At 45.8% G+C, this 57,671-nt stretch carries 50 protein-coding genes and 1 pseudogene (2 of these 51 running past the window's edge); 40 read left to right on the top strand and 11 right to left on the bottom strand.

What is annotated here, in order from left to right; translation table 11 throughout:
- The 3 genes from EOPP23_RS13430 to EOPP23_RS13420 form a co-directional block, all read left to right on the top strand.
- Window positions 1–1,052: the 3' portion of an acetyl-CoA C-acetyltransferase gene (locus EOPP23_RS13430; RefSeq protein ID WP_153766502.1), read on the top strand. Its footprint begins 103 nt before the window's first position; the window shows 1,052 of its 1,155 coding nt (coding positions 104–1,155); its start codon lies off the left edge, out of view; its stop codon occupies window positions 1,050–1,052.
- Window positions 1,053–1,147: 95 nt separating this feature from the next.
- The gene (locus EOPP23_RS13425; RefSeq protein WP_153766501.1) at window positions 1,148–2,023 is read left to right on the top strand and encodes an SDR family oxidoreductase; all 876 of its coding nucleotides are present in this window, start codon (window positions 1,148–1,150) and stop codon (window positions 2,021–2,023) included.
- Between the two features lie 137 nt (window positions 2,024–2,160).
- Window positions 2,161–3,252 carry a nucleoside hydrolase gene (locus tag EOPP23_RS13420; RefSeq protein ID WP_153766500.1) on the top strand — a complete coding sequence of 364 codons (1,092 nt, stop codon included), beginning with the start codon at window positions 2,161–2,163 and terminating at the stop codon, window positions 3,250–3,252.
- A gap of 75 nt (window positions 3,253–3,327) precedes the next feature.
- On the opposite strand, the gene EOPP23_RS13415 is transcribed toward EOPP23_RS13420, so the two are convergent.
- Window positions 3,328–3,891 (bottom strand): GNAT family N-acetyltransferase, encoded by a 564-nt coding sequence (locus EOPP23_RS13415; protein ID WP_153766499.1) that lies wholly within the window; start codon window positions 3,889–3,891, stop codon window positions 3,328–3,330.
- Window positions 3,892–4,279: 388 nt separating this feature from the next.
- On the opposite strand from EOPP23_RS13415, the gene EOPP23_RS13410 reads away from it, so the two are divergent.
- On the top strand, window positions 4,280–5,329 hold the full coding sequence (locus tag EOPP23_RS13410) for a hypothetical protein (RefSeq protein WP_153766498.1): 1,050 nt from the start codon (window positions 4,280–4,282) through the stop codon (window positions 5,327–5,329).
- A gap of 90 nt (window positions 5,330–5,419) precedes the next feature.
- Window positions 5,420–6,289, top strand: a complete 870-nt coding sequence (yghU, locus tag EOPP23_RS13405) for a glutathione-dependent disulfide-bond oxidoreductase (protein ID WP_370514766.1) — start codon at window positions 5,420–5,422, stop codon at window positions 6,287–6,289.
- On the opposite strand, the gene EOPP23_RS13400 is transcribed toward yghU, so the two are convergent.
- Window positions 6,286–8,706: a hypothetical protein gene (locus EOPP23_RS13400; RefSeq protein WP_153766497.1), complete on the bottom strand. Its 2,421-nt coding sequence runs from the start codon at window positions 8,704–8,706 to the stop codon at window positions 6,286–6,288. The two genes, yghU and EOPP23_RS13400, sit on opposite strands and share 4 nt — an antisense overlap.
- Window positions 8,707–9,097: 391 nt before the next feature.
- Between EOPP23_RS13400 and EOPP23_RS13395 the strand changes: the two genes are divergently transcribed.
- Complete coding sequence (locus EOPP23_RS13395) at window positions 9,098–9,355, top strand: hypothetical protein (RefSeq protein ID WP_153766496.1); 258 nt, start codon at window positions 9,098–9,100, stop codon at window positions 9,353–9,355.
- Between the two features lie 45 nt (window positions 9,356–9,400).
- Here the strand turns inward: EOPP23_RS13395 and EOPP23_RS13390 are convergent, their stop codons facing one another.
- The gene (locus EOPP23_RS13390) at window positions 9,401–10,945 is read right to left on the bottom strand and encodes an aldehyde dehydrogenase family protein (protein WP_153766495.1); all 1,545 of its coding nucleotides are present in this window, start codon (window positions 10,943–10,945) and stop codon (window positions 9,401–9,403) included.
- Window positions 10,946–11,217: 272 nt separating this feature from the next.
- Between EOPP23_RS13390 and EOPP23_RS13385 the strand changes: the two genes are divergently transcribed.
- Window positions 11,218–11,967, top strand: coding sequence for a glutathione S-transferase family protein (locus EOPP23_RS13385; protein WP_153766494.1), 750 nt, complete (start codon window positions 11,218–11,220; stop codon window positions 11,965–11,967).
- A gap of 57 nt (window positions 11,968–12,024) precedes the next feature.
- Here the strand turns inward: EOPP23_RS13385 and EOPP23_RS13380 are convergent, their stop codons facing one another.
- Window positions 12,025–13,404: a cytochrome P450 gene (locus EOPP23_RS13380; protein WP_194842600.1), complete on the bottom strand. Its 1,380-nt coding sequence runs from the start codon at window positions 13,402–13,404 to the stop codon at window positions 12,025–12,027.
- Between the two features lie 445 nt (window positions 13,405–13,849).
- On the opposite strand from EOPP23_RS13380, the gene EOPP23_RS13375 reads away from it, so the two are divergent.
- The 4 genes from EOPP23_RS13375 to EOPP23_RS13360 are packed head-to-tail and all read left to right on the top strand — an operon-like array spanning window position 13,850 to window position 18,585.
- Window positions 13,850–15,253 (top strand): COG3014 family protein, encoded by a 1,404-nt coding sequence (locus EOPP23_RS13375; protein WP_153766492.1) that lies wholly within the window; start codon window positions 13,850–13,852, stop codon window positions 15,251–15,253.
- A gap of 29 nt (window positions 15,254–15,282) precedes the next feature.
- Entirely contained in the window at window positions 15,283–15,900 is a 618-nt protein-coding gene (gene lpoB, locus EOPP23_RS13370; RefSeq protein WP_153766491.1) for a penicillin-binding protein activator LpoB, read from the top strand.
- Window positions 15,901–15,954: 54 nt separating this feature from the next.
- Window positions 15,955–17,400 carry a DUF6844 domain-containing protein gene (locus tag EOPP23_RS13365; protein WP_153766490.1) on the top strand — a complete coding sequence of 482 codons (1,446 nt, stop codon included), beginning with the start codon at window positions 15,955–15,957 and terminating at the stop codon, window positions 17,398–17,400.
- Between the two features lie 9 nt (window positions 17,401–17,409).
- Complete coding sequence (locus EOPP23_RS13360; protein ID WP_153766489.1) at window positions 17,410–18,585, top strand: CsgG/HfaB family protein; 1,176 nt, start codon at window positions 17,410–17,412, stop codon at window positions 18,583–18,585.
- A gap of 75 nt (window positions 18,586–18,660) precedes the next feature.
- On the opposite strand, the gene EOPP23_RS13355 is transcribed toward EOPP23_RS13360, so the two are convergent.
- On the bottom strand, window positions 18,661–18,936 hold the full coding sequence (locus EOPP23_RS13355) for a hypothetical protein (protein WP_153766488.1): 276 nt from the start codon (window positions 18,934–18,936) through the stop codon (window positions 18,661–18,663).
- 530 nt (window positions 18,937–19,466) lie between these two features.
- Between EOPP23_RS13355 and EOPP23_RS13350 the strand changes: the two genes are divergently transcribed.
- From EOPP23_RS13350 to EOPP23_RS13320, 7 genes are all read left to right on the top strand, one after another.
- On the top strand, window positions 19,467–20,144 hold the full coding sequence (locus EOPP23_RS13350) for a nitroreductase (protein WP_153766487.1): 678 nt from the start codon (window positions 19,467–19,469) through the stop codon (window positions 20,142–20,144).
- A gap of 133 nt (window positions 20,145–20,277) precedes the next feature.
- Entirely contained in the window at window positions 20,278–21,405 is a 1,128-nt protein-coding gene (locus EOPP23_RS13345; protein WP_153766486.1) for a nitronate monooxygenase, read from the top strand.
- 81 nt (window positions 21,406–21,486) lie between these two features.
- Complete coding sequence (locus tag EOPP23_RS13340) at window positions 21,487–22,674, top strand: acyl-CoA dehydrogenase family protein (RefSeq protein WP_370514765.1); 1,188 nt, start codon at window positions 21,487–21,489, stop codon at window positions 22,672–22,674.
- Between the two features lie 13 nt (window positions 22,675–22,687).
- On the top strand, window positions 22,688–23,803 hold the full coding sequence (locus EOPP23_RS13335; protein ID WP_153766484.1) for an acyl-CoA dehydrogenase family protein: 1,116 nt from the start codon (window positions 22,688–22,690) through the stop codon (window positions 23,801–23,803).
- Between the two features lie 461 nt (window positions 23,804–24,264).
- Window positions 24,265–25,167: a hypothetical protein gene (locus EOPP23_RS13330; RefSeq protein ID WP_153766483.1), complete on the top strand. Its 903-nt coding sequence runs from the start codon at window positions 24,265–24,267 to the stop codon at window positions 25,165–25,167.
- A gap of 269 nt (window positions 25,168–25,436) precedes the next feature.
- On the top strand, window positions 25,437–25,595 hold the full coding sequence (locus EOPP23_RS21810; RefSeq protein ID WP_153766482.1) for a hypothetical protein: 159 nt from the start codon (window positions 25,437–25,439) through the stop codon (window positions 25,593–25,595).
- A 66-nt stretch (window positions 25,596–25,661) separates the two neighbouring features.
- Complete coding sequence (locus EOPP23_RS13320; RefSeq protein WP_153766481.1) at window positions 25,662–26,033, top strand: thiol-disulfide oxidoreductase DCC family protein; 372 nt, start codon at window positions 25,662–25,664, stop codon at window positions 26,031–26,033.
- Window positions 26,034–26,038: 5 nt separating this feature from the next.
- Here the strand turns inward: EOPP23_RS13320 and EOPP23_RS13315 are convergent, their stop codons facing one another.
- The gene (locus EOPP23_RS13315; protein WP_153766480.1) at window positions 26,039–27,121 is read right to left on the bottom strand and encodes a hypothetical protein; all 1,083 of its coding nucleotides are present in this window, start codon (window positions 27,119–27,121) and stop codon (window positions 26,039–26,041) included.
- A gap of 548 nt (window positions 27,122–27,669) precedes the next feature.
- On the opposite strand from EOPP23_RS13315, the gene EOPP23_RS13310 reads away from it, so the two are divergent.
- Window positions 27,670–28,698 (top strand): hypothetical protein, encoded by a 1,029-nt coding sequence (locus EOPP23_RS13310; protein WP_153766479.1) that lies wholly within the window; start codon window positions 27,670–27,672, stop codon window positions 28,696–28,698.
- Between the two features lie 76 nt (window positions 28,699–28,774).
- Here EOPP23_RS13310 and EOPP23_RS13305 read toward each other — a convergent pair whose 3' ends face one another.
- Complete coding sequence (locus EOPP23_RS13305; RefSeq protein WP_153766478.1) at window positions 28,775–29,377, bottom strand: TetR/AcrR family transcriptional regulator; 603 nt, start codon at window positions 29,375–29,377, stop codon at window positions 28,775–28,777.
- A gap of 337 nt (window positions 29,378–29,714) precedes the next feature.
- Here EOPP23_RS13305 and cysD point away from each other — a divergent pair, with 337 nt between their 5' ends.
- From cysD to EOPP23_RS13270, 7 genes and pseudogenes are all read left to right on the top strand, one after another.
- A complete protein-coding gene (cysD, locus tag EOPP23_RS13300; protein ID WP_153766477.1) occupies window positions 29,715–30,626 on the top strand; it encodes a sulfate adenylyltransferase subunit CysD in 912 nt (303 codons plus the stop codon).
- Window positions 30,626–32,530: a sulfate adenylyltransferase subunit CysN gene (cysN, locus tag EOPP23_RS13295; RefSeq protein ID WP_153766476.1), complete on the top strand. Its 1,905-nt coding sequence runs from the start codon at window positions 30,626–30,628 to the stop codon at window positions 32,528–32,530. The genes cysD and cysN overlap by 1 nt, the downstream gene beginning before the upstream one ends.
- Window positions 32,531–32,715: 185 nt before the next feature.
- Window positions 32,716–33,675, top strand: coding sequence for a DHH family phosphoesterase (locus EOPP23_RS13290; protein WP_153766475.1), 960 nt, complete (start codon window positions 32,716–32,718; stop codon window positions 33,673–33,675).
- Between the two features lie 197 nt (window positions 33,676–33,872).
- Window positions 33,873–34,925 (top strand): hypothetical protein, encoded by a 1,053-nt coding sequence (locus tag EOPP23_RS13285; RefSeq protein ID WP_153766474.1) that lies wholly within the window; start codon window positions 33,873–33,875, stop codon window positions 34,923–34,925.
- A 256-nt stretch (window positions 34,926–35,181) separates the two neighbouring features.
- Window positions 35,182–35,556 carry a hypothetical protein gene (locus EOPP23_RS21805; protein ID WP_370514764.1) on the top strand — a complete coding sequence of 125 codons (375 nt, stop codon included), beginning with the start codon at window positions 35,182–35,184 and terminating at the stop codon, window positions 35,554–35,556.
- Window positions 35,557–35,577: 21 nt separating this feature from the next.
- A pseudogene (locus EOPP23_RS21800) lies at window positions 35,578–35,829 on the top strand (hypothetical protein); the annotation flags it as partial.
- 50 nt (window positions 35,830–35,879) lie between these two features.
- Window positions 35,880–36,554, top strand: coding sequence for a hypothetical protein (locus EOPP23_RS13270; RefSeq protein WP_153766471.1), 675 nt, complete (start codon window positions 35,880–35,882; stop codon window positions 36,552–36,554).
- Window positions 36,555–36,646: 92 nt separating this feature from the next.
- Here EOPP23_RS13270 and EOPP23_RS13265 read toward each other — a convergent pair whose 3' ends face one another.
- The 3 genes from EOPP23_RS13265 to EOPP23_RS13255 form a co-directional block, all read right to left on the bottom strand.
- On the bottom strand, window positions 36,647–37,087 hold the full coding sequence (locus tag EOPP23_RS13265) for an SRPBCC domain-containing protein (protein ID WP_153766470.1): 441 nt from the start codon (window positions 37,085–37,087) through the stop codon (window positions 36,647–36,649).
- A gap of 187 nt (window positions 37,088–37,274) precedes the next feature.
- Complete coding sequence (locus EOPP23_RS13260; protein ID WP_153766469.1) at window positions 37,275–38,459, bottom strand: sulfotransferase; 1,185 nt, start codon at window positions 38,457–38,459, stop codon at window positions 37,275–37,277.
- 106 nt (window positions 38,460–38,565) lie between these two features.
- Entirely contained in the window at window positions 38,566–39,681 is a 1,116-nt protein-coding gene (locus tag EOPP23_RS13255) for a DUF1214 domain-containing protein (protein ID WP_153766468.1), read from the bottom strand.
- Between the two features lie 199 nt (window positions 39,682–39,880).
- Between EOPP23_RS13255 and EOPP23_RS13250 the strand changes: the two genes are divergently transcribed.
- The 10 genes from EOPP23_RS13250 to EOPP23_RS13205 all read left to right on the top strand — a co-directional run bounded on the left by EOPP23_RS13250 (window position 39,881) and on the right by EOPP23_RS13205 (window position 53,636).
- Entirely contained in the window at window positions 39,881–41,026 is a 1,146-nt protein-coding gene (locus tag EOPP23_RS13250; RefSeq protein WP_153766467.1) for a hypothetical protein, read from the top strand.
- Window positions 41,027–41,178: 152 nt separating this feature from the next.
- Window positions 41,179–42,345 (top strand): acyl-CoA dehydrogenase family protein, encoded by a 1,167-nt coding sequence (locus tag EOPP23_RS13245; protein WP_153766466.1) that lies wholly within the window; start codon window positions 41,179–41,181, stop codon window positions 42,343–42,345.
- A 30-nt stretch (window positions 42,346–42,375) separates the two neighbouring features.
- Window positions 42,376–43,566 (top strand): acyl-CoA dehydrogenase family protein, encoded by a 1,191-nt coding sequence (locus EOPP23_RS13240; protein ID WP_153766465.1) that lies wholly within the window; start codon window positions 42,376–42,378, stop codon window positions 43,564–43,566.
- A gap of 110 nt (window positions 43,567–43,676) precedes the next feature.
- Complete coding sequence (locus tag EOPP23_RS13235; RefSeq protein ID WP_153766464.1) at window positions 43,677–44,459, top strand: SDR family oxidoreductase; 783 nt, start codon at window positions 43,677–43,679, stop codon at window positions 44,457–44,459.
- Window positions 44,460–44,461: 2 nt separating this feature from the next.
- Window positions 44,462–44,956 (top strand): MaoC family dehydratase, encoded by a 495-nt coding sequence (locus tag EOPP23_RS13230; protein WP_153766463.1) that lies wholly within the window; start codon window positions 44,462–44,464, stop codon window positions 44,954–44,956.
- A gap of 21 nt (window positions 44,957–44,977) precedes the next feature.
- Complete coding sequence (locus EOPP23_RS13225) at window positions 44,978–46,180, top strand: acetyl-CoA C-acyltransferase (RefSeq protein ID WP_153766462.1); 1,203 nt, start codon at window positions 44,978–44,980, stop codon at window positions 46,178–46,180.
- A gap of 188 nt (window positions 46,181–46,368) precedes the next feature.
- Window positions 46,369–46,755 carry a nuclear transport factor 2 family protein gene (locus tag EOPP23_RS13220; protein WP_153766461.1) on the top strand — a complete coding sequence of 129 codons (387 nt, stop codon included), beginning with the start codon at window positions 46,369–46,371 and terminating at the stop codon, window positions 46,753–46,755.
- Window positions 46,756–46,910: 155 nt separating this feature from the next.
- Window positions 46,911–47,342 carry a nuclear transport factor 2 family protein gene (locus EOPP23_RS13215; protein WP_153766460.1) on the top strand — a complete coding sequence of 144 codons (432 nt, stop codon included), beginning with the start codon at window positions 46,911–46,913 and terminating at the stop codon, window positions 47,340–47,342.
- A gap of 173 nt (window positions 47,343–47,515) precedes the next feature.
- Complete coding sequence (locus EOPP23_RS13210; protein ID WP_153766459.1) at window positions 47,516–49,963, top strand: hypothetical protein; 2,448 nt, start codon at window positions 47,516–47,518, stop codon at window positions 49,961–49,963.
- A gap of 217 nt (window positions 49,964–50,180) precedes the next feature.
- A complete protein-coding gene (locus EOPP23_RS13205; RefSeq protein WP_153766458.1) occupies window positions 50,181–53,636 on the top strand; it encodes a hypothetical protein in 3,456 nt (1,151 codons plus the stop codon).
- A 67-nt stretch (window positions 53,637–53,703) separates the two neighbouring features.
- Here EOPP23_RS13205 and EOPP23_RS13200 read toward each other — a convergent pair whose 3' ends face one another.
- Window positions 53,704–54,474, bottom strand: a complete 771-nt coding sequence (locus tag EOPP23_RS13200) for an SDR family oxidoreductase (RefSeq protein ID WP_153766457.1) — start codon at window positions 54,472–54,474, stop codon at window positions 53,704–53,706.
- Between the two features lie 156 nt (window positions 54,475–54,630).
- Here EOPP23_RS13200 and EOPP23_RS13195 point away from each other — a divergent pair, with 156 nt between their 5' ends.
- The 4 genes from EOPP23_RS13195 to dmpG form a co-directional block, all read left to right on the top strand.
- Window positions 54,631–55,449 (top strand): alpha/beta fold hydrolase, encoded by an 819-nt coding sequence (locus EOPP23_RS13195; protein ID WP_153766456.1) that lies wholly within the window; start codon window positions 54,631–54,633, stop codon window positions 55,447–55,449.
- Window positions 55,450–55,463: 14 nt separating this feature from the next.
- Window positions 55,464–56,255, top strand: a complete 792-nt coding sequence (locus EOPP23_RS13190; RefSeq protein WP_153766455.1) for a fumarylacetoacetate hydrolase family protein — start codon at window positions 55,464–55,466, stop codon at window positions 56,253–56,255.
- Window positions 56,256–56,453: 198 nt separating this feature from the next.
- Window positions 56,454–57,368 carry an acetaldehyde dehydrogenase (acetylating) gene (locus tag EOPP23_RS13185; protein WP_153766454.1) on the top strand — a complete coding sequence of 305 codons (915 nt, stop codon included), beginning with the start codon at window positions 56,454–56,456 and terminating at the stop codon, window positions 57,366–57,368.
- Between the two features lie 15 nt (window positions 57,369–57,383).
- Window positions 57,384–57,671: the 5' portion of a 4-hydroxy-2-oxovalerate aldolase gene (gene dmpG, locus EOPP23_RS13180; protein WP_153766453.1), read on the top strand. Its footprint extends 741 nt past the window's final position; the window shows 288 of its 1,029 coding nt (coding positions 1–288); it begins with the start codon at window positions 57,384–57,386; its stop codon lies beyond the right edge, outside the window.

Raw genomic sequence — 57,671 nt, 5'->3', positions numbered from 1 at the left:
AAGCTATTGTTGAACGTAACGGTATTCCGGATAACGAATACGACGACGTCATTTTTGGTTGTGTCGATACCATTGGTCCACTGGCCGGTGATATTGCCCGTACTGCCTGGCTGGCAGCGGGTCTGTCTCAGGAAGTGCCGGGAACCACCATAGATCGTCAGTGTGGTTCATCCCAACAGGCAGTTCACTTCGCGGCTCAGGCTGTGATGAGCGGCACTCAGGACGTAGTGATTGCGGGTGGTGTTCAGACCATGACCCAAATTCCTATCTCTTCAGCGATGACCTCTGCCGAACCAATGGGCTTTAAAGACCCGTTCTCCGGTTCCAAGGGCTGGGTTGAGCGTTATGGCGAGCAGCCACCTACGCAGTTTAATTCTGCCCAGATGATTGCAGACAAATGGGAACTGTCCCGTAAAGAGCTGGAAGAATTTTCACTGGAATCCCATCGTCGTGCGATTCAGGCCATTAAAGAAGGCCGTTTCAATCGTGAAATCGTACCGATGGAAGGTGTCGATACGGATGAGACGCCAAGGCAGTCGACTTTGGAAAAAATGGCTGAACTGGACTACCTGTTCGGTTGTGAAAAGGTAACTGCAGCGGTTTCCAGTCAGACCTGTGATGCAGCCTCTGCGGTATTGGTTGTTTCAGAAACAGCTCTGAAGAAATACAACCTGACGCCAAGAGCCCGTATTCATCATATGAGTGTTCGCGCTGAAGATCCGGTATGGATGCTGACTGCGCCAATTTCTGCCACGGAATATGCGCTGAAAAAAGCCGGTATGACACTGGATCAGATTGATCTGGTGGAAATCAACGAAGCCTTTGCCTCAGTGGTCATGGCCTGGTTGAAAGAGACTGGCTATCCACACGAGAAAACTAACGTTAACGGTGGCGCTATTGCTCTTGGTCATCCGCTGGGTGCTACCGGTACCAAGCTGATGACAACCCTGTTGCATGAGCTGGAAAGAACCGGTGGACGTTTTGGTTTGCAGACCATGTGTGAAGGTGGTGGTCAGGCCAATGTAACCATTATCGAACGTTTGGGCGAATAAGAATAAGTTTCAGACATACGGTTTAGAGGCACATTCCCGCCACTGGCGGGAATGTGCTGATAGAGAACCTATGTCTGCACACTAAGGAGAAGAACATGGCAGTTTGTCAGGATCGTGTTGTTATTGTCACCGGTGCTGGTGGTGGTCTGGGTAAAGCCTATGCTGAGCTGTTTGCTGCAGAAGGCGCAAAGGTTGTTGTTAACGACATCAACGAAAAGGCGGCGAATGTCGTTGTCAGTGTAATTAAAGAAGCTGGCGGTGAAGCGGTTGCCAACACCAATGATATTACTGATTACGAAGAAGCGGCGCTGATTGTTAAACAGGCGATTGACAGTTTTGGTGATCTCCACGTTGTTGTTAACAATGCCGGTGTCTGCCGTGACCGTATGTTTGCCAGTCTGTCCGAGTCAGACTGGGACATGGTCATGAACGTGCACCTGAAAGGTCACTTCTGTATTTCCAGTCATGCCGTTAAGTACTGGCGTGAACAGTCCAAGGGCGGCAAAGACGTCAATGCCCGTATTATCAATACCAGTTCTGGTGCGGGTCTTCAAGGTTCCATAGGCCAGTCCAACTACGCTGCAGCTAAAGGCGGTATTGCTTCCCTGACATTGGTTCAGGCGGCTGAACTGGCGCGTTATGGTATTACTTCCAACGGTCTGGCGCCTGCGGCTCGTACCGGCATGACCGAAGATGTGTTTGCTGACATGATGAAGAAGCCGGAAGATGGTTTCGATTACTATGCCGCTGAGAACGTAGCACCACTGGTTGTGTGGTTGGGTTCAGAAGCCGCTTCTGGTGTGACCGGTAAGTTGTTCGAGATTGAAGGTGGCAAGCTGTCTGTGGCTGATGGCTGGCGTCAGGGGCCTCAGAAAGACAAAGGCGCTCGCTGGGACGTTGCTGAAATCGGTGATGCGATTGGCAGCCTGATTGATGAATCTGTACCTGCTCAGAAGGTTTACGGTACCTGATTTCTTGCTGCGAGCTTTCGGATCTGAAAGCTCGCGTATTTGATTTTTATCCTGGGCTCGTTTCTTTAAATTATGAGAGGTTAATCATATAGGCATGAGCTACTTTTTATCTCTTTGAAATCAGAGTGATAGAAAGTATGAAAAAGCTGGCACTGATTATTTTGTCTGTTTATTTATTCCTGACTTCACTGCAATCACTATCTGCCCCATTAGGCGCTTCAACCGCTATTACTCAACTTCCTGTGATCGTCGACCTTGATGCTGACTTCGAAGATGTTACTGCGCTTGCCTATCTGGAAAGGCTGGTACAGTTGAGTTTAATGGGGCAGGAGCAGCAACAGTTCGTTCCCCCCGTAGTGACTATGGTGTGCACAGGGTTTGGCCTCTGTGATAATGCAAATAACATCAAAGGTATCTATTCACTCTTAAATATGATCGCTCCCGCTATAGGCTCTGGTCGCGAGCAGGCGCAGCTATTTCCAGACAGACACTTTTCGACTGAAATTCGACATGAGGCAGACAACCTCTATGGGTTGCTCAAAGAGCCAATGGGTAGTAGCAAGAATGACGCTGTTGAGGTTCTATGGGACAAACTGAAATCGCTTCAGTCTGGGAAGGCCGTCATTCTGGCGCTGGGGCCGCTCACTAACATTGCTGACCTGCTTGATCGTTACCCTCAGTCTGAAGAAAAAATAGACCGTATATTTATGATGGGGGGAGCGGTGACTGTTGGAGGTAATGTCGCTTATGATGACCCGATAGATTTTCCCGAATACACTCAGTCAGAATGGAATATATTTCTAGACCCGGTTTCTGCCAGCAAAGTATTGAGTCGTCGTCATAGTTTTCAGGTTTATATGGTGCCACTGGATTCAACGAATTTCGTACCGTATAGCCAGCAAGTGTTTCAGCAGTTTGGCGCACTCGCTAATAAGACAACTTCTGCAGCTGTTGTTTATCAGTTGCTGCAGAAAAACCCTCAGTTTTACAAAGACCCTGATAATACGGTTTATTTCTGGAACACTCTGACAGCGATGTTAATGGCTAATGAATCTCTTTTGTCAGACCCATCCACTGAGATCAGGAAATGCAGGATAGAGGTTGATCAGACCAGCAGTGCAACCAGCGGTCGGACGACGTGTACTGGTGCAGGTGACATCAATGTTGTGACAAAGGTATCCAGCCAACTGTTCTATCAACAGCTGTTTAACAGTTTCTCTTGGTATTGATATTTCTCAGGGGATGAAGCACTTCAGGGCATTTTAAGGAGAGTAATCCCCTGTTCTATTGAAGTGATGAAAACGTTAAGCCTGATTATCGTTTATCAGGTCGTATGGATTGATCTTTGAAGTTAGTACATGGTCGTACCATTTGCCATTCACTTTCAAATAGGATTCGGCAAAGCCTTCTTTTTTAAATCCCGTTTTCTTCAGAACACTGGCCGCTCTTGTATTGTCGGGAATATAGTTGGCCATGATTCGGTGGAGGTTCATTTCTCTGAACATATAATCCAGAGCGACGTCCAGAATTTCTGGCATATAGCCCAACCCCTGATACTTTTCGGCAACTGAAAAACCCAGGTAGCAGGCCTGAAAACCGTTTCGAACAATACCGGTAAAGTTGCAAACACCAATCACTTCATTACGGTCATGATCCATGACGGCAAAACGAACACCTGTTCCTCTGGCCAGCATTTCCTGACTGGCAGACAGGTACCATTTCCAGCGTCTGAGCGTGTAAAACTCTTTGCCCCGGTCCGACTCCCAACTGGACAGATGATTCTTGTTGTCTGAATAATACTTCAGCATCAGGTAAGCATCTTCCGGACCAAGAATCTCCAGACGGGTTCTTTCTGTTCTTATGATCATACAGCTCAAAAATTAAGGACAGTGAATTTACAACCTGTTAGTCAGACAACCAGCCTTCCCCAGCCAGTCGATTTCATCTGCAAAAAGGTTAAGGGAGAGATACGACTTTTTATACCTATTCTTAAACCTGAATCACAGTTTTTAACTTTTCTTAACGTTTCAGTCTTTAAGGAAAAATATTCAAAAGCATTTATATGAACAAGTAACGAGATGGTTACTTCTTCTAACTGATCTGTGAACCTTCATCTTAACGATCAATCCAATAATGATGTCATCTGATTTCAGGTAAGTACTCGGACATTTGAATTCGTATGTCATTTCCCCGCCTGGGGCGGGGAAATGACAATTTAATATTCGATTGCGTGTGTCTGCACACTTAAGGAAGGTTATGGAAGCAACAGATAACTCTAAAGCATTGCCTTTATACAGTGCTGAAACGGGTTCTCCACAGCCTGTGGATAGCTCTCGTGGTCAGCAGACTCTGGAATCAGGCCAAAGGGTTAAGCTTATAGCTCAGATAGGGCGATTTTCAGTTAAAGGAATAGCGACAGCGGGTCGGCAGGTATGCTCGGATTTGCTGGGTCATAGTACTGCCGGTAACTTGTTGAATAGACTTATTGCTTCAACTGAACATAAGGCCGAAGCCCCACTTAAAACGCTTGCTGCTATAAAAAATGACATTGAAGTTTCAGTGCCTGAGGTTGTTGATTATTTGAAGTTCCCAGAGCAGTTGCGCAACCATCTGGCTCTCCTTGGAAATAGACCTGAATGTATAACCTTCATTAGTGACAGCATTAAAGAGACGATTACTGGTATTGAGCTCGATGAAAAGGAAGTGTGTCAGCAGCAACTGGTGGTTGAACTTTTTTACCGGAGGCTACGAAGTAAACTGAAAGGTATGGACTTTCACTTTCTGATCTATCTGCAAGCGGCTCTAAGGTTATATCCGAAAGACAGGGTGGTTCTGGTGCCACTGAGAGGCTTTCTGGCACATCAGTTTGTTACCGTTATGGCTGGGGTTGATGGTCTTTCGATTGATGAACTAAACGAGATGGAAAGATCCAATGACAGGCGAGACTCCAGTTTGGCTCGACAGCTTCAAATTCGAATTGCATTTTTGTGTGATGATGAAATAAGTGTCGCCAGGCTTGAACATATCGCTAGAAAGCCCTTTAAAGTTAATAGGATCTGCGACTATCGAAGAGATATCAAACTTCGTATGAATGCGTTCCGTCGTAAGGTGGAGCAAGGGCAAATTCAATCCTGCCATGACGTTAATAAAGCCTATGAGATTATTACAAAACTGCTTGATACCGAAAATGAGGCTGCTTCAGATGACTATGAAGTCAATAAGACTGCTATGAAAGTTGATGAGTTCATTCTTAGGGGAGCGAAAAGAATCGGGCAGAATATCTCTCCCGTTCATACCGTGATATAAACAACATACCACTGATATTCAGGCAGGTGACAACAGCCTCGTGTCACTGTATACAGTATTCTACGATTATCAAAATCAGGAAGCTCTGCTGTGTCGCAGGATACTTATACCCCTCCTAAAGTCTGGATCTGGGATTCCGAGAGTGGTGGCGAGTTCGCCAGTATTAACCGTCCGATTGCCGGTGCCACTCACGATAAAGAACTGCCAGTTGGTAAACACCCCCTGCAGCTTTATTCACTGGCAACACCCAATGGCGTAAAAGTCACCGTAATGCTGGAAGAGCTGCTGGCTGCAGGCCACAATAGTGCAGAATACGATGCTCATCTTATTCGTATTCTTGAAGCGGATCAGTTTGGCAGTGGTTTTGTCGACATTAATCCAAACTCAAAGATTCCTGCTCTGGTCGATCATACGGCAGAAACGCCAACCCCAATTTTTGAATCCGGCGCCATTCTTTTGTATCTGGCAGAGAAGTTTAATGCCTTTATTCCTGCTGATTCTTCCGAAAAGGCCAAGTGTCTTTCCTGGTTGTTCTGGCAGATGGGCAGTGCGCCTTATTTAGGCGGTGGCTTCGGGCACTTCTATGCCTATGCACCTGAAAAATACGAATACCCGATCAACCGCTTTACTATGGAAATCAAACGACAGCTTGATGTGCTCGATAAGCAGTTGGCTGAAAACCGGTTTATCTGTGGTGATGATTACACGATTGCGGATATGGCTATCTGGCCATGGTATGGCATTCTGGCACTTGGCAGCCTATATGAAGCGGCAGAGTTTCTTGATGTAGCTTCATACAGCCACGTTGTTCGTTGGGCAAAAGAAGTAGAGGCCCGCCCTGCTGTTCAGCGAGGAAAAATGGTGAATCGCACCTGGGGTGAACTCAACGAACAGCTGCATGAACGGCATGATACGACTGATTTCGACACCAGAACTCAGGATAAACTCGAGTCCTGCTAATGCAGGGTACCAGCCTTTTCTGAATCACTCTCTGAGTCTGGGCTCTCTTGCTCGGGCTCGGTTGTAGTCTCTGTTCCCTGAAAAAACTGCACAAGTTCCTGCCAGTAGTATGATACGGCCGAACCAGTAGCAACCAGGCCGACAGTGCCAGTACCATACCAAAGGGGTCGCTTACCGGAAAAGAAAGTGTTTACTGGAGCATCGGTTTCTTCAGCAGCAGGGGGTGGTAAATGGACTAGAGGTTGAGTCTTAATGCCTGCAGCCTTTCTATGCCAGTGTGTTCCGATAAGAGCGATTCTGGACGTTTGAACAAAAGCTCTATTTGCCTGATCCAGTTCCTGACCGCGTTCAGATGCTTCTGAATAGAAATTCTCTTTCAGCATCATTACAGACCAGTGTCGATAACGTTGTTCGTAGCCATAATAATGGATGTATTGCTCATCAATTCCCCTTGCTTCCGTTTGCACGTTTGCCATGGCATTCTGTAATTCGGTTTTTCTGGTCAGGTTATCACCAAACCAGCTTTTATGAAGTTTGTTGAGTTCTTCCTGTCGCTGCTGAAGCTCGTGGAAAAGGCGCACTCTGCCCTGATCAAGTCGGTGCAGCTCGTCATCCCGAAGTGTGAGCTGTTCAGATAGCATTAGATTCACTCTTTCTCTGGCAGCGCTGAGTTCTCTTCGTGTCATTTTGGTAATAGACTTTTGCCAGAGAGACTTTTGTTGAGCAACGCTGTCTCTTAATGAAGCTACATGCTCATGCGCGAGTTCAGATGCCCTTCGTTCTCCAGTCATCATCATTTTGCCAAGGTCATGATGATAGGCAACATCATTAACCTCTACAGGGGCTTGATGTTCTGCTCTTACAGGAAGAATAATTGGAATAGAAACTCTTCTAGCGCCTGGTGCAATTATCTTGTCGCTTTTTTTGTCGTAGTAAAAAGTTTCAGGATGGTCACTCTTTTCAAGCTCGTCACTGTATATTTCGTGATCTTCCAGGTCTAATACCGGTCTGACTTCTGATAAGTCTTCGGCATCAGACCTGGACACAACCTCCCAGCTAGCTAATCGTTTACGGTTGTATTCGGCACCTGTGGGTAGTGTTTTTGCATTCTTATGTGGAGTCTTATCTCGCTTTATCATTGCGACAAAACGGTCCTTTTCTTTCTTCAGGTCGTTTTTAAGCTGGTTAAGGCCCTTGAGTATTTTATTGGCTTCGCGGTTCATCTTCTCGCGAATCTGTCTTCTTTCAGTTCTTTGTTCATGAGAATCCAGTGGGTCGTCATCATCGGGGTTTTTCCCTTGCCCTCCTGCTCCAGAGCTTGCTTCATCTTTCGCCTTTTTATGGCTTTTGAAAGGAGCTGGCCACTGAAACCTCTTTCCTGATGCCTGAGAACTTTGAGCTGGCTTAGAGGCTGTATTTCTTCCTTTATGCCCCCCGAACTGAATAAATACAGGCTCAGAGGTTGAGGTATGAGAACCAAGAGGAGGGGTGTCAGGCCCATCACCAGGTGGGTGACCGGCAACCTGCATCTGTTGGACATTGTCTTGATGAAATTCAGCGGCACCTGGCAGCTGGCTGAACAACCCCATCAGGCGCACGAAGTTTAATGGTTGTGCACTGTTTCTATAAAGAGCCTGGTTGAACCAGTTTTGACATTCAGGACAGGGAAGGTAATAGATAGAAGGAATATCCAGCTGCTCCAGCTGACGATTCAGTGAGATTAGTTCCAATTGTGATCCGTTGTTAGGGATGGTCATAGCAGGCATCTGGTTGCCTGTACCCAATGGAATAAAATGTGAGGCATTGACTGTAGGTAATGCTCTGCTGGAAATGTCGGACTGAGTAAACGCGTATTGAAGGTCATAAGTGCAGGGCTGTCCACAAGAAGCTAAGTAGTTCTTGCTCTGTAAAGCGGCTAGTGCATATGAAAGGTACTCAATAACCTGAGTATCAAGAGGGAGTATAACCTTCTGCTGAGTGAACAGTTCATCATGAACCCCTGTGCCGGGAAACCATAACTTTCCCGTTGATGAGAGCGCCGTTAGAAGCATCCAGTTACCTTGAAAGAGCAGGGCTGGCTGATAATTAAAAGCCGGAACACGAAGGAATAGCTCAGCCTGCTGCCCGGCGGGAATCGAGGCAAGGAATCGCCAAAGAAAGTCAAAATCATTTTGGCTTTGTTGAAACCGTGGCACATTAACCAACTGCATAATCAGTTCGGTAATCAGTGCTGATTCCGTAGCCTGAATTGGACTATCAAAGCTAGAGCTATCAAGGCCTGCGCTATCAAGATCAGAGCGGTGAGGGGCGGAATAAACAACCGACTGAAGAAGGTGTTCGGTGCCTCCTGGATCTCTGAGTTCTCGCTCCACGAAAGATAATCCACCACCATTATCCTTGAGTTGCTCCGTAGTCACTGGAATTATTTTTTCCCGACAATGGCTTGCTGCTGATATCGCGCTGTCTTCAACGTATGACGGACATGAACGTAAAGTACTTAGCTCAGAGCTGTCTTCAAGAGCCAAAGCTCTTTGTGCTGACAAAAAAACTGTGGCGACCAGGCTGAGTAATAAAAAGATCGGCATTCTGGCTAAGAGCAAAAAGCGCATTATTTGAGAGGTGTTTAAGGATGAAATAAAGGTATAGCAGCAATCATTAAGTAGTGCTTAATATAAAAAAAAAATTTATTAACCTCTTTAATATTGCAATTAGCTAAAAGTTGAATAGATGATTGTTACAGGCTGCATGAAATCGCTCATTTATTCAGATACTATCGTCGTATAATCATAAGAACAGAGATACGACCCAGTGAATTCAAATGTAGTTATCCCCGCGATCGTATTTGTTGCCAATATCTTCCTGTGTATTTTTCTAGGCCCTATTTCACTGGTGACCTTTATGGTGGGCGGTGGTTTGATAGGTACGACTATTGTTCAGCGCAGGCGAACTGCTGCTGATAACGTTGTAGCACTTACAAAGCTGGCGCTATTGCGAAACATTGGACTGGCACTTTCTTTCTCCTATACCTTTGTTTTCGTTTTAGTGCTCGGAATGCAGGTAAATTGAATGAGGCAGCCCTCTACTGAACGCAGAGGGCTATAGAAAGAAGGATCAGGAAAAGAGCCTGCCAATCGGGTTACGCCAGAGAAAGTTCATGACTTTCTTAAGTCCATCTACTTTCTCGGCGGTATACGGATAGCCAGACTGCATCTCCTTGCCACCAAAGCGGTCCGTAATAATGGGCATAGCGTGGCAGTAACCTTTTAAACCGACCTCGCCGTTTACCTGACCAATGCCACTGCTCTTCACTCCACCAAAGGGGGCTTCAGGGGCACCATAAGTCACAGCCATATCGTTTATACACATTGAGCCTGTTTCAATACGCTGAGCAATTTCAAAACCTTTCTTTTTGTCTTTAGTCCAGACATTGCCGTTCAATCCATAAGGTGAATCGTTGGCCAGGGTGATGGCTTCTTCCACGCTGTCTACTTTCTGCAGGCAGAGAATCGGGCCAAAGGTTTCCTCTTTCATGATCTTCATATCATGGCGAACATCAGTCAATACGGTGGGTTCGTAATAGAGACCTTCGAGTTCAGGGTTTCTTCGGGCACCACAGACGACATGAGCGCCATTGATAACAGCGTCGTTGACATGGTCTTCAATAATGGTCATTTGTCTATCCCAGAACACTGCACCGACATCTTCATCAGCTCCGTGCTCCGGTCCCTGTTTTAACTGCTTAACTCTGATTTTTACCTTGTCCAGAAATGTCTCATAGACATCTTTATGCACATAAATACGCTCTGTGCCACAGCAGAAGTGACCCGTATTCATGCAGGCGCCGATCACTGCACCTGATGCGGCTCTGTCCAGATCCGCGTCTTCACAGACAATCATGGCATCATTGCCGCCCAGCTCCAGAGTGCAGGGAATAAGCTGACGGGCACAAGATTCTGCAACCCTACGACCAGTAGCAATACTGCCGGTAAAAGAGATCTTGTCGACACCGGCTTCACAGAGGTATGCACCTGTTTGACCATCGCCTTGTACGACCTGACAGACGCCCTCCGGCACACCGGCTTCCCTGAAAATATCTTCTACAAGACCAGTGGAGAAAGGAGTGACTTCGGAGCTTTTGATGACGACGCTGTTACCTGCCATCATAGCCTGAATAGCAGGGTTGATAGCGAGGATAAAGGGGCCGTTCCAGGGCACGATAATGCCGCAGACGCCAAGAGGCTTGTAGACAATACGCAGTTGTTTGATCAACCCCAGCATACCGTGAATACGCTTTTTGACCGGCTTTAGAATCTTTGCAGTTTTGCGGGAGTAGTAGTGCAGAGAGTCCCCAGCCGCAAAAATCTCAAGATTGTAAGCATCAGTTCTGGCTTTACCGGTTTCTTTGACAACGGTATCAACAATCTCTTCCTGACGATCAAGCAGTATCTGCAGGGCTTTCTGGATATAGACTGCGCGCTGGCTGAAACTCAGTTTTGCCCAGTCTTTCTGTGCTTTTCTGGCTTTTTTTACCGCATGACTGACATCATGCTGGTTAGCGCAGGTGAGGGTGCCAATAGGCTCAAGATTGACCGGGCTTCTTAGTTTCAGAATACGGTGGGACTGTTCCTGCTCTTCCAGGATGTCGTACAGAGACATAATGAGTACCGACTGTTTAGTTTTTATTGTTTTTTGTACAGCGAGCATTTAATTTAAAGCGTATGGGTTACATGTCAACTGCCGTGCAGAAAGAGTTAATCCCTATTTTTAGTCATGCAGTAAAACAACAATAAAAAAATGTAGGCTATTTCATGTCCTCTAAAATCATCCTGAGTACAGGCTGTTCTTCCGGGATCGGTGCAGACACAATTGCCAGTAAGGCAGTCTGGTAAAAAAGCTATGTGGTAATAAAAAGAAGAAAGGGGTTTACGATGATTACTATTCACCTGTATGCACTGTCGCCTTTTAATGAAAAAATTGTCAGAACGTTGCATTACAAGGGCATCAACAACTATCGAATGATCGAATACCCGCTGGGTGACAGGCGAGTTAAAAAAATCAGTCCTACCGGAAAACTGCCCTGCATAGAATTTAATGGTCAGTTCATTCAGGACTCGACAGATATCGTTTATTTTCTCGAACGGGAATTTCCTGAACACTCTGTTCTTCCAGCTAAGCCAGAGCAGCAGGCATTAGTCCATATTCTTGAAGATTGGGCTGATGAAAGCCTCTACTTCTATGAAATGCATATGCGTTTTGGTTTGCCTCACAACGGCAAGAAAAACATTCCCCGTATGTTGGTGAACAGTACTGGCTTTATGCACTGGTTTCTCTCGAAAGTGTTGCCATCAGGCATTCTCAAAATCACTGAGTCTCAGGGTATTGGTCGAAAGCATATTGAGCAGTTGATCATTGATGTTCGCAGACATTTGGACGCTGTGGATAAACTGTTACAAAACAATCAATGGCTGGTAGCTAATCAGTTTTCTCTGGCGGATATGGCCGTGTGTGCGATGTTTGATTGTCTGAAAGATGCTGAAGAAGTAGCGGAAATGCTTTCAGCTTACCCGAAGATAACTGACTGGATGAAAAGAGTACAGGCTCTGACTGATCAGCCCGTAATTCGTATAGAAGACAGAAAGGTAAGTCAGTTGGTTGATGCTGAGGCAAGACCAGCCTGATACTAACAGAGCTGAAAGAAAGCTGCATGGCATTGATTCCATGCAGCCTTTTTAATATTAAGCGATAGCTTTCAGGGACAGAGGAAGATCATCTTCCTGTTTAGGCATTGGGAAAGTCTGTTGCTTAGGATCATAGCCAGCAGGCACATTCCAGTCATACTTCAATAGAATCTGGTGCATGATGGATTTCACCAGCATTTGCGCAAAGTTCATTCCCAGGCATTTATGAGCACCGCCGCCAAAAGGCACAAAGCTGTGTGAATGACGTTTATGCTCGGCACGCTCTGGTGAGAAACGATCCGGATCGAACTTCTCAGGGTTATCCCAGAACTCAGGCATAAAGTGTACGTACTGAGGCGGCAGGTTGATGATGGTGTTGGCAGGAACCTTAACACCGCAGATTTCTACGTCAGTCACTGTACGACGAGAGTACATCATTACCGGCGGATACATTCGCAGCGTTTCATTCTGAATGTTATCCAGCTCGGTCATGCCTTTCAGGTCTTCAAAGTCCAGCTGAGGTTTGCCCAGTTCCTGAGACTGCTTTCTGGCACGTTCCAGGAACTCACGGTTTTCAGCCAGCATTTGCATGGTGTAGCAGAGGTTGGAGGTTGTTGTATCGTGAGCACCAAACAGCAGGAAGTTGATGTGCTTGGCAATCATCTCATCGCTGAAGTAGTTGCCGTCTTCATCCTTTTCACGACAGATGATGCTGAACATATCAGTACCATCGCCTTCGCGACGCTCTTCAATTTTACCAATCAGGTAAGACTGCATGTTACGCATGGCGACTTTACCCTTACGCCATTTGGTAAACGGCAGAGCAGGGGAATCAACACGAACCAGACCGACCATACCTTCGGTGATTTCGATAAAGATATTGGAAATCTTTTTCGCTTCATCACCTTTAAAGTCAGCAATACCAAGAAACAGCTGGGCACCAATGTCCAGCAGCATCTCTTTTACATTAGGGAAGAAACGGAAATCTTCAATCTTGTCCCACTTAGCCAGGTTTTCGCGAACAATGTTGTTTAACAGTTCGGTGTAACTCTGCATGGTGTCGAACTTGAAAGCGGTCTGGAACATACGGCGCTGAGCTTTATGGTCAGCAAAATCCTGCAGCAGCAGGCCACCTTCGTAGAACTCACCCAGACTTGGCTCGTAACCTTTCAGGTTGGAGAATACTTTTTTACTGTCCAGCAGTATCTGTTTATTGGCTTCGGCACCGACACAGGTCACGGTATCCATGCCAATCTGACCCATCTTGAAGACAGGGCCGTATTTCTTGTACATTTCATCAACCAGACCATAGTAGTCGTCCAGTAGAGGAAAGGTTTTGCCAACAACGGGCAGACCCAGATCACCAGGAACATGGGAAAGGTCGCTGTTAATGGGTTCTTCCAGATAGGAGGAATCGAGAGTCGATGTAGTAGCCATACCGCCTGCCTTATTCTTTTTTTCCGACGTTTGTGCTCGCATCCATAGGTTTAGCTGTTGTCTGACGACTGTACTTCGTTTTTATAATCAGTCGCTGGCAGCCTAACTCAGATGACTTAATCTATCCGATCAACCCTAATCTAAACAACTTTTTTTACTTAGTTCCTACCCCTTATTAACTAGTTGATAATTCGTTATAAAATTAGTTCGGATATGAATTACTTATATTTTAAGCAGATGTCAGTAGTAGAAAATTGAATTCCCTCTACGGTTATTCATACTAAAAGTATGGACAGGTGTCTGTTAATATTCGCGACTGAATTCATGCTCCAAGAATTCAGGGAGCAGGTCATGAAATGGATTTTCTTATGCATGTCTATTGAAGCCTGTCGTGGAAAAAATGAAGCGTTATCAGCGCATTCAACAGGCATTCAGACAGTAGAGAATGACTATCCGACACCTTATCAAACCAGCAGTAGCAATGGTTGCTGCATCCTTGCTCACCGGTTGTGCATCCGTTTACCAGGCAAGCCAGTTTGGTGGCTTTGAAACCCAGCTTAAAGAAGGCAAGTTTCAGGAAGCAACTCAGTCAGCGGTCAATCGCTCTGATGTTGATGAAAAAACGGGTCGGCCAACCGACCTGCTCTGGACCCTTCAGGCAGGCAGTCTGATGAGAATGCAGAAAGACTACCAGCGCAGTACCGAATTTTTTGATGCTTCTGAAAATATGATGCAAAACGAAGATACCCGCAGTGCTGCCAGCAATGTTGCAATGGAAGGTACAAGCCTTTTGATTAACGATGCGATTCTTCCCTATCAACAATCTCATTATGAAGGAGTTATGGCGAATACCTACAAAGCCATGAACTTCTCTGCCCAGAGTGATGTTGATAATGCTCGTATTGAATGGAATCGGGTCTATGACCGTCAACGCCGTGCCGTTGAGGCATTTGCGGATGAAATTGCTGAACGTCAGGAAGAAATTCAAGCTCAGCAGGAGAAACAGAAGGAGCAAGCCAACCTTAATAGGAGTTTGAAAGCGTCCAGCAAACTACTGGCTCAAAGTGGAGTCGATATGGGGCAATGGCAACCTTATAAAGGGTTTGTTAATCCGTTCTCGACCTATATGTATGGCTTGCACTTCATGCTTAATGCTCAGTCCAGAACCGATTTCCAGCGTGCTTACGACAGCCTGAAACGTGTTTACAGCATGACAGGTAATGCGACGGTCAAAAAGGATATGTCCATTGCTCGTCAATTGATGAATGGCTTCAGTTTCAACAAAGTGAGGCCCAGGGTATGGGTGATCTACGAGAATGGTCTGGCGCCTAAGAAGAAAGAATTTCGTATCGACCTGCCCATTGTATTGAGCAGCCAAAAAATTGTTTATACCGGTATTGCACTGCCTCGATTGGTTGAGCGTAAAAAAGCCTATGACTATATCAAGGCGAATGGAAACAAGACGACGCAACTCAGCGATATGGATCGAATTGTTAAAGCAGAATTCAAGGAACAGTTTAATTACATCCTGTTCAAGGAAATTGTTCGCGCCACAGCAAAGACCATTACCCAGAGAAATATTGCCAAAAAAGACAGTACCGCAGGGTTGTTGTTCGCTGTAGCCCAGATGGCAACGACTTCAGCTGATACCCGAAGCTGGACATCCCTTCCGAAAGAGTTTCAGCTGACTCGCTTCAAGCGTCCTGCGTCTGGTGTTGTCTCTCTGGCAATGCCTGGAATGGAGCAGTCTCTGGATGTGAATATCGATAAGAACAGTCAGTTCAACATCGTTTATGTGAAAGCGGTATCTGCTGGTCAGCTGCCGTCTGTAGAAGTCATCAGCCTTTGATGTAAGTAAAACTGTACGAGAAGTAAAATATGAAAAAACTGGTTCGTTTCGCTGCTGTTACTCTGGCTGCTGTTCTGGCAACCGGCTGTGCTACCAAGACAACGTATGTAGACCCGAATGCTGATGACGTGGTTGTCATGGGGCTGGACTACAAGGATTTTTCCAAGGCTGCTGACCAAGCGGTTGTAGATATCCAGACTTCCCCGCTGATGGTTCATCCGCAAGTGGGCAGTGGTGCTCGTTATATCATTGCCGTTTCCAAAATTGTGAATGACACCACCCAGCGTATTGATACTGCGCAACTGTCCAAAAAAATCCGTGTTGATCTGCTTAGAAGTGGTCGTTTTATCACGACTACCGCTATTGGTCTGAACGGTGCTGAAGATGAAATGACAGCACAGGTTCGCAAGCTGAAGAAATCGAAACTGGCTAACCAGAAAACGGTTAAAAAGAATGGCACTGTTGTCGCTCCTGATTTCAGCCTCAGTGGCAAAATCATTCAGCGTAACCATAAGGTCGATAGCAGTACTCAACAGATGGATTACTACTTCCAGCTGACTCTCACCAATCTTGATAATGGTCTGGCTTACTACGAAGGCGAGTATCCGATCATTAAACGTGGCTCTAACAAATCTGTTTCCTGGTAATCACTTTTTGTTCAGATGCCCTTTTCAGGGCATCTTTTCTAATGGATGTAGAAAATGAAAAAATTCACTGCGCTGGCTCTGGCCACAGCAATGATGTCTCCGACTCTTTTCGCTAATCAAGCTTCCAGTGCCAGTTCTGAATCTGTCGAAACCGTTGCGCCGACTGTTGTAATGAGTGCCATTGATACGGTGCAGGAGCAGATCAATAACTGGAAGGACTCTGATGAAGGCGATCGCTGGATTGAATTGGGAGAGTTATGTGGACCTGATGAACCCTGTGTGCAGCTGTTCGAAGGCGTTGATTCTGTTAAGGGAAGACCCGGGACTGCCGAATTTGCATCAACTCGTGCTTTAGCCTTTCAGAGCGCACTCTTGAATGCCCAGACGGATCAGGCAGTTTCCCAATTCATGGACAATGCCGTGAATGTTGTGGCGAATCTTGATGTTAACCCTGTGAAATTTGATCAGCAGATCTGTGAGGCATCAGACCCTCAGGATAAAGTACAGATGCTGGCTGAAAAAGCATTGATCCTTGCTGATCAGTGGCTTTCCAATCAAATGAAAGAGCAGGGTGTCCCGGATGAGGAGATTCCGAAAAAACTGGCAAAGATGGAAACAGAGCAGAGGTTGAATACGCTCTATGACGCCATTGAACAAAGTAGCTCAATGTCTGCGCAGGGAAATTCTTCCGGATATATTGTCCTGAAAAACTTTGAGGCCATTGATCATAACGGTCAGGCAGCTATTGGTGTTGTTCTTGCCTCTGCGCCTAAAATCATCCAGCTTCTCAATACCATGAAGTCTGCAAAAGGTAATTTTGATCCGGCTGCTTATGACTCTATTGGTGCATTGCTGAAGGTCTCCGGTTCGATTAACCGCTATGTCCGAAACGACCTTGCAGAAAGCTTTGGTGCCCGTCTGATTTATAACCAGAATGGTTTCCCTACGGTTATTGGTATAGGTCAGGCAGGCAAGCTTGCTGTTTCCAATGATCCTGCTGAAAACGCTGTGCAGACAAAAGTGGCAAAGGAATCCGCTGATCAGGCTGCGCGAAATGCAATTACCCAGATGTTCAATACACAGGTTAAAGCAAAAGTAGAACAGAGCGAAAAAGCAGCTTTTGCCAAGGCCGCTATTGCTCAATATGTGGGCTGTGAACTGACTGAAGTCGATGAGTCCCAGTCAGGAGAATTGAGTTACTCGAAGTTCCTGAAGACTGAAAAAGTCAGTGACAGTCGTGTAAAAATCAAGGGTATGAAGCTGGTCAGAAGAAGCAGCTATGTTCATCCTGCCCTGAAGAAAAAGGTTTATTACACCGCTTACCAGTGGTCTCCGGTAACAGAGAACGCGGCGAGAACCCATGAGCAAGCCTTCAGCAAAAAGCTGGAGAAGAAGGTCGTTACTCCTGTCCAGTCTCACCAGAGTGAAGGAACCAGAGCTGTAAAGCCTGCAGGGACTTATACGTCTGAATCCAAACCGTCTATGGTTCCGGACTTTTAAGGAATAATCATGAAGCAGTTTTTTATTCTGGTACTGTTCTTCTTTAGTGGTCTGGCTATTGCTGCTGAAGAAGAACGTCAGGTAGCAGGCTATGGTCAGTCTGTGAAAGAGGCGATCACTGATGGTTTAGTCAGGGCTGTTGAGCAGCAATATGGTATGACCATTGAAGCTTCAACAGTGCAGAAACTGGTTGCCGAGCAGACGGAGAATGGAGTTACCTTCTCTGATCAGGCAGGAACCGAGTCCAGCCGTAAAGCCAGAGGCAATATCCGCAGTTATGACCTGCTGTCCAAAAGCTGTGATGCTGAAGGTTGCGAAGTTGCGCTGAATGTTCAGTTTACGGTATTTAAGGCCGCAGGACGGGGGACTGACCACCTTCGTAAAATTGCTGTTATGCCATTCAGTGGTAGCAACAGGAGTTTTTCCGGAAAGGTGGCAGATAATCTTCAGGAGTACCTGACACAAAGCCGCCGTTTCGCTGTTCTTGATCGTGAACATAGTCAGGCATACCAGAAAGAGAAAGCTCTCTGGGCAGGCGACGATACTCCTCTGGATGAAAAGGCTCGTATAGGTCAGGTGCTCGGCCTTGATTATATGATCGTTGGTAAGATAGTACATGCGGGAACCAGACGCTGGCAGGAAACAGTGGCCATGACCGGTGAATCGGAAAACAAGGCTCAGACTTCCAGTAAGGTACGTTATCAGTTGATTGAAGTAGCAACACGACAAATTAAATGGAGCGGGACAGTCAGCCAGAGTTTATCCGGCAATTATATCTCTCTTGCTGCGAAGAAAACCGCTGAGCAGATCAGTGGTGAACTTCTGGAAAATATTTACCCGCTTCGTGTCGTTGGTCAGCAGGATAAAACAGTCGTTTTGAACCAAGGTGGTAAAACCCTTGTTAAAGGGCGCTGTTTCGGTATTTATGCGCTGGGAGAAAAAATATTTGACCCTTATACTGGTAATTTTCTTGGTCAGGATGAACAACAAGTCGCTACGGTGAAAGTCAGCAGTGTAACAGCAAAGATGAGTTATGCCCGGCTGATTCGTGGCCAGCAATCAGCCATTGAAAACATGCAGATTGCCAGAAAAACGTCCTGTCCTGCGATGAAGAAAGTCAAAAGTATCTCAACTGAAACTGAGAGTAGACAGGAAATACCTCAGGCTGGGGGGATTATTCTCTAGTTTGCCTGAGCTGCTATGTATTACCCTCCTGCAGGCTCGTCCTGAGACGCAGGAAGGTAGTTAAAGCCTGATTAATTAATCAACCTTCAGCACCAAACCCGCATCAGTATCAATCAGTGTGTAACTGTCATCACCGTCGCAGGTCACTGTGTAAGTCTTGTTGATCGGGTTAGGCATAAAGTTAGTAATCTTGTCACACTGAATACCACCATCCTGAATGATTTTCAGAGCAGCAACTACATTGTTAGCTGCAACGTCTTCACTGGTAGCATTCTTAACACTGTCCAGACCGAAAGCAGAGACGTTCATGGAAACAGCCAAGGACAGGGCGGCAGCAGCGTACTTGATCATTGAAACACCTGAATTCAATAAATAGTAATCTGATAAGCAGGAAAGCTTATCTATTGGATGCGGTGAATTTTATATATTAATAAAGGTGTCGGGTATTGAAGCAGTTGCGTGAATTAATGAGGGTGATTTACGGATTCTTCTGATCAAGATGTGTATTGGTGATGTTTTATTGAGGTTGAATAAGTAATGGGCTCGGAGAGAAGGTCTTCCTCCCTTGTGATTTGATTTACTGCTTGGTCGGCGAACGCACTCTCCCTCAACTGGTGCTATAAATAACCCTACCTTCTGAGTTCTTTGGCCGTTCTCAACGTCCTTGTAACAGACACTCTTATTGTTTTCCAAAGGCTACTGATGATCAGGAAAAATGTTCTATCGTCTATTTGAACGATGCCTGTGTAGCCATTTGATTACATTGTTTGACCTGTAAAAAACGCAAGATTAAGCCGTATAAAACAATCATGAGCGAGAATCTCATGGTGAAAAATAAGAAGAGGCTCAGGAGGCTGTTACTGAAGGTCTCCAGATATTATATGTTCAACTCCAGAGCGGAAGCCTTTGCTCAAATCACCCATGATCGACGTTCTGTTCGGGCTTTTACCAAACAGCAGGCATCTCCTGAACTGCTGAAAACTGTTTTTTCTCTCGCTCAGCGCGCACCTTCCAACTGTAACACCCAGCCATGGCAGACAGCTGTCGTCACTGGTGACAGGTGTCGAAAACTGTCAGGTCTGTTCCGCGAGCAGTTGGATAACAATCTTTACCAGATGGACTTTCCCTATACCGGTCAATATCAAGGTGCCTACAGGGACAGGCAGGTTAGTGCAGCATCAGAACTCTACAGCGCCATGGGTATTGATCGGGCAGACAAAGCGGCTCGGCATGAAGCCTTTCTTCGCAACTTTGATTTCTTCGGTGCACCTCACGCAGCTTTTCTTTTTCTCCCTGAAAATTTCGGGCTCAGAGAAGCAACGGATTTGGGCATGTATGCCCAGAACCTGATGTTGTCTCTGACTGCTCATGGTCTGGTCAGCTGTCCACAGACAGCTCTGGGCTTTGCCTGCGATACCGTCAGGCAGGAGTTACAAATAGACAGTTCCATGCGACTGCTGTTTGGCATTTCCTTTGGTTATGAAGATAAACAGCATCCGGCGAATAACTGTCGTACACCGCGTGCTGAAATAGACGAGTGCGTTCAGTTTTTTAACTGATAAGTGTGCAGGCACACATATCGAATATCTATGACCATTTACCTGCCACAGGCAGGTAAATGGTGCTTGAATTCATGTGTCTCGGTGCTTAGTCACCATAAGCGAAAAATAATAAAAACAGAGAAGGACTCTTATGCGTACGGAAATTTGTAAGAAGCTGGGCATTGAAACCCCGATTTTTGCTTTTACCCACTGCCGTGATGTCGTTGTTGCAGTCAGTAAAGCAGGTGGTCTTGGTGTGCTGGGTGCAGTAGGTCATAGCCCGGAAGAACTGCAGCAGGATCTGGAATGGATTGATGCTCATATCGGTGATCTACCGTACGGTGTTGATGTGGTGATTCCCCAGAAATACGAAGGTATGGGCGAGAATGATCCAGAGAAACTGGAAGCCATGCTGAAGAAGATGGTTCCACAGGAGCATCACGATTTTGCTGCCGGACTTCTTGCTGATCATGGTGTGCCGGAATGGCCGGATAAAGACGACGAAATGGGTCTGCTGGGTTGGAACGAAGCTATTGCACAGCAGCTGATTGATGTCGCTCTTGAACACTCAAAATGTAAACTGATTGCTAATGCTCTGGGTACCCCGCCAGCACATATCATCAAGCAGGTACAAAGTACGGGTCGTTTGATTGGTGCGCTCTGTGGTCGTGTAAAACAGGCTGTTGCCCATAAAGAAGCTGGTCTGGACTTTATCGTAGCTCAGGGCGGTGAAGGTGGTGGTCACACTGGCGATGTCGGTTCGATTGTTCTCTGGCCACAAATCGTTGATGCCGTAGGTGATACACCTGTACTGGCTGCTGGTGGTATTGGTAATGGTCGTCAGATGGCTGCTGCTATGTGCCTCGGTGCTCAGGGCGTATGGAGTGGCTCTCTCTGGTTGACGGTTGAAGAAGGTCATCTGGAGCCTGCCCAGAAAGAAACGCTGCTCAAAGCAACTTCTGAAGACACAGTTCGTTCACGAAGCTGGACAGGCAAACCTTGCCGCATGCTGAAGAATGATTGGACAGAAGGTTGGGATGACCCAAAGAATCCGGATCCACTGGGTATGCCTCTGCAGGGGCTGGTTACTGCAGACGGTATCCGTCGTACAGCTCACTACGCCTCCAAGGGTGATTGTCAGCAGGTAGCGTTCAACCCGGTTGGCCAGGTGGTTGGTCAGCTTAACCATCTGGACTCAAGCCGCCGCGTGATGGAAAGAATGCTGGTTGAGTATGCAGACACCATGACCAATGTTGTGGATATGCTGGAAGAAGCTTAAGTCTTCAGCCATTAAATTTTGATGAAGTTGATTGTGAGGCGTACAGCAATTGTTGTACGCCTTTTTTTGTCTGAGGTGTTTGTGAAAATTGAATTTACCCCTGAGCAGCAGGCATTAAGAAAAGAGCTGCAAACCTATTTTGAAAAGCTGATGACACCGGAGCTGACTGCAGAAGTGGCAGAGGCTGTGGGTGAGGGTGGCGGCCCTTTATTCTGGCAAGCCATGGAGCAGCTGGGTAAGGATGGCTGGATTGGTATTGGCTGGCCAGAAGAACTGGGTGGTCGTGGTATGTCGGAGATGGAGCAGTTTATCTTTGTTGAGGCGGTGATGAGAGCTGGCTTTCCCTTTCCGTTTCTTACCACCGAGTCCGTCGGTCCTATTCTGGCTAAGTACGCTTCCGGTCGCATGAAAGAAAAACTGGTGCCAAAGATTATGGGCGGCAAGATCATAATTGGCATTGGTTACTCCGAGCCGGGTGCCGGTACTGATTTAATGTCGTTGAAAACCACTGCCCGCAAAGACGGCGATGAGTGGGTGATCAATGGTCAGAAGATGTGGACCTCGCTGGCACATCATGCCGATTATGTATGGCTGGCAGCCAAAACAAACTTTGATCCCGAAGTTAAGGCTCACTCCGCTATATCCCTTTTTCTGGTGCCAACCAGCGCTGAGGGTTACAGCTGCACACCGGTTAATACACTGGGCGATGTCAGAACCAATGCTACTTACTATGACAATATCCGTGTACCTGCAGATCATCTTGTCGGCGAGGAAGGTATGGGAATGCGTATGATCTTCGAACAGTTAAATAGAGAGAGACTGTCTTTGGTCAATGTTGGTGCTTTTATGCAGCTGTTTGAAGAGGTCGTCAGCTGGACAAAAGAGAATAAGCTGCCATCCGGTGAACGAGTGATTGATCAGCCCTGGGTGCAGATCAACCTGGCGAAGTGCAAGAGTGGTTTGGAAGCGCTGAAGCTGATTTGCTATCGACAGGCTTCAGAAATGTCCAAAGGCAATCTCAAGGTTGAAGACGCTTCTATCGCTAAAGTGTACGGCACTGAATTCTTCGTGGAACTGTATCGTCATCTGGCAGAAGTGATTGGTATTGGCAGTACTTTGCATCGGCACTCAAAAGGTGCAGTGCTGGGAGGCAAACTGGAAGAAATTTATCGCCGGGCATCTGTCATCACCTTTGGCGGTGGTGCCAATGAAATTCAGAGAGATCTGATTGCCAGTGCCGGTTTGGGCATGCCAAGAGCAAAGCGCTGAGGAGAATTGAATAATGGACTTTTCGTTTAACGACACTCAGCAGGATGTGCAGAAGCTGACTCGACAGATTCTCAGTGAGCTCTCAACACCGGATAGGCTGAATCAGATTGATCAGCAGGTAGACCGGTTCGATGAATCGCTCTGGCAGCAACTGGCAACCTCAGGGTTGCTGGGTGTAGCTATTGATGAGCGGTATGGCGGAATGGGTTTTGGCTTTACCGAACTGTGCCTGCTTATAGAGGAGGTTGGTCGTACAGTAGCCGCTCTTCCGGTCATTCCCGTGTTAGTCAGTGCTGCCTTACCTATACAGAAGTATGGTTCTAACGAGCAAAAAGAGAGGTTGCTGACAGGTCTGGTAAAGGGTGAAACATTCATTACCGCTGCGCTCTCGGAAGCTATGTCAGAGTTTCCTGGTGCGCCTGAAGTCATGGCTGTTGTTACTGAAAGTGACTATTTACTTACGGGCACAAAGATAGCCGTTCCTTTTGCGGATAAAGCTGAGTGCATTCTGATTACGGCGGATACCGTTGATGGTATTGGATTGTTTCTGGTTAATCCGAAAGCAAAAGGCGTGGTGCTTACACGACAAAGATCGACAACTAATGAACCCTGGTTTGAACTGACAATGAATGATGTCAGTGTGGCAGCTGAAGATGTTTTAGTGACGGGCTCTGAAGCTGTTGAAGTTGCAGACTGGATCAGTGAGCGAACGATGGCGGCCAGTTGTGTCATGCAGGTGGGTGTTGTCGATGAAATGACTCGTATGACAGCCAGTTATACCTGCGAGCGGGTGCAGTTTAATGCGCCCATCGGTTCATTTCAGGCCGTACAGCATAGAGCTGCAGATTGTCTTATTGACTCAACCTGCCTGAAGTTGACAGCTTATCAGGCTGTCTCTCTGCTGGACGAAGACAGTGAAGCAACGGCTGAGGTTCTTATTGCCAAGATATGGGCGGGCGACGCCGGTCATAGAGTCAGTTATGCCGCACAGCACCTGCACGGTGGTATGGGCATCGACAAGGATTACCACCTCTGGCGCTATTGCCTTTGGGCAAGGCAGCTGGAAATGTCACTTGGGAATTCAGCATCTCATTTGTCAGCATTAGGGGAGAGAATCGCTAGAGAATAAGAGTGGTCTGATTGATTGTTGAAAAAGTTATAATCCTGATACCGATTACGAGTCTAAACAACTCTTGTCCTCCTCAGTTGTATGAAACGATTATTTCCATTGAAGAGTGCAAGTACAAGATTATCAGGTGGTTTCTGATTCGGTGCAGATCAGGTTTAAGTGCCCGGACATACGAAATCATAAGCTATATCCCCGCCGGTGGCGGGGATATAGCAATTTAATATTCGATTACGTGTGTCTACACACTTATGTTTGATCTGGCTAATAAGAAAGCCATAGAACAACAGAGAAGAGAGCAGCAGAAAAGAAAACAGCAACGAGTGTACTGAACCCCTCCTTTTGATGAAACCCGATCCATTTCTATTTCAAGTTATAAGTGAATGTTTATATAAGATTATCTTGAACTTTCAATAGAAGTGAAAGTCAGAGCAAAGGTAAATAAACAAATAGGATAAATAAAAATGTTGAAGCTTTCATTTCGATTTCTTGCCAAAGGTTGTCTTTTGACCGCGTTAGCCTTACCTGCTTTTGCTGATAATAACGAAAGTAAGGAATGTGATTGGGATATTCGTACCTGTGTATTGTTTGGTATTGATAGAGCTGTGGAGAATGTCCTGGATCAAACCGAGCATAACCAAAACTATGTCAGGTCTAGAAAATACAATGAGTTTTCACTTTATAGGGAATCCAAAGGCCCACAGAAAATGCTCTTTCTAGGCCATGTGAAGGATAATGATAAAGAAAAAGTTCTTGCTGAGCTGGAGGGTATTTCTAAACAGGCTATTGGGTGGAGTAATTTATCTGGTTGGGCAGTACGCCCGGGTTTAGTCGATTTCGCTTCTGATTACTTCAAAATTATGAAGAAGGATTTTTCCAGAGCACTGCTGGAAGAATTTATTACTTTGGTTGCCCTTATGCAGCATCATGGGAAGTCCATTGCTATGAATGCAGACGGTGAGCCTCGGTTCTTCGAGAGTGTCAATGGCGGCCCTTTGTATTCAGAAAGTACTGTTGTCGTAATGTCAGCTGATGAATCCGGTTACAGTTTCAGTCGTTATTGGACGAGTATGCATTGGATGACCCACGTTTCCCAGAACCCTGAGATTGAAGAAGCAAGGCAGCGCTACTGGAGGGAAGGCAATCCTTATCCGGAATTCTCCAGTGATATAGCTGTTATGTATGATAACGGTGGTTTTACAGAATCAATGTCTTCTCGCAGTTTTCATCAGGATGGGCACTATTTGTTTCTGGACGGCAAACCTGGCCACTGGTCTGTGAATTTCCGTAGCAGTGACCGCCGGGAGTTTGATCAGGATGTGGTCAATAACAGGAGGCTTGAAACGAGGACTTATTCTTTCGAGTAAAGTTCGGAGAGTCTGAAGTGAAGTTCCTGATACCAGGAGCTTCAGAGTGCTGACAAAGTCTTCGTATTCTCCGAGGACTTTGTATAATTGAATACAGCATGTATTCGGTCCCCCAAACCCAGTCTGTCCTTGAATTTGTCTCCATTGAGGAGCTTGTTCCAAAGGACCATATTCTTCGTAAAATCGATAAAATTACTGATTATCAGTTTTATGCCCCCTCCCGTTGAGAACCTCTCATGCACTGATAGTCGGCCTCTCCCGATCCAGCCATGATGTTTAACATTCTTATCCTTGGTTATCTAATGGGTGTTCGAAGTGAGCGACAGTTAATCATAGACACTCAAGTTAATTCAGTTAAGCAGAAGGGAGCTTGTTGTAGACTTAGGGAAGTTAGCGAATATTCTGGTTCAGAAAGCAAACAATCTTAAAAGCTGGGATAACGTTACGGTAGTCGTTGTTGCCATTGCTAACCTGTTGCCTGGGGAGAAACATACATGAAAATCACCGTTTACTACGATGGCCTTTGTCCGCTTTGCACAAGAGAAGTTGCCAAGTGGCGCAAGGCCGCTTTCGACTGCGAAATGGAGTGGCTGGATATTACTGATAATGATGAACTGCTTATTTCCCATGGAATAGATCCTGACAAAGCACTACTGGAACTTCATACCAGAACGAGTGATGGCGTAATCAGAACCAGTATCGAAAGCTATTCTCTGATGTTAAAGCACCTTCCCCGGTGGAAGGTATTTGGTTGGGTAATGGGTTTATATGGCGTCAGGCATTTTTTGAAATGGGTGTATGACTGGTTAACCAGAGTTCGTCTTAAGAAAGAAGGGCGGTTGCCAATAGATAGCTGTCGCCGCTGACCTTCTCACTTGCCAGAAAAAACCGTGCACTCTGAAATTATCGGCTCTCCCGTTGAATAAAGTTCACTTACCTTAAGGTCAATGTATAGTTCCCTGGCGTCAGTCAGGTTGCTGCCAATTTGAGAGCATTCGGACAAAGGAAAAGAGCTTCCTTTTGTTAACGTTATGCTTGTTGATTCCAGATTGTCGGGTTTTTTATCCATAAAAAAAGTAAGAGCACCATTGTATTTTAAAGGTGTTTCCTCCAGATTACTGCTGATCATATGAATCCCACGGATGCTGCCGTCAGACAGCCATCGGGAAACTGCCGGTTCGGTGGCATCCAGTTTTATTCGAGTGGCTATTTCCGGGGTATGCATTTTGCAAGCAGAGGCTGTATTTTTGTTGCAGTAAAAATATTGGCTTCCTATTTTTATGTCTTTCCAGGCAGATGCCGGGTTGCCTTCTTCTAGTCCATAAGCAAATACGGGTGAAGTATAGCTAAGAAGTGATTCATTTTTATCCCACATTTCATGTAGGCTAGAGTCATAAATATACTCATGCTCATCAATGTATTTCACTTTTTCATCCTCCATTTTTTTTAGTTGGCTGGCCGCTAGTGCTGCCTCTTTGGAGTCAAGAGAATTATCTATAAGTTTTTTATACAGTACTGATATTTTATGATCATACCGGGCTGTGAGTTCTTCTTTGTAGAGTGAGCTTGTTTTTTCATTATTATTAAGTAAATTGTGTATATCTGTGATTTTAAAATTCCAGGGACTTAAGAACATATAATGAATATCATCCTCACTCTCATAGTAATAGTATTCACATGTTATGTTGAACTCTTCGAATGACTCTATGGTATTTTTTTCGATCAGAGCCTTTTCAAAAAATATTTTTCTTTCAGGGTTTGAGGGGATATTAATAAAGGGCATAGGAGATCTAAATTTCTCCCAATATTCTGGAGCGCCTTTTTTTAGAGGAGCTTCCCAGGTATTCATATCATGATTAAAAAAGATATCTTCTGGCTCAGGGCAGGCAAAAACACCAGCTAGTGATTTTAATGGAATAAGTAATGCGAAACATAAATGTATATTTTTTTTCATTATGTCGGTACCGGAAAATCTAAATAATAATCCCTGCAGTAAATATAAATCCCTGTGAATTTGTATAATCAAATGTAGATGGGGAAAAATAAATTATCAATTGTATGTATTTATTAGTTTCAGGCTGATTGAAATGATATTCACTTTTAATGACTGGCGCTGACTGAACGTTAGGCTATCTACGAACAAATTCTATAGTAAAATACGGCAAATACTCCAGAATTAAGGAGTAGCCTGCCATACTGGTTTTGATTACTCTAATGACAGTCTTTAAGTGGAACTGGTTGCTCCGTGTAGAAACATATCGCTGAACTGATTCAATACTGCTTCCAGATCAATTTCCGGCTCAGAGTGGTACCACTTGGAAGCAGAAGACAGTAGACGGTAGATTTATATAAGCCTTTGCAGAAATAGGAACGCATATATAGATATTTTTTTATATAAAAATATTTTTAATTATAGCCGTGCACTAATTTTTTGAAAATCAAATGAACTTAATGTTGTATTTATAATCTATTGGTGAACCTTGCTTTTAAGAAGATGTAGAAATGAAAGATAGAAAAAAACTGCTTGTTTCTTTTGCGTTAATATTTTCAAACTTCTGCTGGTCAGACACTTATCACTGTCCTCCACCTGAAACGCTGACATTTAATGAAGATACCATGATCTGGGAAGCTCCATTAGTGAAAGGAATGCCTACTTTTTGGGGTAAGTATAGAGAATTCAGGTTTGAATCTGAAAAACGAGATAATATCAGATTTCCTTCTATTTACTCAGAGTACACAAGTAAGAATTTTTTTAGCTCCGAGATTGTATTCAAAAATAACCTTGCTGAGAACTCTATGACATCTATGGAATGTACATATCTCATAGGCTCTAATGAAACGATAAGTCTTACTCCTGAAAGATCCATAATCAAGCTTCCGAATGAGCGAAGAATGAAGCAATACTTCGCTGAAGATAATAACATGATACGTTCAGAGATGGGGCCTGCGTTTGAGCATGTAAGTGAGCAGGAAGCGCTCCGTTTTCTTCGAAAGACAGAGAGCTATTTAGATGCATATGCGTTCAGGGGTGCTTTTGTATTACCTGTCTCTCCTGCAGCTGCAAGCCCTGATCAATTGGGCTGGAAAGAAAGCCCGTGGGGGGTTTTCGCTGACAGTGGTAAAAAATACACTTGCACGAAGTCTTACAGAGAATGTATTGGCTATGTGAACAGTGTCAGTATTCGTGTAAGGCTGGTACCGAGCGATGCGCTGAAATATGGGGCAGAGGAAGACTACAAGCAGCTTGATGATATTCTTCACTTTGAGTCCCGTGATGGTGGCGTGCTTAGTACAATGCAGGTAGGCAATTATTTTCTGATGGGCAGAAGTGGGCCACAGTTATCTCGTTCGAAACTGGTGCTGAATAAAACTGGGGTAGCCCTCTCTCTGGAGGATTGCGAGCAGATAAATAAGGAGGCAGTAATTGCCTGGGCGAAAAAGAGGCATTATCTGGATGTTGAAATTGACCTCGACAACAACCTTGAGAGTTCAGTACCAAAAATAAACAGTTGCTATATATACTCTGAGTGAAGGGATGATTTTGTTGACCAGCACTTGATCGATCAGTGCTGGTTTGTGTCAACTGTTATTTTGCTTTTGTTAATCGTTATTTGATAGCCCCGTTAAGAAACATTTCACTGAACTGATTCAATACTGCAGCAAGATCAATAGTTGGCTCCGAGTGATACCACTTGGAAGCAGAAGATAATAGCCCAGTGTATGCTCGCACAGAAATCAGAATATCAAGCTCTGCTTTAATCTCACCCTTTTCCTGCCCTGTTCTGAAAATATCCATCAGCATCAGATGATAGTTGTGGGATTGCTCTCGAACCTTGCCTCGTCGCTCCAGCGGAATTGATTTACGGTCATTATTAAAGACAACTATATAGTCACCATTCTCTCGCAGAGACTTCAGGGAGAACTGGGTAATTGCCTTAATGTTTTCAGCAAAAGAAAGTTCTTTGCTGATCAGTTCGGCAAGAAAGTTAGCCTGCTCAGTAATGCCCATCAGACAAACTGCTTCAAGGGCTGCTTCCTTGGACTTGAAGTAGTAATAGAGGCTGCCCTGTTTGATGTTCAGCTTGTGGGCAATATCGGTGGTGCCACAGCCGTGGTAGCTCTTTTCGGCAAAGACTGCAGCGGCGGCATCCACTGCTGCTTTATAGCGCTGATCATACTTTGATTTCTTCTCGGATTTTTTTTCGGCCACGATATTATCCAGTAAAAACAGTCGCTTGCTTTAATTTTTTTAGTGCCAGGTACAGCATTGAATGCTGATTATATCGTCAGTCTGAGGCTCTCTGTCAAAGGACTTCTCAAATATATTCTATAGATTTATAGAAAAAGTTTGCAATTTTTCAATAAAGTTATAGAATTTCTTTAAGTCTATAGAATTATAAAAAGATATAGATGTACTTTTCAGGTTTCCCGCTGATGTCAGAGCAGTAGTTGTTACAAAGCAAAAGAGTAGCGGGAATGATAAATAAGAAGAACAAGTGCAGTGATTGCTTGAAACAAGCATGACTTGCCCTGAGGGGTGAACAACTATGCCAACAAAGAAGAGTTTGACCCATCTTGAACGACTGGAAGCAGAAAGCATCCATATCATTCGGGAGGTGGCCGCCGAGAGCCAGAACCCTGTGATGCTTTACTCCGTCGGTAAAGACTCCGCAGTACTGCTGCATCTGGTAATGAAGGCTTTCTATCCTTCCAAGCCACCATTCCCGGTGATGCACGTAGACACTACCTGGAAATTCCGTGAAATGATCGAGTTCCGCGACAAGATGATTGATGATCTTGGTCTGGATATGATCGTTCATATTAATCAGGAAGGTGTAGAGCAGGGTGTCGGTCCTTTCACTCACGGTTCCGCTGTTCACACCGACATCATGAAAACCCAGGCTCTGAAGCAGGCTCTGAACAAATACAAGTTCGATGCAGCCTTTGGTGGCGCCCGTCGTGACGAAGAAAAGTCTCGTGCCAAAGAACGTATCTTCTCCTTCCGTGACAAGAACCACCGCTGGGATCCAAAGAGCCAGCGTCCGGAACTGTGGAGAACCTACAACAACCGTATTCATAAAGACGAAAGCATGCGTGTCTTCCCAATGTCCAACTGGACTGAGCTGGACGTATGGCAGTACATCCATCAGGAAGAAATCCCAATAGTCCCTCTCTACAAGTCCAAGGAACGTCCGGTTGTTGAACGTGACGGAGCCCTGATCATGGTAGACGACGATCGTTTCGAAATGCAGGAAGGTGAAAAGGTAGAAATGAAGAAAGTACGTTTCCGTACTCTCGGCTGCTACCCGCTGACCGGTGCGGTTGAATCCGATGCTGAAACACTGCCTGAGATCATTCAGGAAATGCTGTTGACGACGACGTCTGAGCGTCAGGGTCGTGTGATCGACAACGACCACGGTGCTTCTATGGAACAGAAGAAACAAGAGGGGTACTTCTAATGGCTCACGCATCTGATCTGATTGAAAGCGATATCGAAGCCTACCTGCACGAGCAGGAACACAAGAGCTTCATGCGTCTGATTACCTGCGGCAGTGTAGACGACGGTAAGAGTACCCTGATTGGTCGTCTGCTGTACGATTCCAAAATGATCTTTGAAGATCAGCTGGCCGCTATTGAAAATGACAGCAAGAAAGTCGGTACCACTGGCGACAACATCGATCTGGCTTTGCTGGTGGATGGTCTGGCAGCAGAACGTGAGCAGGGCATCACCATCGATGTTGCTTATCGCTTCTTCTCTACTGACAAGCGTAAGTTCATCATTGCTGATACTCCGGGGCACGAGCAGTACACCCGTAACATGGCGACTGGTGCTTCCACCGCTGACCTGGCGATTGTAATGATCGATGGTCGTAAAGGTGTGCTGACCCAGACTAAACGTCACAGCTACATTGTTTCCCTTCTGGGTATTCGCCACATTGTTCTGTGCATCAACAAGATGGACCTGGTCGACTACTCTCAGGAACAGTTTGAGAGCATTAAGAAAGACTACCTCGAGTTCTCCAAGGATTTGGGCTTTGCTGATATCACAGCGATTCCTGTATCGGCTCTGGAAGGTGAGAACATTCTGCATAACTCGGAACTTATGCCATGGCATAAAGGCCCTAGCCTGATGCAGCACCTTGAAGCGGTTGATGTGACCGCTGAAAACACGGCGATGGACTTCCGTATGCCGGTTCAGTGGGTTAACCGTCCGAACCTGGACTTCCGTGGTTTCTCCGGAACCGTTGCGGCGGGTCAGGTGCATGTAGGTGATGAGATCGTAGCTCTGCCAAGTGGCAAGACCAGTAAGGTCAAGAGCATCGTAACCTACGACGGTGATCTGGATCATGCGATCTGCGAGCAGGCCGTAACCATTACCCTGGAAGATGAAATCGACATCTCCCGTGGCGACCATCTGGCTGCAGCTAAAGCACGCCCGGAAGTCACCAGTAACCTGTCCGTCGATCTGTTGTGGATGGATGAGCATGAAATGACTCAGAATCGTCCATACCTGATTCGTTTCGAAAACCAGACCGTGCCAGGCAGTGTGACTACCATCAACTACAAGGTTGATGTGAACACTCTTAAAGAGCGTGAAGCGGAAGTACTGACGCTGAACGAAGTGGCACGCTGTGAATTGGCTCTGACCGAAAACATTGCCTTCGACCCTTACGAACAGACCCGCAGCATGGGTTGCTTCGTTATCGTTGATCGCATCAGCAACAAGACCGTTGGCGCGGGTATGCTTCGCCACAGTCTGGACAATGCTTCCAACGTTCATTGGCATGCTCTGGACATCGATCAGAAGTCCCGTGCAACCCAGAAAGAGCAGAAGCCTGCGGTATTGTGGTTTACGGGTCTGTCCGGTTCCGGCAAGTCGACTATTGCCAACCTGGTTGAGAAGAAACTGTACTCTCGCGGTAATCACACCTACACACTGGACGGCGACAATGTACGTCACGGTCTGAACAAGGATCTGGGCTTTACCGAAGAAGATCGTGTAGAGAATATCCGTCGTATCAGTGAAGTGGCTAACCTGATGGCTGACGCTGGTCTGATCACCCTGAGCTGCTTTATCTCACCGTTCAGACAGGATCGTGCCCATGCCCGTGAGCTTTGTGGCGCTAACAACTTCGTCGAGATCTTTATTGATACTGATCTGGAAGAGTGTGAGAAGCGTGATCCGAAAGGTCTGTACGCCAAGGCTCGTAAAGGTGAAATCAAGAACTTCACCGGTCTGGACAGCCCTTATGAAGCCCCTGAAAAACCAGAGCTTCATGTGAAAACCGCTGAGCAGTCTCCTGAGAAGGTAGCAGAAATGATCGTTAACTATCTGGATCGTGAAGGGTATCTGACTCCCTGAATGAGTGCTCGAAAAGAGCCTGATGGTTAAACGGTAGTAATACTTGCTTGACTGCAAGACCAGCCCGGCATTGGCTTAAAGAGACGATGCCGGGTTTTTGGTTTTAGAACAAAGTAAAAGACTAATAAATAGTTGATTACGTGTATCTGCACAGTAATAAGAAGAGTGGATAGCGGGAGTTAAATATGGCTGATTATGATGTGTTTAATGGCGATGCTGATGGCATCTGTGCTCTGGTTCAGTTGAGAAATCATGACTATCGTGACTCATCACTGATTACTGGTGTTAAGCGTGATATTGCTTTGTTGGACAGAGTTGCGGCAAAAGCAGGCGACAGAGTGACTGTGCTTGATGTGTCCATGGATAAGAATAAAGACGGTCTGGCCAATACATTGGAAGCTGGTGCTGATGTCTTTTATGTTGATCATCATTTCCCGGGCGATATTCCTCAGCATCCAAAGCTGAATGCCATTATCAATGAAGCCGCTGATACCTGTACCAGCATTCTGGTGAATACCCATTTAAAAGGTGCTTTTGCAGGTTGGGCTGTAACCGGTGCGTTTGGCGATAACATGAAGAAAAGCGCAACGGCTCTGGCGAAGAATCTGGATATCTCAGCAGATGATCTGCAGCTGCTGGAAAACCTCGGTATCTATATCAACTACAATGGCTATGGTTCCAACCTGGATGATCTTCATTTCAGACCGGACGAGTTGTTTAAAAAGGTTCTGCCTTACGCCAACCCTCTGGATTTTATCAAGGGTGGTAATGTTGACTTCCAGAAGCTGGAAACCGGTTATCAGGAAGACATGAATTCTGCGCAAGTCACTAAACCAGAAGTAGCTACTGATAACAGTGCTGTTTATATCCTGCCAAATCAGCCATGGGCTCGCCGTGTCAGCGGTGTCTTTGGTAACGATCTGGCGAATCAATACCCTGACCGTGCCCACGGAGTTGTTACGGAAAAGGCTAACGGCAACTATCTGGTCAGTGTTCGTGCGCCACTGTCCAATAAGCAGGGAGCAGTTGACCTTTGTCGTCAATTCCCTACAGGTGGTGGTCGTGCAGCAGCGGCGGGTATTAATGATCTGCCAGCGGATATGCTGAAAGATTTTATTGAAAAGCTGGACAAGAGCTACAGCTAAAAAAGTTGAGTCTCAATGACGTGATCAATATTGATCACGTCATTGAATAAAGTCCAAAAACAAAATATTAATACTTTTTTTATTTTCCGCTGTATAAGTTTTGTTAAAAATATTGCTGTTTAAGCCGTTGTTGTTTTAAATGAATCTGCTGGTCTTTATTTGAAACCTAGCTACCTTGAAGTGTTATGTTCAACTGCATGCTGGTAGCAATTAAAATGGTGTCCCGGTTACTTCTTACCTTCCCGCTTTTAATTCTTGTGACTGATGTTTTTTCAGCTAACTACACCTGCCCGAAATCTGATGCTGTTCATTACAATGAGAAAGAGGACCGCTGGGAAGCTGTTTTGACAGAGGGGATGCCAAAAAGCTGGGGGAAAATGATCAGCAAAAACAGTGCTGTGGGTGTTTTAGACACAAAGTCAGAGGCAGTTACAAAGCCGGAGGTAAAATTTATAGCAGCATCAATATCTCGTATCAGTTTTAAATATACAGATTATTTTATTGTTAAGTGCGATTATCATAAAACATATGATTCATGGGAGGCTGATAAGTTTATAAGCTTATTTCCAGAGAAAGTATCACTCCGTAAAGACTTTGAAAAAACGAATAATAACAAACCTTCATGGAATGATCTTGCAGACCAGGCACTTGTTGATGAGGGGGGGCGGTGGCATGAATTTCTCCATTTTGAAGATGAAGGAGTGAATGAAAACGAACTGTATAACTTACAGAAGAAAGTCGTGACTATGCCGATTCAGGCAAAAAATCCTGTTGGACAAAAGAATTGGCAGTATGGCGGTTCAGAGCAGGGTGGGTGTTATCAGAGTTTATGTTTTGGTATCTCCGTAGGCTCTGTTGCAGGTGATGTAGAACGGTGTCCGATGTACTCGCCTGATATCTCTTTTCGCATAAGCCCATTAGAGCCTGGCGTACGTTTATGCGAATTGGATGCGATAAAATCAAGCTTGTCTGTCTCTACAGATTCAGAGCTTGAGGGGGAGCAGGTAAACCCTTATGGGGGAGCATACTTTGCTGCTGAATCATTAGAAGGTAATTATCGTCATGGTGGTTTTAATGCTTCGCTGGAGAGTTCATTAACAGGAATAAAAGTTCATCTTGATCATTGCTACAAGAACTTATACACAAGTGGTGACTATGCTGTTTTTGATATTGAAACCACTTTTATAAATGGAGAGGAAGGGTATCCTTTGGGTGACTCCAGAGTTGAGATTGGTTGTTTTGGTTATTAATAAGCACATTGTGTGAGAGGCTGTTTGAAAAGTATCTGTCCTACTGCGGTCACAGTAAATTGGTCTAAAAATGTGGTTTTGTTCGTCAAATAGCCAGCTATTCTCCTCTCAAAACCGCATTTTTATCCTCAATTTCCTGCAATCCTCGCTACGGACGATACTTGTCAAACAGCCTCTGAGGCAGTGGTAATTCGAGTGGACTTAATGCTCCACTCGCTTAAGCTTCGCCAACGTCGTTGATCAACTTCATCAGCCAGTGGCTGCGACCTATATTGCTGGTTTCAATTTGGTGGAAATTCACTGTGCCCACGGCTACGGCATTAATCAGTGGTTGTCGGCACTGACGAATCAGAGAAACGATCAGTACGGTGGCAGTCTCGAAAATCGTAGCCGTTTATTGCTGGAAATCGTTCAGGGCATTCGAGAGAAGGTTCCGGGTATTGGCATAATGACCCGCATTCCGGGGCAGGACCTGTATCCGGAAGGACTTAGCCATAAAGATATGAAGCAGGTCGCCGGCTGGCTGGTTGATGCAGGTGTATCGATTCTGGATATATCGTCTGGAATGGGGGGCTGGAACCGTCCGAAGGAGCGTCGCGGAGAAGGTTATCTGGTCGAAGAAGCTGAGTAGTTTTGTGGTCAGTTTAATGCGCCAGTGATTGGTGTTGGAGGAATCAAATCGGTTCAATATATTGAAGAGTCTCTTCAACAAGGTCGTTTTAATCTTGTAGCGGTTGGCAGGGCAATTCTTGAAAACCCTGGGCTGTTTGCAAAAAAAAATGGTGGCTTGAAAACTGGAGGCAAGCGGCTGGCTTCATTTAATAAAATTAAGATACATTTTTTGATTCTGATTTGTCTTCCTTTTTTGAAGTTGTTAGCTAGCTCTTTTTTAAATAAGAGCTAGTTTGATAATACTCTTTAATAAATACATGAACAGTATTGGAGATAGGTAGAATGCGAAAATTAATTCTCTTTTTATTATTTACAGGATATTCTTTTTATTCTCCCGCTGATACATATACCTGTCCACTTGCTGAAGATGTTTTTTTTGATGAGGAATCCAGTCGGTGGAGTGCTGAGCTTGTAGAAGATATGCCCGAGCATTGGGGTAAATTGATAAGTACACAGGAAAAAGATCAAGCTAAAGCTCTTGAGTTAGATACTGATGATGCGCTGCAATTTGTCATGGCAACGATTCGTGGTTTTATTACCCCGATTGGTGTGGCTGAGATGCCTGGTTGTAAGTATCAATTTTTAAATGACGGCAGTACGGTCCAGCTCAATCCTCTCAACTTTTTTCAAGGTGTAGACAATCCTAATTGGAATCTACCAAATGTTGCTCTTATGAAGAGTAGCTTGGAAGGATTGGTTTACTATGCCAGCCCTCTGTATGATGAGTTTGATACGGCGGTTTCATCATTATCTGCTATGGGCGGCGAGGTTGAAGCAGTAAGTCAGCATTTAAAAAGTAGTTCGGTAACGGCATCTGGGGGAGAGAATGCTAAATGGAGGAGCAGAGATGAGACTGTTGAATGTTCCATGCATGTCTTATGTCGCTTTTCAATCTGCCTTGTTAAAGGGCTGGCAAAAGGCAGTGATGTGAATTATTGCCCTTTTGAGTCGCCCTGAGTTGAATTTAGAACGTTGAAATCAGAGATTGCATTGCTTTATGGAAGTAGTTGCAGTATTTCCATAAAGCTCACGATAAAGCATCAATGCTTTCAGGCTTGTTCTTCTGAAAATGATTTCAAACCATAAGCACATTCATTAAACCCTGCTTCAACCAAAGCTCCGTATTTAGCCAGCATAGGTTCTACGTTAGTACCGCTGAACCGGTCCACGGAAAGGTAGCTACAACTATTACCGTCAACTTTTTCCAGAGTCTGGGTCCTATGACCATCGGAAATACCATTTATTTCAGTGCGCCATGAGAGTGATTTGTAAGGTTTGACCTCAGTCACATACTCGGTCTGATCTGTCATATATTCACCCAGCTTCACTTTCATTACGATTGGAGAACCTATCTCCAGTGTACTTTTAGCCTCAGGGCAGAAAGGGTTCCACTTATGGTACTCCTCGAGATTTACCAGAATATCCCAGACCAGTTCCACCGGTGCATTTATCACAATTTCATCAGAGTAAACGGCGTCTTTTGTAATCATTATTATTGAGCCTTTCTTTTCTAGACGGATGAATTAATTGAGAGGAGGTGTTCAGGTTGTTATTTCAAAGGCCATGGATTGGCCTGCTAGCGAATCTGGGCAGGAAGCCCAGTTGAGCGGAAACAACAACCTGAATACCGGGGTTATAACAAGAATGAAACACCCCCCCAAACCAGATCAAAGAAACTTAATCGCTGATCGGCCAGTTACCATCGTTATAATAGAAAGCAAACCGGTCACGAATCATCTGTTCTGTCATGCCGTAGCTTTCCAGATCATAGCTGTGCTTGCCGTATTTCCCTTTAGGATTGGCATCCACATAAGCCTGCATGGCTGCACGACCTTCGTCGGTGACTTTAAGACCAAACTGCTGTTTGATCTTTTCAACCATGGCCATTGGATCATCAACAAACTCCTGCTGGGAGCAGTCAATAAAACGATTGGCAGGAAGTTTGGCACGAGCAGCAAGGCCTCGCTCCAGTGAGGTGGCATACCAGTCCATATAGTGAGGGCCAAGTTCTTTCATGCTGTGAACACAGCTGTCGCCAGCGTATAAATCGATAACCACTTTCGCCATGCTGGTGATGGAAGGTACAACAGACAGTGGGTTGCGATGGCACCAAACAAATTTAGCGCCCGGAAATACCTTGGCAATGGCGTCTATTCCCCACATATGGGAAGGAGCTTTAAACATCCACTGTTGGCCAGGGTTACGCCAGCTGATCATCTTCATCAGCTTCATCTGGTAGTGGTACATGTCTTCCAGATCCTGCTTCTTCACCCAGCTGCAGTAAGGCTCAAGTGCTCCTTCAAAGCCCAGCTGTGCGCCACTGAAATACAGTGCGTGAAGCATTACGCACTCTTCTGGCAGGTCGGCTTCAACAAAGTGAATCTTGGCAAAGCTGTCGGTACGGGTGGATTCCAGCTTTTCTTTCAGGGCCAGGTAGCGAGGGTCTTCATCGCCCTGTTTGCTGCCAGGCCAGATATCAGGAAGCTGCATTTCCCACTGCATAGGTGTTCGGTTTTCAGGCGCCTGAGACAGAACGTTCATCAGCGCTGAGGTTCCTGAACGTGGCAGACCGGTGATAAAAATCGGGTTCTCGATCTTCTCGTTTTCGATCTCAGGGTAACGTTTGAAGGCTTCTTCACAGCGAAGACGGGTGTTCAGCATTTTCAGAACACGGTTACGGCACTTCTTACGATCAGTGTACGCAGTGAAGTTCTTGTCATAAGTTTCAAGAAGAACTTCCAGACCTTCGCGGAAAGGGCTGCTGCCAAAGTCTTTCAGGCCGGTACGTTCCATGGCCATTTTGATCAGCACATCGGCATCAAAAACGATCTGCTCCTGAGCTTGTTCCTGTTCGGCGATCATGCCCTACACCTTTGTATTTGTTATTCATTGCCTGAACCTGATAGGAGTTCAGACATTCGTTATAGACGTGCTCTTCTACTCAATGAGACTTTGCTCAACAGAGTCGTTACTTGCAGAGCATTTTTAAGTCTTCAAGCTTCATTACTCTGGCGTTTACCAGAGGGTTTGATTCGGCCTTGATCCAGCGCCAGCACATGGTGCCAATATTGTGTCCTGCTGTTTCTACCCAGTTAGGTACGCCCGGGTCTGTATGGGAGACAACAACCCGTACACTGCCGTCTTCTTCGTAGTGAGCAGTATGCTTGTTGATATGAATGGTATGGTTGCTGTAGTCCAGAGACTCCATCCACCAGTTATCCAGCTGGAAATTCCAGGTCTGGCATTCCGGTACAACGGGGGCGTCAATCACATAGACTTCGTCGTCAGCCAGCTGCCAGGCACTGTGGAAATAGAAGATGTTCGGATCACCACCGATCTTCTGGCAGTAAGCTTGATCGGCAGCAGGCAGTTCATTCATGATGGGCAGGAAGGATTCAGCCCAGTCTTCAAACATCTGGGAAGTGCCGCGTACAAAACGGGCAGCACCTTTCAATCCACGATCCAGCTTCTCGGCGCTGAATGGCGTTGGTCGTGCAGTATCGGAATCCAGTCGTTCAATCTTCAGATCGGCCTGTTTTTCGTTAATGCGATCCTGAAAGGTCTGACGAACATTGATTGAATTGGTTTCTTCGGTCATGGGCAGCCAGTTACCGGCCTGCTCTCTCTGGCTGATAATGATTTCAAAAGAACCGTTTTCGTTAATATCCAGCTCTCGGGAATCAAGAAAGCCGGTGGTTTCCATGGTGCCGTCTTTGGAGTAACGGTTGGCTACGGTGCTGATGCCCAGATAGTCGACGGTGCCACGAGTGCCAACGACCTTATAGTCGTACTGTGGGTCAATGATAGCGCCTTCATAACGATTGTCCGGATTGTCGGCACCCATTTTGATGGTTTCATGGGTACCGTTACGCAGAACCGGGAAAGCTGGGTCACGAAACTCGATGCAGCTTTCCAGACCGGCACGCAACAGGCGAGTAAGGTAGCGGTAACCTTCTGCCTGATTGAAAGCATCCTTGGGCGCTTTCTCGCTTTGAATTACCTTGCCAGCCTCTTTCAGGGCGTCGCAAAACTCTTCCCAGGCGGTACCGTCCTGTACCCTTTGCTCTGAATTAAACTCTTTCATTTTATTATTTTCCCGAGCCTGTTCAGCAGCCACAGACTGCTTGATTTCAGCTTCTTTTATACCTCCAGACTTGTAAAATATGAATCGTCTGTTCGAACGATAGTGGTGGTGGCTAAGAGCCAGATTTAAGCAGGATATATAACAAAACTTATGAGTTTGATGGGCTAAAATTGATTCACGCTCGTACGATGTGACTGTAATGCTGAATCATAGTTATCTGCGTTATTTGCCTTGCCTGCTGCTCTTGACTGTCAATGAATATGTCTGTGGCCAATCGCCTGCCACTGTTTATTGTCTTGAGGTGAGGATAGGTCAGGATGAACATTTCCAGTGTTTAGAACCCAGTTATACGGAAGAAGACAGTGTTTTAACGGTTTCTACTTTGCATGGAGATCAGGTGATTTCATACACTATCAGTGCAGTCGGGGCTCAAGATGATCAGAGGGCAGAAAGTCACCTGACTCATGAGCTCACAGTTGACAATGTTAGTATTTCTGTAGCTGATATTTATTCGAGCATTGTTCAACAAATGAGCCCTGATACAGGAGAAGTAAATGATACAGGAGGTGGTTTTCCCCCGTTATTGCCTGACTCGGTTTTGAGCTGGTTGCCCGGGCAATATCTGACATTGTACGGTGGCTCAGTAGTACCTCTAGGGGCTGGATATTTTGTATATCCTGTCTTTTATGTTTCGTCCGTTATAGCTTCAGAAGAGGGAAGTCTTCAACTAGAACTTGGAGATTCAGTTTCGCATGGAGGTATGAGTAGTGGTCATATGACCATACGTCAGAATGGAGCTGTTGATATTCATGGCCACACTGTTACTAGTACCTTAGGCACAGTGCCTCTGGAAGTTAAAGGACATGTAGTTACAACTCCTCCGATATTTTCCAGTCAGATCTCGCAACAGTCATCAGATGAAGATCCTGGGCAAATAGTTATAGCAATGCAGGGTGGCTTACCACAAGCTGACGGAGGGGGAGATACTGAACGAGAAGCTGCCGTAGATATTACAGAGGATATTATAACGGACCGTCTAACTATAACTGATGAAGCTCAGCTAAGGTCGCGACGAGATGATGACGAAGATCCTGATGCAGATGGTGAAGCAGGTGGGTTTGTGGCAATTCAGGAAAGTAACTCAGCTAATTCGCAAGGAACATCATCCGGTACAGAGGGAAAACAGGTGAACAGTTCAGATAATGGTCAAACGAAAAACGATCAGAGAGAGAAGAATGCGAGTGTTTCAAATGATGTTTTTGATGAGAAAAAAGGGGTGAAGAAAGCAGTAAAGCCCATTAATTATTATCCCGCTCCAGAAAGTTCACTACCTATGCTTCAATAATCGATTAAAGCAAAAGTATCAGAGATGTCTCAATAATCTAAAGCAGTTTAATCGTCCACTCGAACGATTCCCCCGCATCCTAATCAAGCGAAAGTGTGGCCCAATAGGCGGACCCTACCGCCATCAATAAATTGCTTTGAAGAGGTGCGGGGATGGAATTCGCTTTCACCGAAGAGCAGGAGATGATTCGGGATTCCGCCGAAAGTTTCCTGCAGGATGTTTCTACGTCGGAAGCTGTCAGAACTGCTATGGCCACAGAAGAAGGCTTTGATGCAGAACTGTGGCAGAAGATCTGTTCTGACATGTACTGGCAGGCGCTGCATATTCCCGAGGAATTCGGCGGTCTGGGGCTGGGTTATGTCGAACTGGCTGTCCTGTTTGAAGAGATGGGCCGACGCCTGCTCTGTTCTCCTTTCTTTTCTACTGTTGCATTGGGTGTCAATGCCCTGCTGGTTGCGGGTAATGAAGAGCAAAAGGCGCAGTGGTTACCGCAAATTGCTGAAGGCAATCTGACCGCGACGCTGGCCTATACCGCTAAAAACAGTTGGGATGCAGACAGTATTACCGCCGTCGCTAAAAAAGAAGGCGAAGGCTTCGTACTTTCCGGACAGTACAAGTATGTCCCTGATGGCCATACAGCAGGACTGCTTATCGTTGCAGCTCGTGACGAGAACAGTTCTGGTGAAGAGAGCATCAGCCTCTTTGTTCTGCCAGCAAATACCGCAGGCGTGAGTCGTACATGGACACCCACCATGGACCAGACTCGCAAGCAGGCAGAAGTTACCCTCGATAATGTTTTTGTTGAATCCTCCAATCTATTAGGTGTGGCTGGCAAGGCCTGGTCACAGCTTGAGCAAGTCACTCAGTTGGCTGTTATTGCAGTAGCGGCTGAACAGGCTGGTGGCGCCAGACAGATATTAGACCTGACAGTGGATTACACCCAGGAACGGGTGCAGTTTGGTCGTACTATTGCCAGCTTTCAGGCCATTAAACACCGTGCTGCCGATATGATGGTGCAGGTTGAATGTTCAAAATCTGCTGTTTATTACGCCGCCTGTGTTGCTCAGGAATCTTTGTTCTGCAACGACAAAGCAGGTGAACAGGTGGCTGAAGAATTGCCGGTTGCTGCTGCCCTTGCCAAGTCCTATTGCTCTGATGCCTATTTCCACTGTGCGGCGGAAGCCATTCAGTTACACGGCGGCGTTGGTTTTACCTGGGAATACGATCCCCATCTTTACTTTAAGCGTGCAAAGTCGTCAGAGACCTTCCTGGGCAATGGCGCTTATCACCGTGAAAAGATCGCTCAGGCAATTCTTTAAGGCTTCAGGAGAAGGAACAGGAGAAGAATTATGAAAATCAGTTTCAGCCCTGAAGACGAGCAGTTTCGACAGGAAATTGCCGGTTGGCTTAAGGACAACCTCAAAGGTGAGTTTGAAGAATTGCGTCACCGTGGTGGTCCGGGTGATGAACATATGTTTCCTGAAGAACGAAAGATCTGGGAACAACATATGGCTCAGGCAGGTTGGACTTGTCCTGGCTGGCCGGTAGAGCACGGTGGTAAAGGTTTATCCATCAACCAGCAGGTTATTTTCCACGAGGAATACGCCCGTGCTGGTGGCCCGGGTCATATGGGACATATTGGTGAGGGTCTTGCAGGTCCGACCATTATTGCCTTTGGTACTGAAGAGCAAAAGAAACGCTTTCTGCCGGGTATTGTTGATGGCACTGAATACTGGTGTCAAGGCTATTCAGAGCCCAGTGCCGGTTCTGATTTAGCCAATGTGAAGACCAAGGCTCACTTTGATGAAGCCTCTGGCAAGTGGGTGATCAGTGGTCAGAAGGTCTGGACATCACTGGCTCACGAATCCGACTGGTGCTTTGTTATTGCCCGCACCGAACCAGGCAGTCAGGGGCATAAAGGTCTGGCGTTCCTGCTGGTGCCCATGAAGCAGGAAGGTGTTGAAGTTCGTCCTATCGAACAGCTGACCGGTACTTCCGAGTTTAACGAAGTCTTCTTCGATAATGCGGTAACTGACGCTGACAACATTGTTGGCAAACCTGGAGAAGGCTGGAAAATTGCCATGGCGTTGCTGGGCTTTGAGCGTGGTGTTTCTACCCTGGGTCAGCAGATGCACTTCCAGAATGAACTGGATGAGATTATTAAAGTTGCCAAAGAGAATGGCAGCTCTGAAGAACCAGCCATACGACAGCGTATTGCTGATGCCTGGATGGGGCTGCGTATCATGCGCTACAACTCTCTGCGTATGTTGTCTGGTGGTGCAGATGGCTCTCTGCAGAAAGAAGCCATGATCTACAAGCTCTATTGGGCTACCTGGCACGCCAACCTTGGCAAGCTGGCCATGGACGTGCTGGGTAATGAGTCGGAAATTCTCGATGAAGGTCCATACGAGTTGAACCGGCTCCAGTCTATGTATCTGTTCACCCGTTCCGACACCATTTACGGCGGCACCAATGAGATTCAACGCAATATCATTGCTGAACGAGCGCTGGGAATGCCGAAGGAACCGAAAGGCAGATAGCTTTTTATACAAGAGCTATTGAAAAACAATTTCGTAGGTTGGGTTAAGCGAAGCGAAACCCAACAACTCTTTCAAAGAATAAAAAGAAGTACACAGGGGAGTGAAACTCAATGCTGATTCCCGAATACGTCAAAGGGCATAACCTGCTCGAAGGCAAGTCAGTGCTTATTACTGCTGCAGCTGGTGCAGGTATCGGTTTTTCTGCTGCCGTAAAAGCTGCTGAAGAAGGCTGTCGTGCGCTGATGATCAGTGACATTCATGAAGGCCGTCTTCAGGAAGCTGTCGCTAAGATCAAGGAACAGACAGGTATCGAGAATGTTTTCTATCAGGTGTGTAATGTCACCGTAGAAGACGACGTTCAGACACTGATTGATGTTGCTGAAGAAAAGCTCGGTGGTGTTGATGTCCTGATTAACAACGCAGGCCTTGGTGGCTCAAAACTGCTGATTGAAATGGAAGATGCCGAGTGGAATCGTGTACTCGACGTTACCCTTACCGGCACCATGCGTATGACGCGTGCCATGCTGCCAAAAATGATGGAACGCAAAGCCGGAGCCATTGTTAATAATGCTTCGGTATTGGGTTGGAGAGCACAGAAAGAGCAGGCGCACTATGCAGCTGCAAAAGCGGGTGTTATGGCTCTGACTCGCTGTGCTGCAGTGGAAGCGGCTGAATACGGTATTCGTATCAATGCGGTCAGCCCAAGTATTGCTCTGCACGACTTCCTGAGAAAGTCTGCGCCACAGGAACTGCTGGATCAGCTGGCTTCCAAAGAAGCTTTTGGTCGTGCGGCAGAGGTCTGGGAAATTGCCAATATCATGATGTTCCTGGCCAGTGATTACAGCTCTTATATGGCCGGTGAAATTATCTCTGCCAGCAGTCAGAGGGCGTAAGCATGAGTGACGTTGTTACAGAAATTGTTACAGAAACAAGTAAAACAGTTTTTTCTACGCCCTTTGAAATGAAGGATAAGGTCGGTCAGCGTCTTGGTGAATCCGAGTGGCTGAAAATCGACCAGCAGCGCATTAATCTGTTTGCTGAAGCGACAGGTGACCATCAGTGGATTCATGTTGATCCTGAAAAGGCCAAGGACGGCCCATTCGGAGCCTGTATTGCTCACGGCTATCTAACTCTTTCTCTGGTGAATTATTTCCTGCCTCAGATTGTTGATGTTCAGGGTATTTCCATGGGTGTGAACTATGGCTGTGAAGGCATTCGTTTCCCTAACACAGTAAAGGTCGGTGCCAGCATTCGTGGTGTCGGTGAACTGGTTGCTGTTGAAGAAGTGAAGGGCGCTATTCAATCCACGGTGAAAGTGACCGTTGAGATTGAAGGTGAAGACCGTCCGGCCTGTGTTATCAATACTATTTCCCGTTACTTCCCGGCTTAATAGCCGTTCAAGGAGCTGAACATGAAAGAAGCCGTTATTGTTTCAACCGCCAGAACCGCTATTGGTAAAGCCTTTCGTGGTTCTTTCAACGATACTGAAGCTCCGGCTTTAGGTGGCCATGTGGTTCGTGAAGCCGTCGAACGTGCTGGTATCGAAGCCGGTGAAGTGGATGATGTATTAATTGGTGCTGCTGCCCAGCAGGGTACCCAGTCGTACAACCTTGGTCGTTTATGTGCCGTGGCCGGTGGCCTGCCGGATACCGTTTCCGGTATGGCTATGGAGCGCCAGTGTTCATCCGGTTTGATGACCATTGCCACTGCTGCCAAAAGCATTATGTGCGACGAGATTGATATTGCGGTTGCTGGTGGTCTTGAGTCTATCTCTCTGGTTCAGAACAAGCATAAGAACCTGTACCGCAATCAGTCCGAACTGGTGCTGGAGCAGGACGCTACTGCCTATATTCCAATGATGGAAACCGGTGAAATTGTTGCTGACCGTTACGGCATTACCCGCGAGCAGCAGGATGAATACAGCTATCAGAGCCAGATGCGTACGGCTAAGGCTCAGCGTGATGGTCTGTTCGATGCTGAAATCGTACCCATGACCACCACAAAGTCTGTTTTCAACAGGGAAACCAAAGAGGTTTCTTTTGAGCAGGTGACTATCGCTCAGGACGAATGTAACCGCGCCAGCACAACTCTGGAAAGCCTGTCCGGTCTGCCTCCTGTGTTTAAGGATGGTAAGTGGGTGAAGGAAGGTCGTTTTATTACGGCGGGTAATGCTTCTCAGCTGTCTGACGGTGCTTCTGCGTCTGTATTGATGAGCAGCACTCTGGCGGAGCAGAAAGGTCTGGAGCCACTGGGTATCTATCGTGGCCTGTCTGTTGCCGGTTGCAGTGCTGACGAGATGGGCATTGGTCCTGTACTGGCTATTCCCAAGCTGCTGAAGCGCAATGGTCTTAAGATGGACGACATTGGCTTGTGGGAGCTGAACGAAGCCTTTGCTTCCCAGGTGCTTCACTGCCAGAACAAGCTGGGTATTCCTAATGAACTGATGAACGTCAATGGTGGTGCGATTGCCATTGGTCATCCGTTTGGTATGTCCGGTGCTCGAATGGTGGGGCATGCGCTGCTGGAAGGTAAGCGTCGTGGAGCTAAGTTTGTGGTTGTCACTATGTGTATTGGTGGTGGCATGGGCGCGGCTGGGTTGTTTGAGGTTGTTTGATTAGTTTTAGCTTGGTGTTTGTCGCTGAAATTCGGGGTGTTCTACCCGCTCAACGATGCTTTCCTGCATCGATTCGCTAGCAGGCCATCCCTGGCCTTTGGTAGAGCACCCCGAACTCCAGCTTTGTCTGGTTCAGTGACAACCTCATACAGTTTTTCGTTGGTTTGGTTAGTTGGAGAATAATAAAAATGGTAAGCCCTGAAGTTCTGAAAGAGACTCTGGAAAAGTACATTGCCCTGGTTAATGCTCAGGATATTGAAGGCCTGAAGGCAATGTACGCTGATGATGCCACTGTTGAAGATCCGGTTGGCACACCGATGCATTCAGGTAAGGAAGCGATTGAAGCGTTTTATGCCAATGGTCTGGGTGCTGCGGATGAAGTGTCTGCTGAACTGGTAGCACCTATTGCGACGACTCATGCGGGCGAAGGTGCGTTTTCTTTCCAGATCAAGATCAAGCATGGCGATCACCGTATGCTGATTGATGTGACTGATGTGATTAAGCTGAACGCTGAAGGCAAGATTGTTTCCATGCGCGCTTTCTTCAGTCAGGAACATAATATTCAGTACGCCTGATTATTAACGGCTGTGACCTTATAAGTATGCAGGTACACGCAATTGAATATTAAATAGCTATATCCCCGCCAGAGGCGGGGATATAGCTTATCAATTCGTCTGTCTTGGTAACTGATTTGCAGCCGTTTCAAAACAACAATAAAAAGGAATTCAATATGAGTGATCTGATTGCAGACAAGCTGGCAATTCAAGAGCTGGCTTATGAATACGCCCGTTGTGCGGACCAGAAAGACTACGCTGGTTTTGCCAATGTCTTTACTCAGGATGGTGTATTGAGTATTCCAGCCATGCAGTTTGATGCAGAAGGTCTGGAAGTGATTCAGGGTGCTATGCAGCAACTGGAAAACTACAGCCGTACATTCCATCTGGTGGCTAATGTGCAAAGCACTGTTGATAATGACAAAGCTACTGCGCAAGTTTACTGTGTTGCCAGCCATGTCATTGCTGGTGATGACGGTGAGCAGAAGTTTGATATCGGTGTTATCTATGATGATAAGCTGGTAAAGACCTCTGAAGGCTGGCGTTTCAGTAAGCGGACACTGAATTCTCAGTGGTCACAGACTCAACCTCTGGATCAAGTCAGTTAAATAGTTCTTAGGCGGATTTTTTATCCGCCTTTCTTATCTAGCTTCATACTCTTTTTCCTTATTTTTGTAATGATTTTTTTGTTGAGTCTTATTAAATTTAAAACATGACGTAACCCTAATATTTATACTGTCTATAATGACGTACCCTTGAAGTGACGGGTATAAATATAAAAATGCTGAAGCCGATTGTTGTTTTTCTTTTTACTTTTGTTTATTGCCAGTTCTCTTTAGCCTGGCAAATTTATGTTCATGAAGAGTTTGAAGGTAAATTTATTGAAATTAATAAGGAAAAGAAGATTGTTCATATATCCAGTATGGATATCAAAGATATCTCGATAGATGAAAAAAATATTTTAGTGTTACCAAAAAAATCTTCTAATAAAGAAAATGATAAGTCGGCTTCTGAAACTTATCGTATCTCTCTTGATTCTTCTATTACTCAGGATTTTCTTTACCAGCATAGTAGAGGTGTTGGTAGTTATATTCTAAGACTGTACCAGCATCGTGTAACTGTGCTCACTGCCACCGGAATTCCACTTGCTGAATACTTGCTTCAGCACTCTCCAGTTTCAGAAATAGCAGTTGCTGCTAACAATGATTGGAACACACCTGTACTTTTTCCTGATGCTCCCAGCGTACCCGATCTGGTAAGTGATGAATGTGTCGATACATTAAAATCGAAAAAGCCCATTGGGAAAGAAGAAAGTCTGAAAAAAGGAAAAAAAACTGCTGATGCCAATAAGCATAAAACCAAGGCAGATGACACTTCTTCCAGCGATGCTGCTAAACATAAAACTAAGTCAGATGATTCTCCTTCCAGTAATGTTGATAAACGTAAGAGTCCCGATATTGAGCAGCCGAAAAGACTCGAAAGAACCGATATGAAGCCAATCGTTCACAACATCAAAAATCAGGTTCTAGCCTATATAGGTATCGTAAAAGGCTGGGGCTCAGTCAGTGATATAAAAGCTAAAGCAACAGCTATGGCGCGCCTTCTTACACCAGCATTGACCGTTTTTCTGAACTTCAGAAGGCATCAGAATATGATTGCAGAGCCAGGGGTCTCCTTCGAGGGTTTTGACTGTGCTGAGCTCAGCCAGCCAACCATGAGAGATACATGTTCGTTGCTGAATCCTCATATTACGTCAGACAGGTTTTCATTTTTCCTGCTTTCACGTCTGGATGAACAATTAAAAAAAGAAGATGCTTTTTGTTTTTCAAAGCTTGATGTTGTTGATGCCAAAAATAACGACTCAGCTATTTCGGAAGATCAGATCGTTGAGTATTTTCGAGGTGATTATGATGTATTAAAAAGTGGTGGTTCCCTCTACAGTGCAGAAATAATCTCTACTCACCAGGTATGCCTTCAGAACATTCATCAAGCTGATTTATTGAGAAGCCTTCGGGAGCTCTACCTTCTTTCTTCGAGGGAGACCGTACATAAAGTTCTCAATCATCCAGAATTTGTTCTTCGAAATCTGAAGATAAAACTAGCATTCAGTTATTGGGTAAGCCTTAACCCTATCGCCGGTAGGTATCTCAGCGCTGAGATATTGACGAAATACCTTGGGGATTTGAAAAAGGCCGGTCTAAAGAAAGAAGAAAAACAGCGACTATCTTATGGACAGTTGTTTGGTCCTGGGTCCGCAGAAGGTGCATTGTCTGTCTTTAGCTTTAGAGGCTGTTCTGAAGTTCGTAGATTTGCGCCGGATTTTCTGGACATGTGTTTATCTTATTCCTCAAAAGGGGACTTCGTAGAAGCAGATCTGATGGGGTTATTGTTGAGTTATTTCTCTCCAGATTACCTTGCTGTTTTTATAAGAAACAGAGCCCATATACTGGATAAAGAAAAATGCTCTGGACATGATGCCAGTACTAGAAAAGAGTGTATCAAGGTGGAAGGTGGATATAGTGGTTATCTGCTGAGGTCTATTGTCGGTGTGGGGGGATTCAAGAATGAGAAATTGTTTTCAGTTTATCTTAAGCAGCTTATACAATTTATTAAAACGAACTACCCTGTTTTTGAAGGTCGCTCTATAAAGCAATATTTCAAACTGGCATGGACATATGCAGGGGCGGTTTACCAGATCAGTGATTTTACGCATGATTATGATGAAACCCATCGAATGTTAAATAGTCTGCTTAATCATTATCTTGATGATTCATTTTATTTAAGCAGTTATTTTTCCGATTTAATAAGAAAAGAATATGATGTTATTAATCGTGATCTTCGAATTGAACGGAAACTGTCGTTCATACCTAACTGGGTATGGTTCACCGATAAAGAGGAGCCGAGAATTTCTTTGGAGCCTCGCAGTACACTGTTTGATATAACAAGGAGTGTGCCCAGTTATGCCAAAAAAGATTACTCATACTATTTATCCCAGATTGTTTCTGAAAAGTCTGAGTCAGAAGAGGTAAAGGTCTACCCGTGGGACGGTAGAGATATTAAAGACTGGAATAATCCGTTGTATCAGAAAACTGATCCCTATAAATTTGAAAAGCATATTCTGATTTGTCCGGGCGTCATGGCGCTGGGTTATGCTCAGGCGGGCCACAGAATGTACCTTGTGCTTGGGAACCAGTGTGAAGTACTTCATCATGAGCTTGTCAGGCAGTAGGTCTGTGTAACAAAAACCTGACTGGATAAGTGCCAGCGTTTTGACGTTTAGCATTATTATTATTCTATCAGAGTGCTAAGTGGTCTAAAAATATCCAGGATACAGGCACTGGTCTGTATCCTGCTCCTCTTGCGAAGTACCTTTCTTCAGAAGACCCAGCTTTCACCTTTCTAACTAGCCTGAATATATTCCTGATAAATTTAACGGGCTCATTCCAATGTTTTCCATAAAAAAAATCTCCGAAGTGGATTTTGGTGTTCTTAAGGGTATTGCTAAAAACGGAGGTGCTGCTGTTGGGCAACACGGCAGACATTCAGTTCATTCGGTGGACCCTGCTCGTCATCTTGCCCAGCTTGAAGGCTCGGTCAGAGAAATGGAAAGTAGAACAGGCCTCGCTAATGCTCAATCCGTTGGTGGGCAACATGACCTGAGTACACGGCCTCTTGTTTGGCTGGCGGAGAAGCTGAGTTGTATGGACTTCAAAGCCCTCGAAATACTCTCAGTGCAACAGATGATGACCCGAAAACAAACAGATGAAATGCTTGAAGAACTCGATAGCTTGAAGATTCCTCTGGAACAGAAAATACAGCTGCTGGAGATGATAGAAGTCAACGATGACAGTGTTGAGCAAACGATTAAAAAAGACATACAAGGTTTGCTTCAGGAAAAATCTGCTGCCTATAAACAGCGGCTTTCACCTGAAGACATCTCTAAGCAGCATCAGCAGCGTCTTGATCGAATCAGGCAGCAGTTACAGCAATCGAAAATTGGTGCAGCAACTCCCCCACCCTCTCCTCCTAACTCTTCACCTGTTTCAAGACCCGTTACCCCTCCTGTCACTAAAAGGCTGGATTTTGTCTGCGGCTCATTGGCAAGTCATCTCAATAAATGGCCTGATCAAGTGAATGATGAGTTTAAAGATTATTGTCGTATATTGCTTAACGGTACGGCAAACGACGGCCTGGTTAAGAATGGAGTTTATCAGGGAAGGACTAACTGGCCATCAGCGCAGGATCTTGAGCAATTCCTTGGTAGTCATGACCAGAGCTTTCCTCTTAAGAAAGAGTTTATTGCACTGGCAGCCAGATGTTTTCAGCTCCCGATTGATTGCGAGGTTCAGCAAGGTAGCAATGTTCTGTATCGACACTATGATGCGAAAGGGCACGTTGCACCTGTTCAAAAAGACATAGCATTGCATCTGACCCTATCGGAGGCTGATCTGACAGAAGGTTATTCACTGCGTAATGATGATGAAGATGAGGCACCAAAATCTCTGGCGTTCCATAACCTCAGACGGCCTGTCGTTAATTCCAGACAGACGCTTGAAGAAGTGCTGATTGGTCGGGGGATTATTGAAAAAGAGGATGAGTACCAGGGGATCATTAAAGCTTGGGGTAAAGATAGCAGCAGGCTGAAAAGCCCTGATTTTCCAGAGCAATACCGAAGGCTGAAGCAGCTCTACTTTGAATCAGACAGAGAGAACAGGCAATTCAGCTTTCGTGATATGGCCTATATCCACAAGTCAGGGCTTCTGGATTATTACAAAGAGAGGATTGATAGCGTCAGGTCTGGAACTGACGATATGTGGAATGTCTATAAAGACCTCGATAAAGACTTTGGCTATTACATAGATGGTATAGGCACTGACTGTGTTAACAGGGAAGCTGGCATTAAAGCCCCCCTGGCTGGCCCGGCAATGACTAACTGGTCGCAGAATTGCTGGGCAAATTCAGCCAATCAAATGCTGATGTCAATGATTGATAAGCCAGTAGTTCAACAGATTAGAGAGAAAGTCTATCAAGGCGAATTTCGAGTAGAGAGATCAGCAGTACGTGATGCGGTGCTGGAGTTGTGGCAGGCCTGTGATGACATTCGCAGTGGCAGAGAAAAGCCTCATTCGGTAGCAGGATACCAAATGACGTTGATGAGAGCTCTGCATGTTTTAGGGCAGAAAGACCCTGAAAACGGGACTATTAAGAATTTATTTGGCTCAGAGAAACCATCCTTGCAGGAAGACCCTCAAGAATACCTCAGTGCAATTTGTAGTTTGCTGGGTATGAACGAAATGCCGGAATACAGTATCAACGCTCAAACTCGTATCAAAGCTAACGTCAATGGTAAGGCAATAGCTCGCCCTTGCGGTATGCCTGCACAGTCCTGTGTTATTTCCATGCCAAGGCCGGAGAAACTATCTCCCGTCAGAATGCTGGAGCAGGCTTTTGGGCCAGCTTATTCTCATATGTATTCAAAATACAACCTGCCAGAACATGAACAGATAGCTTCTGATCTTTATGAGTTGCATCAATTACTAAGAAACCATCGGGAAGAAGATGGTGTTAACAATATTAGAAAGGCGGAAAGAAAACTGTTAGGCACGGTTCAGGCGTTAGCGGAAAGGTGTGTAGACCATGACGTACCAATAGTTTATGAGGCCATTGATAGGCAGGGGGCCAAGGTATTGGTACTTGAAAGTGACTGCTATTTTCAGAATGGTAAGTTTTTTCGGCAAGGTACTGTTTTGGGAAAGGCCCCTGATGCACCCTTTTTATCAGAGTTTGTGGGTGATTTAGGGCCCGGTAACAAAGACGCCTGGTTGGATATGCAAATGGACGGAAGCATTATTCTGGTCTCCAGAGATCAAATCGATACCAAATACACTAAAGGGGTCGCGGTTGTTGATCAGCAAGGCAGATTAACTCGACCCATGGTCGCAAGAGAATACGATGGACGTTTTGTTAAGGATGACGAATGTATAAAGCTCAAGCCAGGGACAGAAATACTGTCTCATGAAGGGAAAACTATTGCTCCCAAAGGTCAGGTTCCTGCCGGTGCCTTGGTAATGCGAAGGAAGATGGCAGAGTTAGTGAAAGGTCGGAATCTGGAGTCCATGACGCTAGTGGATACTCAGGTGTTATGTCAGGAAATAGGTGCCATGTTGGCAGTTAGTGACTATCTGGATATGCGTCCTGTCAGTAAGGCATACGCACCAAGCACCATTGGGGAGAGTCTTGGCACTTTATTGAAGGGCGTACATACCAGCAAGAGTGAATGGAGCAAAGAGGAGCTGGATAAAGCAGGTGCTGCAATTACTGACTGGTATCCGATGTATTTACAGCAGCAAGATATAAATGAGCAGTGGGTGGTAAATAAGGCACAGAGCCAGGGGTGTAGAAGCCTTGCCGAATGTTATCAGTGGCATTACGACAGCCTGGCAAAAAAAACGGATGTTAAAATACCGGCGGTGACTTCTAATGCGCTGGAAATGAATACGGCTAAAAACAGGCAGTTCATGGTCAGTCTCAAAATATTTGATACAGATATGAGAGGTCGAACAACTAAAACAGCAAAGGATGCGAAAGAAATTTTTGCCAGTATGGGTAACAAAATCAGGCTGCCCGTTATAAATGAACGAGGAGAAGAGGCCAGTGTTGAAGCCAAGGTGAAGCATCTCGTTTGTCATAAGGGGCAAACAGCTGATTTTGGGCATTACATAAGCTTACGTTTTTTGCCACGTGGCCAAATCATTGTTGAAGACGATACCAAAGTGATGGAGTTAAATGACTACCTCAGGTTTGAGGGGCGTCAGTCAGCAGATGGAAAAACGACATCACAAATACTGGAAAGCCTGAATCTGGAACCCTATGTAATGTTGGTCGAACGGACAGACAGTTAAAGAAAATCCCATTTGCCAGACTTTCTCTCACACTCATAAAGGTTAGAGAAAGTCTTGAACGGGTTTCTCAGGTATTTGCTGCATCCAGAAAAGCAGGCTTCTCTCCACCGCCATGCACAGTCACATCCGCACCACTGACGTAAGATGCCATATCTGATGCCAGATAAAGACAGGTGTCGCCAATATCTTCCGGTGTCGCCAGTCGGTTTAAAGGCACAGTAGAAGAGACACTTGCGATACCTTCATCATCACCATAATGCATATGTGCCTGTTCGGTCAGAATCATACCGGCAATCACTGCGTTGGTGCGTACCTTTGGTGCCCATTCAACAGCCAGAGATTTGGTTAAATTCAACAGACCTGCTTTTGCTGCACCATAAGCAGCAGTGCCCGGAGAAGGGCGGGTCGCACTGACACTGCAGATATTAATAATGGAACCACCCTCTTCCTGCTTCTGCATAACAGTATTGGCAATCTGACACAGGTTCAGAGGCGCAATCAGGTTCAGACGCAGAATTGATTCTGAGAATCTTGGAGAAACGGTTGCTGCATCGGCATTGGGTGCACCGCCAGCATTGTTGACCAGAACATCGAGGCGACCAAAACGTTCAACGGTAGCATCAACCAGTTGCTGAGCCTGCTCAATATCCCGAACATCACAAGAGAAGAAGACGGCTTTTCTGCCTTCATGCTGCGGCATGTTTTCAGGTTCGTTGCGACCGCAAATCACAACATCAGCGCCCTGCTGAAGAAAACGTTCGGTAATACCTTTACCGGCTCCTTTACCACCACCAGTAACCAGTACCACTTTGCCAGTGAAATCCAGAGGGTTATTCATTGTTCAACATCCCTTAAATAATCAGTTAAGGCGATGTTACCGACAGCCACGAAAGCTGTATTAGTCCTTGCAGACGATGATTGCAGAGCCCGCCATTGAAAGAATCATTAACCGAAAAGAACCGCCTGTAGAAAACGAATAACCAAAGGCTGAAGCATGAGCAGAATACCGGAATCAGACTATGTGCAGTTAAACGATGGATTGACCCTTCACTATCAGGAGGCCGGTATGGGTGACGCTGTCTTGTTTATTCACGGCAGTGGTCCAGGAGCCAGTGGTTACAGCAATTTTAAAGGCAACTATCCGGTATTTGCTGAAGCAGGGTACCGCGCCATTGTCCCAGACTTGCCAGGTTATGGCCTGAGTGACAAGCCGGACACTGAATACACACTCGACTTTTTTGTCGATGCCATGCTCGGTCTGCTGGGTAAACTCAGTATCAGCAAGGTAACGCTGGTGGGTAATTCACTGGGTGGTGCTATTGCCATCAAGATGGCGTTGGATCATCCGGAACTGGTTGAAAAACTGATTCTTATGGCACCGGGTGGTTTGATGCCAAAAGAACAGTATTACCAGCAGATGGAAGGCATTCAGAAAATGGGGGCGGCCTTTGCTGCCGGTGAGTTAGTCGAGCCCGCCAATATGAAGCGCCTGCTTGGCTTGCAACTGTTCGATGAAAGTCAGATTACCGATGACATCGTTAACGAGCGCGTCGCTATTGTTCTTGAGCAGCCAGCCTGTGTTCTTTCAACCATGCAGGTTTCGGTACTGACCGATCGTTTGTCTGAGTTGCAATGCCCAATCCTTGGATTCTGGGGAATGAACGACAAGTTCTGTCCGGTTTCAGGCGTTCAAACCATGATGGAGCGTTGCAGCAATATTCGTTTCAATATGCTCAGTGAGTGTGGCCATTGGGTAATGGTTGAACATGCAAAACTGTTCAACCGTGAATGCGTTGATTTTCTTAAAGACTGAACCGGAACTCTGTAATGAATAAAGAACAAAGAGCGAAGTACGGTGACGAGCTGTATCAGGCTTTGAAAACCGGTAAAACCATTGAGCCATTTACCGATCGTGACAGCGACATCACCATTGACGATGCTTACCATATTTCCCTGCATATGCTGGAAAAGAGGGTAGCCAATGGCGACAAAATCGTTGGTAAGAAGATTGGTGTAACGTCTAAAGCGGTTCAGGACATGCTGAATGTGCATCAGCCTGATTTTGGCTTTATTACCGATGAGATGTGGTTCAACAATAATGACGCCATTTCCATCAGCGAGAACAAACTGATTCAGCCAAGGGCTGAAGGTGAGATTGCGTTCAAACTGAAAAAAGATCTGGTGGGTCCAGGCGTAACTGAAAAGGATGTTCTGGAAGCCACTGAAAGTGTTATGCCTTGTTTCGAGATCGTTGATTCCCGCATTCATAACTGGAATATCAAAATTCAGGACACGGTTGCGGACAACGCTTCCTGCGGCGTATTTGTCTTGAGTGATAATGAAGTTGATCCGAATACCGTTGATTTGCCGTCTGCCCAGATGAAGGTTTACAAGAATGGTGAGCTGATCAGTGAAGGTCTGGGTTCAGCTGTTCAGGGTAATCCATTGACAGCAGTTGCCTGGTTGGCGAATACGCTGGGTGAGTTTGGTATTCCTTTCAAGGCAGGCGAGATTATTTTATCGGGGTCTCTGGTGCCTCTGGAGTCTGTCGTGGCGGGGGATGTTATGTCGCTTGAAATCGAAGGTCTTGGGACTGCTGAAGTTTCGTTTGCTGACTGATTATTTGGTTTCGTTTATATCGGCAGATGAGTCTATATCGGTCGAAAGAAACATAGCTCTTTCCGCTCAACGATGCTTTCCTGCATCGATTCGCTAACAGGCCAATCCCTGGCCTTTGAAAGATCTACATTCCTTTCGACCTTGTCGGGCTGAGTCGTTCAGTCTGGACAAGAATAAGAAAAATAGTTGGGGGATTGGATGAGTAAAAAACTAAAAGCTGTAATTATCGGGCCGGGTAATATCGGTACCGATTTGTTAATGAAGATGAAACGTTCAGACTGGATTGAACCGGTCTGGATGGTGGGTATTGATCCTGATTCTGAAGGTTTGAAGCGTGCCCGTGAAATGGGTATCAAGACCTCTTCAGAAGGTGTGGATGGCATTCTTGAACATGTTGTTAAGGACGATATCCGCGTTGCCTTTGATGCTACCTCTGCTTATGTCCATGCTGAAAACAGCCGCAAGCTGAATGAGCTGGGTGTGATCATGGTTGACCTTACGCCTGCCGCTATTGGCCCTTTCTGTGTGCCACCGGTGAACCTGAAAGAGCAGGTTGAAGGCGAGCTGAAGATGAACGTGAACATGGTGACTTGTGGTGGTCAGGCGACCATTCCTATGGTGGCTGCGGTTTCACGAGTTCAGCCTGTTGAATATGGTGAAATTGTTGCCACTGTGTCGTCCAAGTCTGTTGGCCCGGGCACACGTCAGAACATTGATGAATTTACCCGTACGACATCCGGTGCTGTAGAAAAAGTCGGTGGTGCGAAAAAAGGTAAAGCCATTATTGTTATCAATCCTGCCGAACCACCATTGATGATGCGTGACACCATTCACTGCCTTACTGAGGACGAGCCGGATCAGGCAGCCATTACTCAGTCCATTCACGATATGGTGGCAGAGGTTCAGAAGTACGTGCCTGGTTACAAGCTGGTTAACGGCCCTGTTTTTGATGGCCGTAAAGTGTCTGTATTTATGGAAGTAGAAGGTCTGGGTGACTTCCTGCCTAAGTACGCCGGTAATCTGGATATTATGACGGCGGCTGGTTTGCGTACCGCTGAGATGTTTGCTGAAGAAGCGGCAGCGGGCAACATTACTTTGCCAGCTCGCGGATAAGTGGAGATTGATGAAATGAATCTGAAAGGTAAAACAGTCAAGCTTCACGATATGAGTCTGCGTGACGGCATGCATGCCAAGCGTCATCAGATTTCTCTGGATGAGATGGTCAATATTGCGACGGGTCTCGATGAAGCCGGTATGCCACTGATCGAAGTGACCCATGGCGATGGTCTGGGTGGTTCTTCACTTAACTATGGTTTTCCAGCTCACTCTGATGAAGAGTACCTGAGTGCGGTCATTCCAAAGATGAAGAATGCCAAGGTATCTGCACTGCAGTTGCCGGGTATCGGAACCCTGGAC

The sequence above is a fragment of the Endozoicomonas sp. OPT23 genome (assembly GCF_009653635.1).
Taxonomy (GTDB): domain Bacteria; phylum Pseudomonadota; class Gammaproteobacteria; order Pseudomonadales; family Endozoicomonadaceae; genus Endozoicomonas_A.
The sequence above is the reverse complement of the archived record's forward strand: the minus strand, read 5'-3'. Positions and strand labels throughout refer to the sequence as shown.

Coding starts and splice junctions, on each gene's coding strand:
- EOPP23_RS13425 (WP_153766501.1), top strand. CDS start 1,148: ATGGCAGTTTGTCAGGATCGTGTTGTTATTGTCACCGGTGCTGGTGGT.
- EOPP23_RS13420 (WP_153766500.1), top strand. CDS start 2,161: ATGAAAAAGCTGGCACTGATTATTTTGTCTGTTTATTTATTCCTGACT.
- EOPP23_RS13415 (WP_153766499.1), bottom strand. CDS start 3,891: ATGATCATAAGAACAGAAAGAACCCGTCTGGAGATTCTTGGTCCGGAA.
- EOPP23_RS13410 (WP_153766498.1), top strand. CDS start 4,280: ATGGAAGCAACAGATAACTCTAAAGCATTGCCTTTATACAGTGCTGAA.
- EOPP23_RS13390 (WP_153766495.1), bottom strand. CDS start 10,945: ATGTCTCTGTACGACATCCTGGAAGAGCAGGAACAGTCCCACCGTATT.
- EOPP23_RS13385 (WP_153766494.1), top strand. CDS start 11,218: ATGATTACTATTCACCTGTATGCACTGTCGCCTTTTAATGAAAAAATT.
- EOPP23_RS13380 (WP_194842600.1), bottom strand. CDS start 13,404: ATGGCTACTACATCGACTCTCGATTCCTCCTATCTGGAAGAACCCATT.
- EOPP23_RS13375 (WP_153766492.1), top strand. CDS start 13,850: ATGACTATCCGACACCTTATCAAACCAGCAGTAGCAATGGTTGCTGCA.
- lpoB (WP_153766491.1), top strand. CDS start 15,283: ATGAAAAAACTGGTTCGTTTCGCTGCTGTTACTCTGGCTGCTGTTCTG.
- EOPP23_RS13365 (WP_153766490.1), top strand. CDS start 15,955: ATGAAAAAATTCACTGCGCTGGCTCTGGCCACAGCAATGATGTCTCCG.
- EOPP23_RS13360 (WP_153766489.1), top strand. CDS start 17,410: ATGAAGCAGTTTTTTATTCTGGTACTGTTCTTCTTTAGTGGTCTGGCT.
- EOPP23_RS13355 (WP_153766488.1), bottom strand. CDS start 18,936: ATGATCAAGTACGCTGCTGCCGCCCTGTCCTTGGCTGTTTCCATGAAC.
- EOPP23_RS13350 (WP_153766487.1), top strand. CDS start 19,467: ATGTTCAACTCCAGAGCGGAAGCCTTTGCTCAAATCACCCATGATCGA.
- EOPP23_RS13345 (WP_153766486.1), top strand. CDS start 20,278: ATGCGTACGGAAATTTGTAAGAAGCTGGGCATTGAAACCCCGATTTTT.
- EOPP23_RS13335 (WP_153766484.1), top strand. CDS start 22,688: ATGGACTTTTCGTTTAACGACACTCAGCAGGATGTGCAGAAGCTGACT.
- EOPP23_RS13330 (WP_153766483.1), top strand. CDS start 24,265: ATGTTGAAGCTTTCATTTCGATTTCTTGCCAAAGGTTGTCTTTTGACC.
- EOPP23_RS21810 (WP_153766482.1), top strand. CDS start 25,437: ATGATGTTTAACATTCTTATCCTTGGTTATCTAATGGGTGTTCGAAGT.
- EOPP23_RS13320 (WP_153766481.1), top strand. CDS start 25,662: ATGAAAATCACCGTTTACTACGATGGCCTTTGTCCGCTTTGCACAAGA.
- EOPP23_RS13315 (WP_153766480.1), bottom strand. CDS start 27,121: ATGAAAAAAAATATACATTTATGTTTCGCATTACTTATTCCATTAAAA.
- EOPP23_RS13310 (WP_153766479.1), top strand. CDS start 27,670: ATGAAAGATAGAAAAAAACTGCTTGTTTCTTTTGCGTTAATATTTTCA.
- cysD (WP_153766477.1), top strand. CDS start 29,715: ATGCCAACAAAGAAGAGTTTGACCCATCTTGAACGACTGGAAGCAGAA.
- cysN (WP_153766476.1), top strand. CDS start 30,626: ATGGCTCACGCATCTGATCTGATTGAAAGCGATATCGAAGCCTACCTG.
- EOPP23_RS13290 (WP_153766475.1), top strand. CDS start 32,716: ATGGCTGATTATGATGTGTTTAATGGCGATGCTGATGGCATCTGTGCT.
- EOPP23_RS13285 (WP_153766474.1), top strand. CDS start 33,873: ATGCTGGTAGCAATTAAAATGGTGTCCCGGTTACTTCTTACCTTCCCG.
- EOPP23_RS13270 (WP_153766471.1), top strand. CDS start 35,880: ATGCGAAAATTAATTCTCTTTTTATTATTTACAGGATATTCTTTTTAT.
- EOPP23_RS13265 (WP_153766470.1), bottom strand. CDS start 37,087: ATGATTACAAAAGACGCCGTTTACTCTGATGAAATTGTGATAAATGCA.
- EOPP23_RS13260 (WP_153766469.1), bottom strand. CDS start 38,459: ATGATCGCCGAACAGGAACAAGCTCAGGAGCAGATCGTTTTTGATGCC.
- EOPP23_RS13255 (WP_153766468.1), bottom strand. CDS start 39,681: ATGAAAGAGTTTAATTCAGAGCAAAGGGTACAGGACGGTACCGCCTGG.
- EOPP23_RS13250 (WP_153766467.1), top strand. CDS start 39,881: ATGCTGAATCATAGTTATCTGCGTTATTTGCCTTGCCTGCTGCTCTTG.
- EOPP23_RS13245 (WP_153766466.1), top strand. CDS start 41,179: ATGGAATTCGCTTTCACCGAAGAGCAGGAGATGATTCGGGATTCCGCC.
- EOPP23_RS13240 (WP_153766465.1), top strand. CDS start 42,376: ATGAAAATCAGTTTCAGCCCTGAAGACGAGCAGTTTCGACAGGAAATT.
- EOPP23_RS13235 (WP_153766464.1), top strand. CDS start 43,677: ATGCTGATTCCCGAATACGTCAAAGGGCATAACCTGCTCGAAGGCAAG.
- EOPP23_RS13230 (WP_153766463.1), top strand. CDS start 44,462: ATGAGTGACGTTGTTACAGAAATTGTTACAGAAACAAGTAAAACAGTT.
- EOPP23_RS13225 (WP_153766462.1), top strand. CDS start 44,978: ATGAAAGAAGCCGTTATTGTTTCAACCGCCAGAACCGCTATTGGTAAA.
- EOPP23_RS13220 (WP_153766461.1), top strand. CDS start 46,369: ATGGTAAGCCCTGAAGTTCTGAAAGAGACTCTGGAAAAGTACATTGCC.
- EOPP23_RS13215 (WP_153766460.1), top strand. CDS start 46,911: ATGAGTGATCTGATTGCAGACAAGCTGGCAATTCAAGAGCTGGCTTAT.
- EOPP23_RS13210 (WP_153766459.1), top strand. CDS start 47,516: ATGCTGAAGCCGATTGTTGTTTTTCTTTTTACTTTTGTTTATTGCCAG.
- EOPP23_RS13205 (WP_153766458.1), top strand. CDS start 50,181: ATGTTTTCCATAAAAAAAATCTCCGAAGTGGATTTTGGTGTTCTTAAG.
- EOPP23_RS13200 (WP_153766457.1), bottom strand. CDS start 54,474: ATGAATAACCCTCTGGATTTCACTGGCAAAGTGGTACTGGTTACTGGT.
- EOPP23_RS13195 (WP_153766456.1), top strand. CDS start 54,631: ATGAGCAGAATACCGGAATCAGACTATGTGCAGTTAAACGATGGATTG.
- EOPP23_RS13190 (WP_153766455.1), top strand. CDS start 55,464: ATGAATAAAGAACAAAGAGCGAAGTACGGTGACGAGCTGTATCAGGCT.
- EOPP23_RS13185 (WP_153766454.1), top strand. CDS start 56,454: ATGAGTAAAAAACTAAAAGCTGTAATTATCGGGCCGGGTAATATCGGT.